The sequence below is a fragment of the Citrobacter sp. Cpo148 genome, from assembly GCF_030332375.1.
GTDB classification, from domain to species: Bacteria; Pseudomonadota; Gammaproteobacteria; order Enterobacterales; family Enterobacteriaceae; genus Citrobacter; species Citrobacter portucalensis.
Genome location: NZ_JAOWHY010000048.1, coordinates 115,344 through 173,014 on the forward strand (window position 1 = coordinate 115,344; position 57,671 = coordinate 173,014).

Annotated in this window: 44 protein-coding genes (2 of these 44 cut by a window edge); 30 read left to right on the forward strand and 14 right to left on the reverse strand. The window is 51.5% G+C overall.

Features of this window, described 5'->3' with window-relative positions; all coding sequences use genetic code 11:
* From cysJ to cysH, 3 genes are all read left to right on the forward strand, one after another.
* Positions 1-1,540, forward strand: the 3' portion of a protein-coding gene (gene cysJ / locus OGY10_RS19185) for an NADPH-dependent assimilatory sulfite reductase flavoprotein subunit (RefSeq protein WP_286577211.1). Its footprint begins 260 nt before the window's first position; 1,540 of the gene's 1,800 nt are visible here — the last part of the coding sequence; the start codon falls outside the window, past its left edge; its stop codon occupies positions 1,538-1,540.
* Positions 1,540-3,252, forward strand: a complete 1,713-nt coding sequence (gene cysI, locus OGY10_RS19190) for an assimilatory sulfite reductase (NADPH) hemoprotein subunit (RefSeq protein ID WP_003034148.1) — start codon at positions 1,540-1,542, stop codon at positions 3,250-3,252. The genes cysJ and cysI overlap by 1 nt, the downstream gene beginning before the upstream one ends.
* Before the next feature lie 83 nt (positions 3,253-3,335).
* Positions 3,336-4,070: a phosphoadenosine phosphosulfate reductase gene (cysH, locus tag OGY10_RS19195; RefSeq protein WP_044713393.1), complete on the forward strand. Its 735-nt coding sequence runs from the start codon at positions 3,336-3,338 to the stop codon at positions 4,068-4,070.
* A 45-nt stretch (positions 4,071-4,115) separates the two neighbouring features.
* Here the strand turns inward: cysH and OGY10_RS19200 are convergent, their stop codons facing one another.
* Positions 4,116-5,159 carry an aminopeptidase gene (locus OGY10_RS19200; protein WP_186413039.1) on the reverse strand — a complete coding sequence of 348 codons (1,044 nt, stop codon included), beginning with the start codon at positions 5,157-5,159 and terminating at the stop codon, positions 4,116-4,118.
* A gap of 254 nt (positions 5,160-5,413) precedes the next feature.
* Here OGY10_RS19200 and cysD point away from each other — a divergent pair, with 254 nt between their 5' ends.
* The 12 genes from cysD (at position 5,414) to rpoS (ending at position 15,240) form a co-directional block, all read left to right on the forward strand.
* Positions 5,414-6,322 (forward strand): sulfate adenylyltransferase subunit CysD, encoded by a 909-nt coding sequence (gene cysD, locus OGY10_RS19205; RefSeq protein WP_003034152.1) that lies wholly within the window; start codon positions 5,414-5,416, stop codon positions 6,320-6,322.
* Between the two features lie 9 nt (positions 6,323-6,331).
* The gene (cysN, locus tag OGY10_RS19210) at positions 6,332-7,759 is read left to right on the forward strand and encodes a sulfate adenylyltransferase subunit CysN (RefSeq protein WP_191226843.1); all 1,428 of its coding nucleotides are present in this window, start codon (positions 6,332-6,334) and stop codon (positions 7,757-7,759) included.
* Positions 7,759-8,364, forward strand: coding sequence for an adenylyl-sulfate kinase (gene cysC / locus OGY10_RS19215; RefSeq protein WP_003034157.1), 606 nt, complete (start codon positions 7,759-7,761; stop codon positions 8,362-8,364). Before cysN ends, cysC begins: the two co-directional genes overlap by 1 nt.
* A 47-nt stretch (positions 8,365-8,411) precedes the next feature.
* Complete coding sequence (locus OGY10_RS19220; RefSeq protein ID WP_020996298.1) at positions 8,412-8,735, forward strand: DUF3561 family protein; 324 nt, start codon at positions 8,412-8,414, stop codon at positions 8,733-8,735.
* 214 nt (positions 8,736-8,949) lie between these two features.
* Positions 8,950-9,261: a cell division protein FtsB gene (gene ftsB, locus OGY10_RS19225; RefSeq protein ID WP_003034163.1), complete on the forward strand. Its 312-nt coding sequence runs from the start codon at positions 8,950-8,952 to the stop codon at positions 9,259-9,261.
* 18 nt (positions 9,262-9,279) lie between these two features.
* The gene (gene ispD, locus OGY10_RS19230; protein WP_003825722.1) at positions 9,280-9,975 is read left to right on the forward strand and encodes a 2-C-methyl-D-erythritol 4-phosphate cytidylyltransferase; all 696 of its coding nucleotides are present in this window, start codon (positions 9,280-9,282) and stop codon (positions 9,973-9,975) included.
* A gap of 55 nt (positions 9,976-10,030) precedes the next feature.
* Positions 10,031-10,510, forward strand: a complete 480-nt coding sequence (gene ispF, locus OGY10_RS19235; RefSeq protein WP_003034167.1) for a 2-C-methyl-D-erythritol 2,4-cyclodiphosphate synthase — start codon at positions 10,031-10,033, stop codon at positions 10,508-10,510.
* On the forward strand, positions 10,507-11,556 hold the full coding sequence (gene truD, locus OGY10_RS19240; protein WP_048215656.1) for a tRNA pseudouridine(13) synthase TruD: 1,050 nt from the start codon (positions 10,507-10,509) through the stop codon (positions 11,554-11,556). Before ispF ends, truD begins: the two co-directional genes overlap by 4 nt.
* Positions 11,537-12,298 carry a 5'/3'-nucleotidase SurE gene (gene surE, locus OGY10_RS19245; protein WP_032944818.1) on the forward strand — a complete coding sequence of 254 codons (762 nt, stop codon included), beginning with the start codon at positions 11,537-11,539 and terminating at the stop codon, positions 12,296-12,298. The genes truD and surE overlap by 20 nt, the downstream gene beginning before the upstream one ends.
* On the forward strand, positions 12,292-12,918 hold the full coding sequence (locus OGY10_RS19250; protein WP_003034172.1) for a protein-L-isoaspartate(D-aspartate) O-methyltransferase: 627 nt from the start codon (positions 12,292-12,294) through the stop codon (positions 12,916-12,918). Before surE ends, OGY10_RS19250 begins: the two co-directional genes overlap by 7 nt.
* A gap of 184 nt (positions 12,919-13,102) precedes the next feature.
* A complete protein-coding gene (gene nlpD, locus OGY10_RS19255; RefSeq protein ID WP_223849051.1) occupies positions 13,103-14,185 on the forward strand; it encodes a murein hydrolase activator NlpD in 1,083 nt (360 codons plus the stop codon).
* Positions 14,186-14,247: 62 nt separating this feature from the next.
* A complete protein-coding gene (rpoS, locus tag OGY10_RS19260) occupies positions 14,248-15,240 on the forward strand; it encodes an RNA polymerase sigma factor RpoS (protein ID WP_000081498.1) in 993 nt (330 codons plus the stop codon).
* A 142-nt stretch (positions 15,241-15,382) separates the two neighbouring features.
* Here the strand turns inward: rpoS and OGY10_RS19265 are convergent, their stop codons facing one another.
* Positions 15,383-15,787 carry a MarR family winged helix-turn-helix transcriptional regulator gene (locus tag OGY10_RS19265; RefSeq protein ID WP_032944816.1) on the reverse strand — a complete coding sequence of 135 codons (405 nt, stop codon included), beginning with the start codon at positions 15,785-15,787 and terminating at the stop codon, positions 15,383-15,385.
* A 160-nt stretch (positions 15,788-15,947) separates the two neighbouring features.
* On the opposite strand from OGY10_RS19265, the gene OGY10_RS19270 reads away from it, so the two are divergent.
* Genes OGY10_RS19270 through OGY10_RS19280 form a run of 3 tightly spaced genes read left to right on the forward strand, consistent with a single transcriptional unit; the run spans position 15,948 to position 18,215 of the window.
* Entirely contained in the window at positions 15,948-16,541 is a 594-nt protein-coding gene (locus OGY10_RS19270; RefSeq protein ID WP_079934205.1) for a non-oxidative hydroxyarylic acid decarboxylases subunit B, read from the forward strand.
* Positions 16,541-17,968 (forward strand): non-oxidative hydroxyarylic acid decarboxylases subunit C, encoded by a 1,428-nt coding sequence (locus OGY10_RS19275; RefSeq protein ID WP_048215658.1) that lies wholly within the window; start codon positions 16,541-16,543, stop codon positions 17,966-17,968. The genes OGY10_RS19270 and OGY10_RS19275 overlap by 1 nt, the downstream gene beginning before the upstream one ends.
* A 10-nt stretch (positions 17,969-17,978) precedes the next feature.
* Entirely contained in the window at positions 17,979-18,215 is a 237-nt protein-coding gene (locus tag OGY10_RS19280; RefSeq protein WP_032944812.1) for a non-oxidative hydroxyarylic acid decarboxylases subunit D, read from the forward strand.
* A 92-nt stretch (positions 18,216-18,307) separates the two neighbouring features.
* Here the strand turns inward: OGY10_RS19280 and mutS are convergent, their stop codons facing one another.
* The 3 genes from mutS to OGY10_RS19295 form a co-directional block, all read right to left on the reverse strand.
* Positions 18,308-20,875 carry a DNA mismatch repair protein MutS gene (mutS, locus tag OGY10_RS19285; RefSeq protein ID WP_103014841.1) on the reverse strand — a complete coding sequence of 856 codons (2,568 nt, stop codon included), beginning with the start codon at positions 20,873-20,875 and terminating at the stop codon, positions 18,308-18,310.
* A 206-nt stretch (positions 20,876-21,081) separates the two neighbouring features.
* Positions 21,082-21,594, reverse strand: coding sequence for a YqeJ family protein (locus tag OGY10_RS19290; RefSeq protein WP_057068063.1), 513 nt, complete (start codon positions 21,592-21,594; stop codon positions 21,082-21,084).
* Positions 21,594-22,379 carry a winged helix-turn-helix domain-containing protein gene (locus OGY10_RS19295; protein WP_128612549.1) on the reverse strand — a complete coding sequence of 262 codons (786 nt, stop codon included), beginning with the start codon at positions 22,377-22,379 and terminating at the stop codon, positions 21,594-21,596. Before OGY10_RS19295 ends, OGY10_RS19290 begins: the two co-directional genes overlap by 1 nt.
* A 455-nt stretch (positions 22,380-22,834) precedes the next feature.
* Between OGY10_RS19295 and OGY10_RS19300 the strand changes: the two genes are divergently transcribed.
* Positions 22,835-23,440 carry a helix-turn-helix domain-containing protein gene (locus OGY10_RS19300; protein WP_008785664.1) on the forward strand — a complete coding sequence of 202 codons (606 nt, stop codon included), beginning with the start codon at positions 22,835-22,837 and terminating at the stop codon, positions 23,438-23,440.
* A gap of 41 nt (positions 23,441-23,481) precedes the next feature.
* Here OGY10_RS19300 and OGY10_RS19305 read toward each other — a convergent pair whose 3' ends face one another.
* From OGY10_RS19305 to OGY10_RS19315, 3 genes are all read right to left on the reverse strand, one after another.
* The gene (locus OGY10_RS19305) at positions 23,482-24,855 is read right to left on the reverse strand and encodes an HlyD family type I secretion periplasmic adaptor subunit (RefSeq protein ID WP_286577218.1); all 1,374 of its coding nucleotides are present in this window, start codon (positions 24,853-24,855) and stop codon (positions 23,482-23,484) included.
* Positions 24,842-27,034, reverse strand: a complete 2,193-nt coding sequence (locus OGY10_RS19310) for a type I secretion system permease/ATPase (protein ID WP_286577219.1) — start codon at positions 27,032-27,034, stop codon at positions 24,842-24,844. Before OGY10_RS19310 ends, OGY10_RS19305 begins: the two co-directional genes overlap by 14 nt.
* An 89-nt stretch (positions 27,035-27,123) precedes the next feature.
* Complete coding sequence (locus OGY10_RS19315) at positions 27,124-28,467, reverse strand: TolC family outer membrane protein (protein ID WP_286577221.1); 1,344 nt, start codon at positions 28,465-28,467, stop codon at positions 27,124-27,126.
* A 332-nt stretch (positions 28,468-28,799) separates the two neighbouring features.
* On the opposite strand from OGY10_RS19315, the gene OGY10_RS19320 reads away from it, so the two are divergent.
* Together OGY10_RS19320 and OGY10_RS19325 are read left to right on the forward strand one after the other, a co-directional pair.
* Positions 28,800-37,892 (forward strand): retention module-containing protein, encoded by a 9,093-nt coding sequence (locus OGY10_RS19320; protein WP_286577223.1) that lies wholly within the window; start codon positions 28,800-28,802, stop codon positions 37,890-37,892.
* A gap of 62 nt (positions 37,893-37,954) precedes the next feature.
* Complete coding sequence (locus OGY10_RS19325) at positions 37,955-38,230, forward strand: hypothetical protein (RefSeq protein WP_079934212.1); 276 nt, start codon at positions 37,955-37,957, stop codon at positions 38,228-38,230.
* A 77-nt stretch (positions 38,231-38,307) separates the two neighbouring features.
* Here OGY10_RS19325 and lapD read toward each other — a convergent pair whose 3' ends face one another.
* Genes lapD through OGY10_RS19350 form a run of 5 tightly spaced genes read right to left on the reverse strand, consistent with a single transcriptional unit; the run spans position 38,308 to position 44,941 of the window.
* Positions 38,308-40,242 (reverse strand): cyclic di-GMP receptor LapD, encoded by a 1,935-nt coding sequence (lapD, locus tag OGY10_RS19330; protein ID WP_008785657.1) that lies wholly within the window; start codon positions 40,240-40,242, stop codon positions 38,308-38,310.
* A gap of 9 nt (positions 40,243-40,251) precedes the next feature.
* Positions 40,252-40,944 carry a cysteine protease LapG gene (gene lapG, locus OGY10_RS19335; protein ID WP_410724577.1) on the reverse strand — a complete coding sequence of 231 codons (693 nt, stop codon included), beginning with the start codon at positions 40,942-40,944 and terminating at the stop codon, positions 40,252-40,254.
* 2 nt (positions 40,945-40,946) lie between these two features.
* Entirely contained in the window at positions 40,947-41,816 is an 870-nt protein-coding gene (locus OGY10_RS19340; RefSeq protein ID WP_225280790.1) for a transporter substrate-binding domain-containing protein, read from the reverse strand.
* 7 nt (positions 41,817-41,823) lie between these two features.
* A complete protein-coding gene (locus OGY10_RS19345) occupies positions 41,824-42,756 on the reverse strand; it encodes an amino acid ABC transporter substrate-binding protein (RefSeq protein WP_032941732.1) in 933 nt (310 codons plus the stop codon).
* Positions 42,749-44,941, reverse strand: a complete 2,193-nt coding sequence (locus tag OGY10_RS19350; protein ID WP_003825843.1) for a putative bifunctional diguanylate cyclase/phosphodiesterase — start codon at positions 44,939-44,941, stop codon at positions 42,749-42,751. The genes OGY10_RS19345 and OGY10_RS19350 overlap by 8 nt, the downstream gene beginning before the upstream one ends.
* A 611-nt stretch (positions 44,942-45,552) precedes the next feature.
* Here OGY10_RS19350 and OGY10_RS19355 point away from each other — a divergent pair.
* From OGY10_RS19355 to OGY10_RS19395, 9 genes are read left to right on the forward strand one after another with little or no spacing between them, the layout of a single operon-like run.
* Complete coding sequence (locus tag OGY10_RS19355; RefSeq protein ID WP_353655384.1) at positions 45,553-47,763, forward strand: sensor domain-containing phosphodiesterase; 2,211 nt, start codon at positions 45,553-45,555, stop codon at positions 47,761-47,763.
* A 45-nt stretch (positions 47,764-47,808) separates the two neighbouring features.
* Positions 47,809-49,899, forward strand: a complete 2,091-nt coding sequence (locus OGY10_RS19360; protein ID WP_008785652.1) for a methyl-accepting chemotaxis protein — start codon at positions 47,809-47,811, stop codon at positions 49,897-49,899.
* The gene (locus OGY10_RS19365) at positions 49,896-50,963 is read left to right on the forward strand and encodes a chemotaxis protein CheB (RefSeq protein WP_286577228.1); all 1,068 of its coding nucleotides are present in this window, start codon (positions 49,896-49,898) and stop codon (positions 50,961-50,963) included. Before OGY10_RS19360 ends, OGY10_RS19365 begins: the two co-directional genes overlap by 4 nt.
* Positions 50,960-52,372: a CheR family methyltransferase gene (locus OGY10_RS19370; RefSeq protein WP_258736726.1), complete on the forward strand. Its 1,413-nt coding sequence runs from the start codon at positions 50,960-50,962 to the stop codon at positions 52,370-52,372. Before OGY10_RS19365 ends, OGY10_RS19370 begins: the two co-directional genes overlap by 4 nt.
* Before the next feature lie 11 nt (positions 52,373-52,383).
* A complete protein-coding gene (locus OGY10_RS19375; RefSeq protein ID WP_252429445.1) occupies positions 52,384-54,516 on the forward strand; it encodes a hybrid sensor histidine kinase/response regulator in 2,133 nt (710 codons plus the stop codon).
* 22 nt (positions 54,517-54,538) lie between these two features.
* Entirely contained in the window at positions 54,539-54,898 is a 360-nt protein-coding gene (locus OGY10_RS19380; RefSeq protein WP_008785648.1) for a response regulator, read from the forward strand.
* 17 nt (positions 54,899-54,915) lie between these two features.
* Entirely contained in the window at positions 54,916-56,592 is a 1,677-nt protein-coding gene (locus OGY10_RS19385) for a diguanylate cyclase (protein ID WP_048236647.1), read from the forward strand.
* 11 nt (positions 56,593-56,603) lie between these two features.
* Positions 56,604-57,128, forward strand: coding sequence for a chemotaxis protein CheW (locus OGY10_RS19390; protein WP_008785646.1), 525 nt, complete (start codon positions 56,604-56,606; stop codon positions 57,126-57,128).
* Positions 57,112-57,471, forward strand: a complete 360-nt coding sequence (locus tag OGY10_RS19395; protein ID WP_003825861.1) for a hypothetical protein — start codon at positions 57,112-57,114, stop codon at positions 57,469-57,471. The genes OGY10_RS19390 and OGY10_RS19395 overlap by 17 nt, the downstream gene beginning before the upstream one ends.
* Positions 57,472-57,530: 59 nt before the next feature.
* On the opposite strand, the gene OGY10_RS19400 is transcribed toward OGY10_RS19395, so the two are convergent.
* Positions 57,531-57,671 carry the end of a serine hydrolase gene (locus tag OGY10_RS19400; RefSeq protein ID WP_286577236.1) on the reverse strand. The gene runs 1,482 nt beyond the window's last position, so only the last 141 of its 1,623 coding nucleotides appear in the window; its start codon lies off the right edge, out of view — the gene reads right to left on this strand; the stop codon is at positions 57,531-57,533.

Consider the following 57,671-nt stretch of genomic DNA (forward strand, 5'->3'; position numbering starts at 1 on the left):
CGCCGCGAAGCTCAACGTCACTCTCATCAACGCTGGCGACTATAAATTCAAACAAATCGCCAATGAAAAACTGCTGATCGTGGTGGCGTCGACGCAAGGGGAAGGTGAACCGGCGGAAGAAGCCGTGGCGTTGCATAAATTCTTGTTCTCGAAAAAAGCGCCGAAACTTGATAACACCGCTTTTGCCGTGTTCGGTCTTGGCGATACCTCTTATGAGTTTTTCTGCCAGGCAGGAAAAGACTTCGATGCGAAACTGGCTGAGCTGGGCGGTGAACGTCTGCTCGACCGCGTCGACGCCGACGTCGAATACCAGGCCGACGCCGCGCAGTGGCGTGCTCGTCTGGTTGATGTCCTGAAAGCGCGTGCGCCTGCGGCACCGTCTGTGCAAGTTGCCGCGAGCGGTGCAGTAAATGAAGTACACACCAGCCCATACACCAAAGAAGCGCCACTGACGGCGTCCCTTGCGGTGAATCAGAAAATTACCGGCCGCGACTCTGAAAAAGACGTGCGCCATATTGAAATTGATTTAGGCGATTCTGGCCTGCGTTATCAGCCGGGCGATGCGCTGGGCGTCTGGTATCAGAATGACCCGGCTCTGGTTAAAGAACTGGTTGAACTGCTGTGGCTGAAAGGTGATGAGCCGGTCACGGTTGAAGGCAAAACCCTGTCGCTCGCTGAAGCGTTGCAGTGGCATTTCGAGCTGACGGTTAACACCGGCAATATCGTAGAGAACTATGCCACCTTAACCCGCAGCGAAACTTTGCTGCCGTTAGTGGGTGACAAAGCACAGTTGCAGCATTACGCCGCAACCACGCCCATCGTCGATATGGTGCGCTTCTCTCCGGCACAACTGGATGCTCAGGCGTTAGTTGAACTGCTGCGTCCGCTGACGCCGCGTTTGTACTCCATTGCTTCTTCCCAGGCGGAAGTGGAAAGCGAAGTGCACGTCACCGTGGGCGTGGTGCGTTATGAGATAGAAGGTCGCGCCCGTGCTGGTGGTGCTTCCAGTTTCCTCGCCGACCGCGTGGAAGAAGAAGGTGAAGTTCGCGTGTTCATTGAACACAACGACAACTTCCGTCTGCCGGCGAACCCGCAGACGCCGGTAATTATGATTGGACCGGGTACGGGGATTGCGCCGTTCCGTGCATTCATGCAGCAACGTGCGGCTGACGGAGCCGAAGGCAAAAACTGGCTGTTTTTTGGTAACCCGCACTTTACCGAAGATTTCCTGTATCAGGTGGAATGGCAGCGTTACGTCAAAGAGGGCGTACTGAGCCGTATCGATCTCGCCTGGTCCCGCGATCAAAAAGAAAAAGTCTACGTACAAGATAAACTGCGCCAACAGGGCGCGGAACTGTGGCGCTGGATTAACGACGGTGCGCACATTTATGTCTGTGGCGACGCCAATCGCATGGCGAAAGACGTTGAGCAGGCGTTGTTGGAAGTGATTGCCGAATTCGGTGGTATGGATATCGAAGCGGCGGATGAATTTTTAAGTGAGCTGCGCATTGAGCGCCGTTATCAGCGAGATGTCTACTAATGAGCGAAAAACATCCAGGACCATTGGTGGTCGAAGGCAAACTGTCCGACGCTGAGCGTATGAAGCTGGAAAGCAACTATCTGCGCGGTACCATTGCCGAAGATTTAAACGACGGCCTGACCGGCGGGTTTAAAGGCGACAACTTCCTGCTGATCCGTTTTCACGGTATGTACCAGCAGGACGACCGCGATATCCGCGCCGAACGTGCCGAGCAAAAGCTGGAGCCACGTCACGCGATGCTGCTGCGCTGTCGTCTGCCGGGTGGGGTGATCACCACCAAACAGTGGCAGGCGATCGACAAGTTCGCCCATGACAACACTATATACGGCAGCATTCGTCTGACCAACCGTCAGACCTTCCAGTTTCACGGCATTCTGAAGAAGAATGTTAAGCCGGTACACCAGATGCTGCATTCAGTCGGGCTTGACGCTCTGGCGACCGCCAACGACATGAACCGTAACGTGCTGTGCACCTCGAATCCGTATGAATCTGAGCTGCATGCCGAAGCCTATGAATGGGCGAAGAAAATTTCCGAGCACCTGTTGCCGCGCACCCGCGCCTATGCAGAGATCTGGCTTGATCAGGAAAAAGTCGCGACTACCGACGAAGAGCCGATCCTCGGTCAAACCTATCTGCCGCGTAAGTTTAAAACCACGGTCGTGATCCCACCGCAGAATGACATCGATCTGCACGCCAACGACATGAACTTCGTGGCGATTGCGGAAAACGGCAAGCTGGTGGGCTTTAACCTGCTGGTGGGCGGTGGTTTATCGATTGAGCACGGCAACAAGAAAACCTATGCCCGTACGGCAAGCGAGTTTGGTTATCTGCCGCTTGAGCATACGCTGGCCGTGGCGGAGGCTGTGGTGACCACGCAGCGTGACTGGGGTAACCGTACCGATCGTAAAAACGCGAAAACCAAATACACGCTGGAACGCGTAGGCGTTGAGACCTTTAAAGCTGAAGTTGAGCGCCGGGCGGGGATCAAGTTTGAGCCGATCCGTCCGTACGAGTTTACCGGTCGCGGCGATCGTATCGGCTGGGTGAAAGGGATCGACAATAAATGGCATCTGACGTTGTTTATTGAAAACGGCCGTATCCTCGATTATCCGGGCCGACCGCTGAAAACCGGTCTGCTTGAGATCGCGAAGATCCACAAAGGTGAGTTCCGCATTACCGCGAACCAGAACCTGATCATTGCCGGTGTTCCTGAGAGTGAAAAGGCGAAGATCGAGAAGATTGCGCAGAAGAGTGGCTTAATGAACGCGGTCACTCCGCAGCGTGAAAACTCGATGGCCTGCGTCTCGTTCCCGACCTGTCCGCTGGCGATGGCGGAAGCCGAGCGCTTCCTGCCAACGTTTATCGACAACATCGACACGCTGATGGCGAAGCACAGCCTGAGTGATGAAAACATTGTCATGCGTGTGACCGGCTGCCCGAACGGTTGTGGTCGTGCGATGCTGGCGGAAGTTGGTCTGGTGGGTAAAGCACCCGGGCGTTACAACCTCCATTTAGGGGGCAACCGTATCGGAACTCGCATTCCCCGGATGTTTAAAGAGAACATCACCGAGCCGGAAATTCTGGCATCGCTGGATGAACTGATTGGGCGCTGGGCGAAAGAGCGCGAAGCGGGTGAAGGCTTCGGTGACTTTACGGTGCGTGCGGGCATTATTCGCCCGGTGCTCGATCCCGCCCGGGATTTCTGGGAATAATGTGAAATTGACTTATCGGGTCTGCTGAATCGGTAGGCCTGATAAGCGCAGCGCCATCAGGCAAGGCAAACAGTGAGGAACTTATGTCCAAACTCGATCTCAACGCGTTGAACGAACTGCCGAAAGTTGAACGCGTTATGGCGTTGGCACAAACCAACGACCAACTGGAAAAATTGAGCGCCGAGGATCGCGTAGCGTGGGCGCTGGAAAACCTGCCTGGTGAATATGTACTGTCATCAAGTTTTGGTATCCAGGCGGCAGTGAGCCTTCATCTGGTAAATCAGGTTCGCCCGGATATCCCGGTGATCCTCACCGATACTGGCTACCTGTTCCCGGAAACCTATCAGTTTATTGATGAGTTAACGGACAAGCTTAAGCTTAATCTGCAAGTCTACCGGGCAAAGGAAAGTGCGGCCTGGCAAGAAGCGCGCTACGGCAAACTGTGGGAGCAGGGCGTTGAAGGCATTGAAAAATACAATGACATCAACAAAGTCGAGCCGATGAACCGGGCGCTGCAGGAGCTGAACGCGCAAACCTGGTTTGCCGGTCTGCGTCGAGAGCAATCGGGCAGTCGTGCGCATTTGCCGGTGCTGGCTATCCAGCGCGGCGTGTTTAAAGTTCTGCCGATCATAGACTGGGATAACCGTACGGTTTACCAGTATCTGCAAAAACACGGTTTGAAATACCATCCGTTGTGGGATCAGGGCTATCTGTCGGTAGGCGATACCCACACCACCCGCAAATGGGAGCCGGGTATGGCGGAAGAAGAGACGCGCTTCTTCGGATTGAAGCGTGAGTGCGGACTGCACGAAGGGTAACAGGAAAGGGGTCCGGTAAGATTTACATCCTACCGGACCACTTCTTCAGGATTTACCCGCTTTTGCCAGTTCTTTTACCAGCGGCAGCATAATGCGTACCACGTCGCGGCTACGGTGCTCTATCCGGCCCGGTAACGCTTTATCGATATGCTGTTGGTTATCCAGTCGCACATCGTGCCAGCTGTTGCCAGCCGGGAATGAGGCGCTTTTGGCGCGCTGTTGATAGCCATCTTTCTTTCCCAGGTTCCAGTTAGTCGCTTCAACTGAGAGAACGGCAATCCCTGCGTTGTCGAAGACCTCTGCATCGTTACAACATCCAGTGCCTTTCGGATAGTCTTTGTTCAGACCTGGATTGGTGCTGGCAACGATACCGCGGCTGTGCGCGATAGCCAGTGCCCGGTCGCGCGTCAGTTTTCGCACCGCTTCCGGGGTTTTCTTACCGCTATTGAAATAGAGCTTATCGCCGACGATCAGGTTATCGAGGTTGATAACCAGCAGCGTGTTTTTCTTCTCGGCGGCGCTCATTCGCTTCAGGATGTTCTCCGCGCCCAGTTTGCCCTCTTCCTCGCCGCTGGTGGCGATAAAGCGAATACCGTACTGCGTCGGCACGTTTTTGAGTTTTTCCGCCAGTTCCAGCATTACGCCAACACCTGCGGCGTTGTCATCGATACCTTGCAGGGTTAATCCACCCAGATTGGCATCGGAGTCGGCGTCGCTTTGTGCGGCGTAGGTGTCGAGGTGCGCCATAATAATAATCTGCTGCGGCGCTTTGCCTTCATGTGCAGCAATAACGGTGCTTCCCGTTACGTTATGCCAGTTTTTACGGTTATCTTTGGCGGTATAAACATAACGGCTATTAAACGTCCGAATATCGCTGCTATAACCCATCTGCTGAAATTGTTGACGTATATAATCAGCAGACAACATTTCTGCCGGAGATCCCGTCACGCGGCCTGGGAAAAACGTTGCGATATATCGAGCCTGGGTATTTGCGATATCTCCGGGCTTCGAAGATGTTGCCTGTGCGGGAAGGATGAAGCACGCGCCGAGCGCCATGGCGGTAGTCAGGTGGCGCAATGCGGAAAACATAGTGAGTCCTTAAATACCAAGCAGAAATTTTCAGCCGCTAGTATGAAACCGTGATCGAGGTAAAACAATTTCATTTGCTCTTAAATGCCCGAATTCCGGTAGCTTAAGCACTTTTTGATATTTGCTTTTCCGGATCGTTATTCCTTTGAGGAACTACTCATTCCAATTCGTAATTTCATTCGCCCCCTTGCCCTCCCTATAGTCAGGTTATCTGAGCATCGTTAGCAAAATAACGGCATTACATAGGAACGGTTATGGATCAAAAACGACTTACCCACCTGAGGCAACTGGAAGCGGAAAGCATCCATATCATTCGTGAGGTGGCCGCCGAGTTTTCTAATCCGGTGATGATGTATTCCATCGGCAAAGATTCCAGCGTAATGCTGCATCTGGCGCGTAAAGCGTTTTATCCGGGCACGCTGCCGTTCCCATTGCTGCACGTTGATACCGGCTGGAAATTCAGCGAAATGTACGAGTTTCGTGACCGCACGGCGAAAGCCTACGGCTGCGAACTGCTGGTGCATAAAAACCCGGAAGGGGTGGCGATGGGTATCAACCCGTTTGTCCACGGTAGCGCCAAGCATACCGACATTATGAAAACTGAAGGGCTGAAGCAGGCACTGAATAAATACGGTTTCGATGCCGCGTTTGGCGGTGCTCGTCGTGACGAAGAGAAATCGCGTGCCAAAGAGCGTATTTACTCTTTCCGCGATCGTTTTCATCGCTGGGATCCTAAAAATCAGCGCCCGGAGCTGTGGCACAACTACAACGGGCAGATTAACAAAGGCGAAAGTATTCGCGTCTTCCCGCTCTCTAACTGGACTGAACAGGATATCTGGCAGTACATCTGGCTGGAAAATATCGACATCGTGCCGCTGTATCTGGCGGCGGAGCGTCCGGTGCTGGAACGCGACGGCATGCTGATGATGATTGATGACGACAGAATCGATCTGCAACCCGGTGAAGTGATTAAAAAACGCATGGTGCGTTTCCGTACGCTCGGTTGCTGGCCGCTGACAGGCGCGGTGGAGTCGAATGCGCAGACGCTGCCGGAAATTATCGAAGAGATGCTGGTTTCAACCACCAGTGAACGTCAGGGCCGCGTGATTGACCGCGACCAGGCGGGCTCCATGGAGCTGAAGAAACGTCAGGGGTATTTCTAAGGAGCCGCCATGAACACGACACTTGCACAACAAATTGCTAATGAAGGCGGCGTTGAAGCCTGGATGGTTGCCCAGCAACACAAAAGTCTGCTGCGCTTTTTAACCTGCGGTAGCGTGGATGATGGGAAAAGTACCCTGATTGGCCGCCTGCTGCACGACACGCGTCAGATTTATGAAGACCAGCTTTCATCGCTGCACAATGACAGTAAACGTCACGGCACTCAGGGCGAAAAGCTTGATCTGGCGTTATTGGTTGACGGCTTGCAGGCCGAGCGCGAGCAGGGCATCACCATCGACGTGGCGTATCGTTATTTCTCTACCGAGAAGCGTAAATTTATTATTGCGGACACTCCCGGGCATGAGCAGTACACCCGTAACATGGCGACCGGTGCGTCGACCTGCGACCTGGCGATCCTATTGATCGATGCGCGTAAAGGCGTGCTGGATCAGACTCGTCGTCATAGCTTTATCTCCACGCTGCTTGGGATCAAACACCTGGTAGTGGCGATCAACAAAATGGATCTGGTGGACTTTAGCGAAGAGACATTTAACCGCATTCGCGAAGACTATCTTACTTTTGCTGAACAACTGCCGGGCAACCTGGATATCCGGTTTGTGCCGCTCTCTGCGCTGGAAGGCGATAACGTGGCTTCGCAAAGCGCCAGTATGCCGTGGTACAGCGGTCCGACGCTGCTGGAAGTGCTGGAAACCGTTGAGATTCAGCGCATTGTTGATACTCAGCCGATGCGCTTCCCGGTGCAGTATGTGAACCGACCGAATCTGGATTTCCGTGGTTATGCCGGAACGCTGGCCTCCGGTAGCGTGAAGGTCGGACAGCGCGTCAAAGTGCTGCCGTCCGGCGTTGAGTCGAGCGTGGCGCGAATCGTAACCTTTGATGGCGATTTACAGGAAGCGCATGCGGGTGAAGCGATCACCCTGGTGCTGAAAGATGAGATCGATATCAGCCGGGGCGACCTGCTGCTTGATGCCGGTGAAACGCTGCCGACAGTACAAAGCGCTGCAGTTGATGTGGTGTGGATGGCGGAACAACCGTTGTCGCCCGGGCAGAGCTACGACATAAAAGTCGCAGGCAAGAAGACCCGCGCACGCGTTGATAGCGTGCAGTATCAGGTCGATATAAACAACCTGACCCAACGTGACGTTGAAGCGCTGCCGCTGAACGGCATCGGTCTGGTTAATCTGACTTTTGATGAGCCGCTGGTGCTGGATACCTATCAGCAGAATCCGGTTACGGGCGGGCTGATTATCATTGACCGCCTGACTAACGTTACCGTTGGCGCGGGACTGGTGCGTGAGCCAATCGTCCAGGAGCTTGCCACAGCTTCTCAGTTCAGCGCGTTTGAGCTGGAGCTTAATGCGCTGGTGCGTCGCTACTTCCCACACTGGGGTGCGCGCGATCTGCTGGGAGGAAAATAATGGCGCTGCATGACGAAAACGTCGTCTGGCATGCCCATCCTGTTACACCGCAACAGCGGGAACAACGCCACGGTCATCGTGGTGTTGTGCTGTGGTTTACCGGGCTGTCAGGTTCCGGTAAATCCACGGTAGCAGGGGCGCTGGAAGAGGCGCTGCATAAGCTAGGGGTGAGCACCTATCTGCTGGATGGCGATAACGTGCGTCACGGTCTGTGTAGCGATCTTGGGTTTAGCGATGCCGATCGCAAGGAGAATATTCGTCGGGTTGGTGAAGTGGCTAACCTAATGGTAGACGCCGGCCTGGTGGTGTTGACTGCGTTTATCTCACCACATCGCGCCGAGCGAAAAATGGTTCGCGAGCGCGTGGGTGAAGGGCGTTTTATTGAGGTTTTTGTCGATACGCCATTAGCAACGTGCGAAGCTCGCGATCCAAAAGGGCTGTATAAAAAAGCGCGAGCGGGGGAGTTGCGCAATTTCACCGGAATTGACTCGGTTTACGAAGCGCCTGAATCGCCAGAGATTCATCTTGATGGTGAACAATTGGTAACAAATTTGGTTCCTCAATTATTAGACCTGCTGAGGCAGGAAGATATTATCAGATCCTGAGACACCCGAGCTTGCATGCCCGGTCAGTCACGGTCACAGGATTAGATATGCGTAACAGCCATAACATTACTATTACAGAGTCAGATACCTTCGCTGCCGACGACGAAACTACCTGGTCACTCCCAGGAGCCGTGGTCGGTTTTGTCGCGTGGTTGCTGGCGCTGGGATTCCCATGTCTGATGTATGGCCCTAACACACTGTTTTTCTTCCTCTATACCTGGCCCTTTTTCCTCGCGTTGTTGCCCGTGGCGATTGTCGCGGGTATTGCTCTGCATTCGCTATTGAAGGGGAGATTGCTGCTGAGTATTGCCTGTACCCTGCTTGTGGTTGGCGCAATGTTTGGCGCACTGTTCCTGTGGCTACTGGGTTAGGCATACGTCCTTTCACGCGATCGCCGCTGTTGTTCACTGTCTGGCCATAATTCAAACCGTAACCAACAATGAGATTATGTTCTCCTTACATGGGGTATACGTAACAACGGGCAAATGTGGTACATTTGCCCGCGTTGTCGCGGCATTCCCGTCCGTTGATGTAAAGTTGTCAGCGGAGTTTATGGGATGTTGATGCCGTTTTTCAGGGGGCAGGATGGGTAAACTTACGTTGCTGTTGCTGGCTTTATTAGTCTGGCTACAGTATTCGCTGTGGTTCGGTAAGAACGGCATACATGACTATAGTCGCGTCAACGATGATGTTGCGGCGCAGCAAGCTACAAACGCGAAACTGAAAGCGCGTAACGATCAGCTTTTTGCCGAAATTGACGATCTCAATGGCGGGCAAGAGGCTATCGAAGAGCGCGCGCGTAACGAACTCAGTATGACTAAGCCAGGCGAAACCTTTTATCGTCTGGTGCCTGACGCGTCTAAACGCGCTCAGACTGCAGGGCAAAACAATCGATAAACCGTCCAGGGATTTAACATGGCAGCCACTTTAATGGACGTTTGCGCCGTGGTGCCGGCTGCCGGGTTTGGCCGCCGAATGCAAACAGAGTGTCCTAAGCAGTACCTCTCTATTGGCAATAAAACCATTCTCGAACACTCGGTTGATGCGCTGCTGGCTCATCCCCGGGTGACGCGAGTCGTCATCGCTATTAGCCCAGGCGACAGTCGCTTTGCCCAACTTCCACTCGCAGCGCACCCGCAAATTACCGTGGTGGATGGTGGCAACGAGCGTGCCGATTCTGTCCTTGCTGGTTTGCAAGCCGCAGGTGAGGCCAGTTGGGTTCTGGTGCATGATGCCGCGCGTCCGTGCCTGCATCAGGAAGATTTATCTCGTTTGCTGGCAATAAGTGAAACCAGCCGCATCGGCGGGATCCTTGCTGCGCCGGTGCGCGACACGATGAAACGCGCGGAGCCGGGCCGAACAGACATCGCCCATACGGTCGATCGCACCGATTTATGGCATGCGTTGACGCCGCAGTTTTTCCCTCGCGAGCTGTTGCATGACTGTCTGACCCGTGCGCTAAACGAAGGTGCAACCATTACGGACGAAGCCTCGGCGCTTGAATATTGCGGTTTTCATCCGCTGCTGGTCGAAGGACGCGCTGACAACATCAAAGTCACCCGCCCGGAAGACCTGGCGCTGGCGGAATTTTATCTGACCCGAACTATCTAGATACATCATTCTTCAGGTTGCCTGGAGGATGTTGTGTATATCAGGAGAAGGCATAATGCGAATTGGACACGGTTTCGACGTACACGCTTTTGGCGGAGTTGGCCCAATTATCATTGGTGGTGTGCGCATCCCGTATGAAAAAGGATTGCTGGCGCATTCTGATGGCGACGTGGCGTTACACGCGTTAACCGATGCACTGCTGGGCGCGGCTGCGCTGGGGGATATCGGTAAACTCTTCCCGGACACCGACCCGGCCTTTAAAGGTGCAGATAGTCGTGAATTATTGCGTGAAGCCTGGCGGCGTATTCAGGCCAAAGGCTATACGCTTGGTAATGTGGATGTGACGATTATTGCTCAGGCGCCGAAGATGCTGCCGCACATTCCGCAAATGCGCGTGTTTATTGCCGAAGATCTCGGCTGCCATATGGATGATGTTAACGTGAAAGCGACCACCACGGAAAAACTCGGTTTTACCGGGCGTGGGGAAGGGATTGCCTGTGAAGCGGTGGCGTTACTCATTAAGGCAACGAAATGACTGCGTTTGAAGATCTGACGTATCTCCATGGCAAACCACAAGGCCATGGCGTTCTGAAAGCGAATCCGGAAGACTTTGTCGTCGTCGAAGATTTAGGCTTCGAACCGGATGGCGAAGGCGAGCACATTTTGGTGCGTATCCTGAAAAACGGCTGTAATACCCGTTTTGTGGCTGACGCGCTGGCGAAGTTCCTGAAAATTCACGCCCGTGAAGTGAGCTTTGCTGGCCAGAAAGACAAGCATGCAGTCACGGAACAGTGGCTGTGCGCGCGCGTGCCGGGCAATGCAATGCCTGATTTAAGCAAATTTGAACTCGAAGGCTGTAAAGTGCTGGAGTACGCGCGCCACAAGCGTAAGCTGCGTTTAGGGGCGCTGAAAGGTAACGAATTTACGCTGGTGCTGCGTGAAGTGAGCCAGCGAAATGACGTTGAAGCGCGTTTGCAGGCGATTAGCGAGCGCGGCGTACCGAACTATTTTGGCGCTCAGCGTTTTGGTATTGGCGGCAGCAACCTGCAAGGGGCGCTGCGCTGGGCGCAAAGCGATGCGCCGGTGCGCGATCGCAATAAGCGCAGTTTTTGGTTGTCGGCGGCCCGTAGCGCGTTGTTTAATCAGATAGTCAGTGAACGCTTGAAAAAAACAGACTTTAATCAAGTTGTTGACGGCGATGCGCTACAATTGTCGGGACGCGGAAGCTGGTTTGTCGCCACGCAGGAAGAACAGACCGAATTACAGCGTCGCGTCGATGATAAAGAATTGATGATTACAGCGGCATTACCGGGCAGCGGTGAGTGGGGAACTCAGCGCGACGCGCTGGCGTTTGAAGAAGCCGCTATTGCTGATGAAACCGCGCTGCAATCGCTGTTGTTGCGCGAGAAAGTCGACGCATCGCGTCGTGCTATGTTGCTGTATCCACAACAATTAAGCTGGAACTGGTGGGATGACGTAACCGTTGAGTTACGTTTCTGGCTACCGGCAGGTAGCTTCGCCACCAGTGTTGTAAGGGAACTTATTAACACAATGGGTGATTATGCGTATATTGCTGAGTAACGATGATGGGGTCCACGCACCCGGTATACAAACGCTGGCGAAAGCGCTGCGTGAGTTTGCTGACGTACAGGTGGTTGCCCCGGATCGTAACCGCAGTGGCGCGTCTAACTCGCTGACGCTGGAATCCTCACTTCGCACGTTCACCTATGAAAACGGTGATATCGCCGTACAAATGGGTACACCTACCGATTGCGTCTATCTGGGCGTGAACGCATTAATGCGTCCGCGTCCGGACATTGTCGTGTCTGGTATTAACGCCGGTCCTAATCTGGGCGATGATGTTATCTATTCCGGTACCGTTGCGGCGGCGATGGAAGGTCGTCACCTGGGCTTTCCTGCGCTGGCGGTCTCACTTGATGGGCATAAACACTACGATACTGCTGCCGCAGTAACCTGCCGTATCTTACGGGCGCTGAGCCGCGAACCGCTGCGCACCGGGCGCATTTTGAATATCAACGTGCCGGATTTACCGCTGGATCAGATTAAAGGTATCCGCGTCACCCGCTGCGGTAGCCGCCATCCTGCGGATCAGGTGATCCCACAGCAGGATCCGCGCGGTAATACGCTGTACTGGATCGGGCCGCCGGGCGAAAAGTGCGACGCCGGACCGGATACAGATTTTGCCGCCGTCGATGAAGGCTATGTTTCCATTACGCCGCTGCATGTCGATTTAACCGCATATGGCGCGCATGAAGTTGTTTCTGACTGGTTAGACAGCGTGGGAGCCGACACGCAATGGTAAGCAGACGCGTACACACTCTTCTTGAACAATTACGTGCGCAGGGCATCAGAGATGAGCTTGTTCTCGATGCACTTGCCGCCGTGCCGCGTGAAAAATTCATTGATGAGGCGTTTGAACATAAGGCCTGGGACAATATTGCTCTGCCGATTGGTCAGGGGCAGACGATTTCGCAGCCCTATATGGTTGCGCGGATGACCGAACTGCTTGAGTTAACGCCGCAGTCCCGGGTGCTGGAAATTGGTACCGGCTCTGGCTACCAAACGGCGATTCTGGCGCACCTGGTGCATCATGTGTGCTCTGTTGAGCGCATTAAAGGTTTGCAGTGGCAGGCGCGTCGTCGACTTAAACAGCTTGATTTACATAATGTTTCTACCCGTCATGGTGATGGATGGCAGGGCTGGCAAGCGCGAGCCCCGTTTGACGCTATCATTGTTACGGCAGCGCCGCCTGAGATCCCAACTGCGCTAATGATGCAGTTGGATGAAGGCGGCATTCTCGTCTTACCCGTGGGCGACGAGCATCAGTTTCTGAAACGGGTGCGTCGTCGGGGAGGCGAATTTATTATCGATACCGTGGAGGCCGTACGTTTCGTTCCCTTAGTAAAAGGGGAGCTTGCGTAGATACAGGCTCTGAATACCTGGAGTTTTCCTGGATATTCTGGAATTAGTAAGCGTATCGTGGTCACGTTTCCAGTGCCCAGTCCGATGCCTTGCACGGTGATTACGTCACTGGTTTTAACCAAATTTTCCTGGGGGATAAATGAGCGCGGGAAGCCACAAATTTACCGTTCGCCGCATTGCGGCATTGTCACTGGTTTCATTATGGCTGGCAGGTTGTTCAAATACCTCGAATCCACCTGCACCGGTCAGTTCCGTTGATGGCGGTGCATCAACGAACACCAATTCCGGCATGCTGATTACGCCTCCACCAAAAATGGGCTCGACGTCGACAGTACAGCAAACGCCACAGATCCAGCCGGTGCAGCGTCCGACCACACAGTCAACACAGATCCAGCCTGTTGCGGAACAGCCTGTGCAGATGGAAAACGGTCGTATTGTGTACAACCGTAAGTATGGGAACATTCCGAAAGGTAGCTATACGGGCGGCAGTACCTATACTGTTAAGAAAGGCGATACCCTTTTCTATATCGCTTGGATTACCGGGAACGATTTCCGTGATCTCGCACAACGCAATAACGTTCCGGCCCCGTATGGCCTGAATGTCGGTCAAACTCTGCAAGTGGGCAACGCGTCGGGTACACCGATTACTGGTGGTAATGCTATTACCCAGGCGGATGCAGCACAGCAAGGAGTTGTGACCAACCCTGCACAAAATTCCACCGTTGCTGTTGCTTCGAAACCAACAATTACGTATTCTGAGGATTCAGGTGAACAAAGTGCTAATAAAATGTTGCCGAACAACAAGCCTGCTGGGACCGTTGTCACAGCGCCTGTAACGGCTCCAGCAGTTAGCGCAACCGAATCAACTGCAAGCTCAACGTCAACCAGCTCGCCAATCTCTACCTGGCGCTGGCCGACTGACGGCAAAGTAATCGAAAACTTCGCGGCTACTGAAGGTGGCAATAAAGGGATCGATATTGCAGGCAGTAAAGGACAGGCTATTGTCGCGACCGCAGATGGACGCGTCGTATATGCCGGTAACGCACTGCGCGGTTACGGTAATCTTATTATCATCAAACATAACGATGATTACCTGAGTGCCTACGCCCATAACGATACAATGCTGGTCCGGGAACAACAAGAAATCAAGGCGGGGCAGAAAATAGCTACCATGGGTAGCACCGGAACCAGTTCAACACGCTTGCATTTTGAAATTCGTTACAAGGGGAAATCCGTAAACCCGCTGCGCTATTTACCGCAGCGATAATTCGGCGGAACCAGGCTTTCACGTGCTAGTTCCGTTAGGGATCACGGGTAGGAGCCACCTTTATGAGTCAGAATACGCTGAAAGTTCATGATTTAAATGAAGATGCGGAATTTGATGAGAACGGAGTAGAGGCTTTTGATGAAAAAGCCTTGAGTGAAGAGGAACCCAGTGATAACGACCTGGCTGAAGAAGAGCTGTTATCGCAGGGGGCCACACAGCGTGTGTTGGACGCGACTCAGCTTTACCTTGGTGAGATTGGTTATTCACCACTGTTAACAGCCGAAGAAGAAGTTTATTTTGCGCGTCGCGCACTGCGTGGGGATGTCGCTTCTCGCCGTCGCATGATTGAAAGTAACCTGCGTCTGGTGGTGAAAATTGCTCGTCGTTATGGCAATCGTGGTCTGGCATTGCTGGACCTGATTGAAGAGGGCAATCTGGGACTGATCCGTGCAGTCGAGAAGTTTGACCCGGAACGCGGGTTCCGCTTCTCAACATACGCAACCTGGTGGATCCGCCAGACGATTGAACGGGCGATTATGAACCAAACCCGTACGATCCGACTGCCGATTCATATTGTAAAAGAGCTGAACGTCTATCTGCGTACCGCGCGTGAGTTGTCGCATAAACTGGACCACGAACCGAGCGCAGAAGAGATTGCTGAACAACTGGATAAACCGGTTGATGACGTCAGCCGTATGCTCCGACTCAACGAGCGTATTACCTCGGTAGACACCCCGCTGGGTGGCGATTCCGAAAAAGCGTTGCTGGATATTCTGGCCGATGAAAAGGAAAACGGCCCGGAAGACACCACGCAAGACGATGATATGAAACAGAGCATCGTCAAATGGCTGTTCGAACTGAACGCCAAACAGCGTGAAGTGCTGGCACGTCGTTTTGGTCTGCTGGGGTACGAAGCTGCGACACTGGAAGATGTGGGCCGTGAAATTGGTCTCACCCGTGAACGTGTTCGCCAGATTCAGGTTGAAGGTCTGCGTCGTCTGCGTGAAATCCTGCAGACTCAGGGACTGAATATCGAAGCGCTATTCCGCGAGTAAGCACAAGTTCTATCAAGAAAGGCCAGTCTCATTGGGACTGGCCTTTTTCTATGTTTGTTGCCTGATGGCACTGCGTTTATCAGGCCTACGGGGAGCTGGACTTTGTAGGCCGGATAAGACATTTATGTCGCCATCCGGCAGATTAGTTCATCATCTTACGCACCAGACGTGTGAACTGCTCACGTTCTTCTTCGCTAAGTCTGCCCAGAAACTCATCATCCACGCTATCGCCTAACGGAGTTGCGCTGGCCAGTAATGCTTCTCCTTGCGCGGTCAAATAAACAAACCGTCGACGCTTATCTGCCGGGTCATGTTCACGCCTGACCAGCTCCCGTTTTTCCATTCGGCTCAGCATTTCCGCAAGGGTTGCTTTGGTACAGACTGCGGCTTCGGTCAGGTCAACCTGCTCAATGCCGGGACGTTCAGCAATGGCGCGCATCACCGCATACTGTGGTTTGGTCAGGTCCGGTAATTCATGTTGCCAGCGGGACGTATGCTGCTGGAAGAGCTGACGTAAAAGGTGAAATGCTTTATTTCGTAACGGCATGAGCGCTCCGGAATTCCTGTCAGTCTCTATCATAGCGGGTTACGCATCTTTTTTTAACAATTGCGGCTTTAGCGATCTGTGCTCGATGACCTTGCCCGAAATGTTATGTGAGAGTATTTTAATCAAAATGTTCGTACACGAACAAAAATCGAGAGACTAAATGAGACTGATTGTCGGAATGACCGGGGCAACCGGTGCGCCCCTTGGTGTGTCGCTATTGCAGGCGCTGCGGGAAATGCCCGAGGTGGAAACCCATCTGGTGCTGTCAAAGTGGGCCAAAACCACTATTGAACTGGAAACGCCGTACAGCGTCCGCGATGTGTCTGCGTTGGCCGATTTTTGCCACAACCCGGCGGACCAGGCGGCGACCATCTCCTCTGGATCGTTTCGCACTGACGGCATGATCATTATCCCCTGCAGTATGAAAACCCTGGCCGGTATTCGTGCAGGCTACGCGGAAGGGCTGGTGGGGCGCGCTGCCGATGTGGTGCTGAAAGAAGGGCGCAAGCTGGTGCTGGTTCCGCGTGAAATGCCGCTTAGCACTATTCATCTGGAAAACATGCTCGCGCTTTCCCGCATGGGCGCGGCGATGGTCCCGCCCATGCCCGCGTATTACAACCACCCGCAAACGGTCGATGACATCACTCAGCATATCGTTGCGCGTGTGCTCGATCAGTTTGGTCTGGAACACCCCAACGCCCGTCGCTGGCAGGGTTTACGGCAGGCGCAGAATTTTTCACAGGAGAATGAATAATGGCATTTGATGATTTGCGCAGCTTTTTACAAGCGCTGGACGACCAGGGACAATTGCTGAAAATCAGTGAAGAAGTTAACGCCGAGCCGGATCTGGCTGCGGCAGCCAATGCGACCGGACGCATTGGTGACGGTGCGCCAGCGCTGTGGTTTGACAATATTCGTGGTTTTACCGACGCCCGTGTGGCGATGAACACTATTGGTTCGTGGCAGAATCACGCCATCTCTTTAGGCCTGCCGCCAAATACCCCAGTGAAAAAACAGATTGATGAGTTTATTCGCCGTTGGGATAAATTTCCGGTTACGCCGGAGCGTCGCGCCAATCCGGCGTGGGCTGAAAACTGTGTTGATGGTGATGAGATCAACCTGTTTGATATTCTGCCGCTGTTTCGCCTGAACGATGGCGACGGCGGTTTCTATCTTGATAAAGCCTGCGTGGTGTCGCGCGATCCGCTGGATCCGGACAACTTTGGCAAACAGAACGTCGGCATTTATCGTATGGAAGTGAAGGGTAAACGCAAGCTTGGCCTGCAGCCGGTGCCGATGCACGATATCGCGCTGCACCTGCATAAAGCCGAAGAGCGTGGTGAAGATCTGCCGATTGCCATCACGCTGGGTAACGATCCGATCATCACCCTGATGGGGGCCACGCCGCTGAAGTACGATCAGTCGGAATACGAAATGGCGGGAGCACTGCGTGAAAGCCCGTATCCGATCGCTACCGCGCCGCTCACCGGCTTTGACGTGCCATGGGGTTCAGAAGTGATCCTCGAAGGGGTCATTGAAGGTCGTAAGCGTGAAATCGAAGGGCCGTTTGGCGAGTTTACCGGGCACTATTCCGGTGGACGTAATATGACGGTCGTGCGTATCGATAAAGTCTCTTATCGCACCAAACCTATTTTTGAATCGCTGTATCTGGGGATGCCGTGGACGGAGATTGACTACCTGATGGGGCCGGCAACCTGCGTACCGCTTTATCAACAGTTGAAAGCCGAATTCCCGGAAGTGCAGGCGGTGAATGCCATGTATACCCACGGTTTGCTGGCGATTATCTCCACCAAAAAACGCTACGGTGGCTTTGCCCGCGCGGTGGGGCTGCGCGCAATGACGACGCCGCATGGCCTGGGTTACGTGAAAATGGTGATTATGGTTGATGAGGATGTAGATCCGTTCAACCTGCCGCAGGTGATGTGGGCGCTGTCTTCGAAGGTCAATCCGGCGGGCGATCTGGTGCAATTGCCGAATATGTCGGTGCTGGAGCTTGATCCGGGTTCCAGTCCGGCGGGGATTACCGACAAGTTAATTATTGATGCGACCACGCCGGTTGCGCCGGATAACCGTGGGCACTACAGCCAGCCGGTATGTGATTTACCGGAAACGAAAGCCTGGGCAGAAAAACTGACCGCCATGCTGGCCAACCGTAAATAAGGAGTAGCAGATGATTTGTCCACGTTGTGCCGATGAACATATTGAAGTGATGGCAAACTCGCCGGTAAAAGGTGTCTGGACGGTATATCAGTGCCAGCATTGTCTATACACCTGGCGTGATACTGAGCCGCTACGCCGTACCAGCCGCGAGCACTACCCGCAAGCGTTTCGCATGACGCAGAAGGATATTGATGACGCACCGATGGTGCCAAGTATTCCACCGCTGCTGGCAGAAGATAAGCGCTAATCAACACGCCGGGTGCGGCTTCGCCTTACCCGGCCTAAATACAGCGATATTTTGCAGGCCCGATATGCGTAGCGCCATCGGGCATTACGGCGTTACACCAGACTCTTCAACCGGTAGATCCACTCCAGCGCCTGGCGAGGCGTTAGCGAATCCGGGTCGAGATTTTCCAGTGCTTCAACAGCGGGCGACGTTTCTTCCGGAGCTGTCAGGAGCGACATCTGTGTGCCGTCGACCTGGGTCGCAGCAACATTCGGCGCGATGCTTTCCAGTTCGCGCAGTTTTTGCCGCGCGCGTTTAATAACCTCTTTTGGTACACCTGCCAGGGCAGCTACCGCCAGACCATAGCTCTTGCTCGCCGCACCATCTTGTACGCTGTGCATGAAGGCGATGGTATCGCCGTGCTCTAACGCATCAAGATGCACATTTGCTACGCCTTCCATTTTCTCCGGTAACTGAGTCAGTTCGAAGTAGTGGGTGGCAAACAACGTTAATGCTTTGATTTTATTGGCCAGATTTTCCGCGCACGCCCACGCCAGCGACAGGCCGTCGTAGGTGGAGGTGCCGCGTCCAATCTCATCCATCAGCACCAGGCTGTTCTCGGTGGCGTTATGCAGAATGTTGGCGGTTTCGGTCATTTCTACCATGAAGGTGGAACGGCCGGATGCCAGATCATCCGCCGCGCCCACGCGGGTAAAGATGCGGTCGATAGGCCCAATCTCTACTTTCTGCGCCGGAACGTAGCTGCCGATGTAGGCCAGCAGCGCAATTAACGCAGTCTGGCGCATATAGGTACTTTTACCCCCCATGTTCGGGCCGGTGATGATCAGCATCCGTCGCTGAGGCGAGAGGTTAAGTGGGTTGGCGATAAACGGCTCGGTCAGCACCTGTTCAACCACCGGATGACGTCCCTCGGCAATACGAATACCTGGCTTGTCGGTGAAGGTTGGGCAGGTGTAATTCAGGGTATAAGCACGTTCTGCGAGGTTGACCAGTACGTCCAGTTCTGCCAGCGCGCTGGCGCTTTGTTGCAAATCAGCCAGGTGCGGCAGCAGCATGTCGAACAGCTCATCGTACAGCTGTTTTTCCAGCGCCAGCGCTTTGCCTTTTGATGTCAGAACTTTGTCTTCGTACTCTTTCAGCTCCGGAATAATGTAGCGTTCGGCATTTTTCAGGGTCTGGCGACGCACATAGTTAATCGGCGCCAGATGACTTTGCCCGCGACTGATCTGAATGTAGTAGCCATGAACGGCGTTAAACCCAACTTTCAGCGTATCCAGACCGGTGCGCTCGCGCTCACGAATTTCCAGTCTGTCCAGATAGTCAGTTGCGCCATCAGCCAGCGCTCGCCACTCGTCCAGTTCTTCATTATAGCCGGGGGCGATGACGCCACCATCGCGAACCAGCACAGGTGGAGCTTCCACTACGGCACGTTCCAGCAGTTCACGCAGGTCAGCAAACTCACCCATTTTCTCGCGCAGCATCTGCACGGGGGCACTGTCTACGCTTTCCAGTTGTGCGCGCAGTTCTGGTAATTGCTGGAAGGCATGACGCATACGGGCCAGATCGCGCGGGCGCGCGGTACGCAGGGCCAGACGAGCAAGGATACGTTCCAGATCGCCGACCTGACGCAGCACGGGTTGCAATTCACCGGTGGAATCCTGTAGCGCGCCGATGGTCTGTTGGCGCTCAGTGAGGACTTTGGTGTCACGGACCGGCATATGCAGCCAGCGTTTGAGCATACGGCTGCCCATCGGCGTCACGGTGCAGTCGAGTACTGAAGCCAGCGTGTTTTCAACACCGCCCGCCAGGTTCTGGGTAATTTCCAGATTGCGGCGCGTGGCGGCATCCATAATGATGCTGTCCTGCTGACGTTCCATGGTGATGGAACGAATATGCGGCAGCGAGGTACGCTGGGTATCTTTTACGTATTGCAGCAGGCAGCCTGCCGCGCATAATCCACGCGGGGCGTTTTCCACGCCAAAGCCAATCAGATCCCGTGTGCCAAACTGCAGGTTTAGCTGCTGGCGAGCGGTATCGATTTCAAATTCCCATAGTGGACGACGACGTAATCCGCGACGTCCCTCAATCAGTGAAGTTTCAGCGAAATCTTCGGCATACAGCAGTTCAGCTGGATTGGTGCGCTGCAATTCTGCGGCCATGGTCTCGCGGTCGGCGGGTTCGCTAACACGAAAACGCCCGGAGCTGATATCCAGCGTGGCGTAACCATAACCTTTACTGTCCTGCCAGATAGCGGCCAGCAGGTTGTCCTGGCGTTCCTGTAACAGCGCTTCATCACTGATGGTGCCTGGCGTGACGATACGCACCACTTTGCGCTCGACCGGACCTTTGCTGGTCGCCGGATCACCAATCTGCTCACAAATAGCGACGGACTCACCCTGGTTGACCAGCTTGGCGAGGTAGTTTTCTACCGCATGGTGAGGAATGCCCGCCATCGGGATTGGCTCGCCCGCAGACGCGCCGCGTTTGGTCAGGGAGATATCAAGCAACTGAGACGCACGTTTCGCATCGTCATAAAACAGTTCGTAAAAGTCGCCCATGCGGTAAAACAACAGTATCTCCGGGTGCTGGGCTTTCAGCTTGAGATACTGCTGCATCATTGGGGTGTGGTTCGTGAAGTCCGTATCAAGTGACTCTTTCATATCGCTTTTGCTCTTTTTTTAATCTTTTTGGGGACCTGGGCAGTCTCACGTGAGCCCCTGGAAACTCACATAAACCCACAAATTTGTCATTCGAAAGCCGCCTGAAGGGCAGTAACGACGAGCGTTGGCTCGGCCTGAATGGTCTATCTTATCACCGACAACGACTGAGATTCATCCGTAGGTTTTGCCGCCAGAACGCTTATTGATTATTCATTTTCCGGCAAAGCATAATTCTGGCAGTACAGATAGGGGATCCCCTCTTTGGTAATCAGGTATGTCGCGCTGTTCAGTGCAAAAAAATCGACGTTGGATACGCTGGTATTGGTCAGGAAAAAATCGGGGAGGAGTTCCTGAATAAGGCTGGCGGGAGCCGTTTCTCGATTGGAAATTTGGATTTTCTGTGAAATCCAGACCGGGCTTGAGCCGTAGCTGGATTGTGTAAAAAGTACCATGCGTTGCACGGTTTGCTCATTATTTTCGGCATCTTTGATAATACCATCAATATTCACAATACCTTTACTGCCCCCGGTTTTAATATCAATAATCCCTCGGAACGAGCTTGTATTGCGTACAATTTCGATGGCAGAGCGGCAGGTGAGATCATGTAACTCGCCATTGTTCTTACTGTACCGATAGACGACAGTAAGAATAAGCGCAGCAAAACAAAACAGCAGGATAATACCTGTCTGGATGCGGGACGTTCGGGGATATAAGTTCATTAGCTATCATACCGTGGGTAATATACCGACTGACAGGCATTTTCTTGCCTGGCTTTTATCGGTGAGCGACACACCAGCACGGACAGTTTCTTAGACTCAGGATAGGTCGTGATATAGATAAATTTATGGCTCTGACACAGTCCTGGGTTTTTGTCGATAAACGCGGTATGCCGGGAGAAATTACTGGCATCGTTATTGAAATAATACTGACAGCCAGTGGGTGCTTTATCCGCAGTGATATAGCCGGAGAAATAATCATCGCTGGCTTGCCATGGATATAATATCAGCACACAAATTATCAGGGTAAGTGCCAACATTACTGTTTCTGCAGCCGTTATCAAAGGTTGACGCGGTGTGTCAGCCAAAAATTCCTCAATGGTGGCATCTGGCGCTAAGGATTCTTCAGCAGAAGCAGAGTTCTCCTCCGGTGTTTCAATGACCTGAATATCAAACTCTTCTTGAATGATCAGCCCTTTGCGGGGGATCGTTGTGATCAGCGGTTGTTCAAGCTCCAGCTGCAGTAAGCTTTTACGCAACGAGAGAATGCTTTGATAAAAGGCGTTGAAACTCACCTGCCGGTGATTTTTACCCCAACCGAATTCCAGCAATTCGTTTTGAGAAACCACTTGCCCGCGATGTTGAATAAGTAATAAAAGACATAACGACGCTGAGTGTTTGAGTTTTATCCGCTGATTGGGGTGATCTACCCGCGCCAGACATTGTGTGGCTGGCGTAAATATTATTCTATTTTCAATCAGATAACTGACATTGCCAGTCTCAGACATATTGTCTCTACTCTTGATGATGCGTCTGGTGGTTGTTTAGTCATGATACCACTGAGCCTATAAAGACCACCAGCATGGACCTGATTCCACAGCGAGAACCGCGAAGTGTTGCAAATTGGTATCATAATATAACAAGAATGAAAACTTTTTAATGAAAATAAAATCCATTAAAATCAATTGATTGTATCTTTTTGGCTACTCTGCAAAGAACAGAAAGATGAAAAAATGTCGACAAAGATGATTGCCATTAATTCTTTATGGACAGCGCCATATACTGCATGGCACCACCACGCGAAAACAGCATGAACCTTAACGCGTCAATGGCACCAGGGAATGCCGGTGGTAGATGTAGATGGGAATAAATGTCAGCTTGTTTGCGAGCTGACATTTATTTTTAGTGCCGAGTAAATTTAACCATCTTTTTGACTAAGCCATAATTTGCGGTAGAGAGTCCCATGTTCCAGAAAGAAATTGAAAATGCTGTAGTGCTCGTTGGCGATGAAATGAAGAAGTCGGATAATGCCTGGCTGTCGTTACGTAAAAAACGTCAGCGTATTGATTTGAAGACCGATGGACAAATCTTATTTCTGGAGAAAGGGACTGTCTCTGTTTATCGTGTGGAAAACGATTTAGTCACCGTGAGTATTTCTGCACCTGCTATTCTCGGCCTGCCACAAATGCGTACGGAAGTGGCTGGTCACTATTTACGTTGTGATACCGATTGTGAAATGTGGGCGATGAGCGTACAAAATGCCGATCACCTGTTTACGACCAAAAACTTATGGAAGCAGGCGTTTGATATCTTAACGCATCATCTTCAACGTTATTTTCAGCGTGAGGCGTTGCAGTCGCACCGCACTATACGTGAGCAGATTATTGAACACGTGAAATATATCTGGTCGATGGAACCAGAGGTTCGCGAGAAAACATCCGTGTATACTTTTATTTTGACCCGTAACCATATTTCACGTAGTGCCATCCATAAGGTGTTACAGGAGCTGGTTAATGACGGGAAAATCACCCTGAATCGTGGAAAGCTCTCTTTTTGCACGCCGTTATAAAATCATGCGCTCCCCGGCAAAATGTAAGGGAGCGCAACCGATCAACGTTCTCTGAGTGCTTCCGCGCGTGCGCGAATAATCGGTTTTAACAGGTAGCTCAGAATCGTTTTCTTGCCGGTGAGAATATCGACGCTCGCCACCATGCCGGGAATGATCAGCATCGGATGCTCTTTTGTTCCCAGGTAATTTTTGTCCGTCTGCAAACGCACAATATAAAAGCTTCGCCCCTGCTTGTCGGTAACGGTGTCCGGGCTTATCTGCACTACTTCGCCTTGCAGACCGCCATAGATGGTGTAATCGTAAGCGGTAAATTTCACCATCGCATGTTGACCCGGATGGAGGAAGGCGATATCGCGCGGCTGGATTTTGGCTTCGATTAACAGTTTGTCATCCAGCGGAACGATTTCCACCAGATCGCAGCCCGGTTGAATGACGCCGCCGATAGTATTCACCATCACCTGCTGGACGATACCCCGCACCGGTGAGGTGACCATGGTACGGTTCACCCGATCCTCCAGTGCTTTAACGCTTGCCTGGGTTTTACTCAGATTGGTGCGAGCTTCATTGAGTTGGGCCAGCGCATCGCTCTGGAAACGGCCACGGCTTTCACCGATTTTATTCTCAATCTCTTTAATTTCTGACGTGGCCTTGGGCAGCGACAGGCTAATAGAATTGAGCTGCCCGGCGGTTTCCACTTCGGTACGACGCAGGCGCAGCAGTTCGACTTTTGAAATGGCGCCTGAAGCGAGCAGCGGCTCGGACATTTTGATTTCCTGACGGATTAACCCGAGGCTGTGCTTAAACTGATCCTCCTTTGACTCAAAGTCGCGCAGCTCCTGTTTTTTCTGTACCAGCTGTTCTTCAAGCCCGGAAATTTCGTTGTGAAATTGTTCCCGACGGCTGTTGTACAGCTCGGTTTCTCCCCGGGCGACATCGGGCGCCTGGCTGGCTATCTCGGGTGAAATCACAAAGTCCCGGCTTTCAACCTCAGCCGTCAGGCGTTCTACCTTGGCGCGCAGACCGAGTTTGTCGGCTTCAGTTTCGCCAACGTTGGAGGCGAAGCGCGTGTCATCGAGGTGCAGTAGTGGAGTTCCGGCGTTAACGATTTGCCCTTCATGCACGTACAGCTCGGTGACAATTCCCCCTTCCAGGTTCTGGATTTTTTGCAGTTTTGATGAAGGGATCGCTTTGCCTTCACCGCGTGTCACCTCATCAATTTTTGCAAAACCAGCCCAGATGAAGGACAGCACCACCAGCGCGAGGATCACCCACAACGTCAGTCGTATCACTCTTGGGGCATCATCAATTATGGCCTGGCTAACCTCATTAATACTGTCGGTTTGATTTTCATCACGACCGCGAAAATAGTGCTGCATGTGACTGCGGGCACGAGTCAGGAGATCAGCGAGACGCATTAATTTGCCCCTTTTTCAACGCATCCATCACTACCCCTTTCGGACCGTCTGCGATGATGCGACCTTTATCAACAATAATCAGACGGTCAACCAGCGACAGCATGGAAGCGCGGTGCGTGACCAGTAATAACGTTTTTCCCGCAATACAGGGGGCCAGTGCGTGTTTGATCTTCTCTTCGCTGGTGTTGTCCATCGAACTGGTGGGTTCATCCAGTAGCAGGAGAGGGGGATCAAGCAACAGTGCACGCGCGAGCGCCACCGCCTGCCGTTGCCCACCGGAAAGCTGGGAGCCGCGTTCGCCGACCTGCAGGTTATAGCCGTCGGGATGCAGGCGTGCGAATTCGTTGACGCCAGCCAGTTCTGCCGCTCGCAACATGGTTTCGTCATCGACATAGCGCGCTCCGCACAGCAGGTTATCGCGCAGCGTGCCGTTGAATAGCTGGATGTCCTGCGGCACGTAGCCGATGCTGTGGCGCAGATCGTTCACATCCAGCTGGCGAGAGTCGATACCATCGATCAGCAGGTTTCCGGCGCTCGGCTGGTATAAATTGACGATAAGTTTACTCAGTGAACTTTTACCGGAACCGCTGCGCCCGATAATGCCGATGCGCTCACCGGGCTGAATGGTCAGGTTAATTTTGTGCAGCGACAGGTTTTGTTGCTCCGGGTAGCTGAAATCCACATCGCGAAATTCAATACTGCCCTGTAACTGTTCACGCTTGAGTGGGTTTTCATCCGCACGGCGCTCCTGCGTCAGCGAGATCATTTTCTCAGTGTTTTTGATGGTCAGTTTCGCCTGCTGATAGCGGGCGATAAGGCCGGTGAGCTGACCCAGCGGCATGAGTGCCCGGCCGTTAAGCATGTAGCAGGCGATCAAGCCACCCATACTCAGTTTGCCGTCGATAATCATGTACACCCCGACGATGATCATCACCACGCCTGAAATTTGCTGGAACCAGCCGGTAAGGTTGCTGGCCAGGCTGGACAAGGTTTTCACCCGCAGTTCGAGACGGCTCAGGCTGCCCAGCGTTTGTTCCCACTGGAACTGGCGTTCGCTTTGGGCATTATTCACTTTGATGGCATCCAGACTGCTCAGGGTTTCAATCAGTAGCGCCTGACGTTCGCTGGCGAGGCTCATGGTTTTTGCCACAGCAGCGTTGACCGGCTTTTGTAGTGCCCAACTGCACAATAGGGCAATCGGTAATGTCAGTACCGGGATCCATGCCAGCGCGCCACCGATAATGCCAATAACAATCAGCAGTAACAGGGTGAAGGGCAAATCGATAATCGTCGTCAAAGTGAGGGATGAGAGGAAATCACGCAGTGACTGAAACTCGTGAATGTTTTGTGCAAAGCTGCCCACGCGTGCCGGGCGCTCTTTCATCTCCATACCGACAATGCGCTCAAACAGGGTCGAAGAGATGATGAGATCGCTTTTCTTACCTGCAATATCAAGGCAGATACCGCGCAGCATTTTTAAAATCAGATCAAAGACAAAAGCCAGGCAGATGCCGACTGCCAGCACCCATAATGTGACCGTTGCCTGGTTTGGCACGACGCGGTCATACACATTCATGGTAAAGAGCGGTGTGCCGAGCGCAATCAGGTTGATTAACAGACTGGCCAATACCGCATCCATATACAGAAAACGCGACAGCTTCAGCGTGTCTTTAAACCAGGATTTGGTGCGCGGCAAAAAGGCCTCTGCCTGCAAATCGAATTCGTGGCGCGGATGCGCAAAAATGACTTTGCCCGCATAGTTTTGCTCAAGCGTGGCAGCATCAACGCAAATTTCCCCACCTTCGCTTTCGCTGGGCATAAAACGGGCGCTACCGTCATCGTTCCAGGCCAACAACACCCCGGTTCCCCCTGCATTCAATAACAAGACAGCAGGCAGAGACATTGCCGGAATTTTATCGAGCGTGCGCGTGACGACTCGCGCCTTTAAACCGGCCCTTGCTGCCGCGCGTGGAAATATATTTAGCGTGAGCCGATCGTTTTCTAATGGCAGGCCACTGCTTAATGTTGAACGACTCGCCGGTTTACCGTGCAGAGAACACAGAATCAGTAAGCTATCTAATAACGGGTCGTCATTATGGCTACGTGGGTCGTGATGTTGAGAATTAGGGGTAGCGTAATTCTCAGGGACGTCATTTAATAATTCGGCTTGTGCACTCATTTTCGCAACCATTCTGACCGTGCACTATTAAATAATAGCAAGCTAATAATAAGCGTGCAGGTCAGAGATTTATTGGGGATTAATAATTATTAATGAAGTTCCGGTAAGCTATTTTCTTCTGCTGAATCTACCGGTTGTCCTGAAGGCGGCGGTGTGATTTTTAGAATGTTCATTAATTCCCCGGTGCGTTCGCTAATACGGTAGCCACTGGTCATGGCCAGATAACGTAATTCAACAAGACGGCGTTTAGAGGAGAACACTTCATTTTCACTATCGAGTAAATCCAGCAGCGTACGCTCGCCAAGACTAAATTGATCCTGATAAGCCGTGCGCACTTTGACGCTGCGGTCGGCATATTCTTCCGCCGAAGGAAGCTGGGCGCGTGCGTTTTGCAGTGCGGTCCAGGCCAGGCGCAGCTCCTGATTCAGCTGGCGCAGAGTGTTATTACGTACATCCTGAGCCTGCTTGTGCAGATAAGCGCGGGAGTTCATGTTGGCTTTGTCGCTGCCGCCCTGGTACAGGTTGTAGTGCAGTTTTACCATCGCTTCCCACTCTTCGGTGTGTGCGCGAGTGGTATCGGTATTGTTGCTAATCCCGCGGGAAAGCTCAACGTCCACACGTGGATAGAAGGTTGATTTCGACGCTTCATACTGCTGGTGCGCAGCTTCGATATCCGCATTGGTAGACTTCAGTAATGGATTATTTTTTTCCATCCGACTTTTGGCATCTTCCAGCGAGGTTGGCAACTGAGAGTCAATGCTCTCTGGCTGGCTTAAGCCCTGCGGATCCATGCCCGTCACGCTGACAAAGGTGGTTTTCGCATCTTCAAGGTTAGTCTGCTCGGTCAGCAGATTGTTTCGCGCCTGCGCCAGACGCGCTTCGGCCTGCATAAAATCCCCGGAGCGCCCAACGCCCTGATCGGTACGCAGTTTTATCTGGTCATAAATGCGCTCGTGGTTCGCCAGATCGTCTTCAGCAAGGCGAACAAACTCTTCGCGTTGCAGCACGTCGAAATAGGCCTGAATCACCGCATAAGCGGTGCTTTCACTGGTGTTCATCACACCATAGGCGCGTGAGTCAACGGTCGCTTTTTGTCGCGCCACTTCGCTGTTGGTCGCAAAGCCGTTAAACACATTCTGCTCGAGGCTGATAGTCACCTCGTTAGGTGATTGAGTCAGACCGTTATTGCGCCCTGCAGCGCGGGTAGTTGCATCATCAACATTTTTGCGCCCGGCCTCGGCATTTAAATTCAGTGATGGCAAATAGCCACCTTGTGCCGCCCGCAGATCTTGCTCCGAGGAATAACGGCTATTTATTGCAGCATTAACTTCAGGATGATTCGCTAATGCATCTTTAACGGTATTTTGTAAGTCTTCTGCGTTTACTGCATTTATTGAAAAACATGAAAGCAGAAAAACTAAAAACTTCTTCATGACATGAATGCCCTATATCTCACGGTTATGACATCCAGGTGTCGTCGCTATCATCCATTTTTACAAACACGTTATATTAATTAACAAATATGAATTGTCTTAATTGATGGCTGTAATCAGCTATTCAGCGACATGTTTTGTCACATCGTGTTTTATTTTTGGTTATTTTTTATTATATTCATTTGCCAGTCAAGTCTCATGTAATTGCATTCTATAAAATGTGTTTTTTTCTACATTGAGATATTAATGTTTACATTAATTGAATGTGATATTTGTTCGTTAATGTATTAACGAGTTTATAAAAATAATGATGGTAATTAAGTGAGGTTACGGTGAGCAAATTACTCGGTGTGATCAAAGCAATTATTGGACAGGTTTACGTAGTTGATGCCAATGGTGCACAACGACTGGTTCATGAAGGCGACAGGGTATATAGCGGTGAAGAAATTGTGACCGGTGCCAGCGGCGCGGTAAGTATCTCTTTACCAGACGGAAAAACGCTGGATATAGGCCGTAATAGCCATTGGGGTGAGCACGGGCTACAGGTTAGCCATCATCCGGAAAGTAGTGCTCAGGATATTGCCGCCGCACAAAAGGCCATTGCCGATGGCGCTGACCCGACGCAGGTGCTGGAAGCCACCGCGGCGGGTAATGAAGCACCGGTAACATTAGAAGGTGGCGGCGGGGGGCACACTCTGGTTCAGCTTGAATTGACCGGGCAGGTGGTTGATCCGACAGCAGGTTTTAACACTAAAGGTCTGGGAAGCCCGAACTGGGATATCAATCTGCCGATAGGGGGAGTTACCGCAGGTTCCGCGAGTGTTTTCCCGCCTGAGGTACAAATTACCGAGTTTGCCGGCAACGACGGTTTCATTAACAAAAGCGAATTCCATCAGACCCATTTAAGCGGCACCAGTAATCAAAATCACATCACACTCACCTTCACCGATAGCCAAAAAAACACATTCACCGTTACTGTTCCGGTGAGCAACGGGCACTGGAATATTGATACCGATCTGGGGGGACTGGTCCCGGGAAATGTAACAGTGGTGGCAATAGCCACCGATGTGACGGGACGGACGGCAGAAAGTTTTGATCATGCGCTGATTGATATTACCGGACCACACATCGACATTACCGTTGATAACGTCACGCCGGATAACCTCATTAACTACGAAGAGTCGCGTCAACCGCAAACCCTGATCCACGGATCGGTCGGCGGCGATACTAAACCCGGCGATATCGTTACTTTATTGGTTGATGGTAAAGAATATACCGGTGTTGTTACCGACCCCGGAAATGGGACTCTGACTTATACCATCCCGGTACTGACCCTGGGGTTACTGCATGACCCGAACATTCACGCCACATTAATTTCTACTGACGACGCAGGAAACACCACCATTGTTTCCACGGATCATCACGTCAATAACGACCTGTATGCGCAAAATGCCGTGACCATTGAAACGGTGGCGAATGATGATGTCGTCAACGCTAATGAGTCTCGTATGCCGACCATTATTTCTGGCATTGCCAGCGGTGATGCGAAAGCGGGTGATCCGGTCACGTTGACCATTCAGGGCAAAGCGTTTCACGGCACGGTTTTCGACGATCATGGCCAGCTACGCTATGAAATCGTTGTGCCTTCCGCAACCCTCAACGAGGGGGCTAACGATGTGCAGGTGACGCTGGTAAGCCATGACGCGGTAGGTAATGAAGCCACTGCTGTGACGCACCGCACCGTGGTGCTGGACACCCAGGCACATAACGTCCTCACGATTGATGATGTCACGACAGATAACACCCTGAATCGTGCTGAGCTGTATATGCGTAACCAGGTGATTTCCGGAACCGTCAGCGGGGAAGACGCGAAAGCGGGCGACCCGGTACTGGTAGAGATCAACGGTCACCAGTACAACGGTCAGATCATCGATCTCGGCAATAGCACGCTGGGCTATCGTATTGCGGTGAACGCTGCCGATTTTGCCAACAACGTTGCAAAAGTCGATGGTTATATGGACGTGAAGGTAACGGTCACCTCTCACGATGCGGCGGGCAACCTGGCGATCGCCACCGATACCCACAGCGTGCACATTGATAATCTTGCGACCAATCAGGTCAACATTGACGCGGTGGCGACGGATGATGTGGTCAACGCGATTGAACACCGCATGATCACGCTGATTAGCGGTGTGGCAGGCGGTGATGCCAAAGCGGGCGATGCGGTCACCGTCAGCGTACAGGGGCAAAACTATGCCGGAACGGTGGTCAATGATAACGGTCAGTTGCGCTATGAAGTGGCATTACCGAAAGGAACGCTGCTGGAAGGTAAAAACGACGTGGTGGTAACGCTGGTCAGCCACGATGCGGCGGGTAACGAAGTCACCGCGCTCGCGCACCGTACCGTCACGCTCGATACTCAGGCGCACAACTCGCTGACAATCAATGATGTAGATAGTGATAACACCCTGAATCGTAGTGAGTTGTACACACGTAACCAGGTGATCTCCGGCACAATTGGCAGAAATGAAGATGCTAAACCTGGCGATCCGGTTCAACTCGAAATTAATGGTCACCTGTACCGGGGGGAGGTAATCGATTTAGGCAATAACACGCTGGGCTACCGTATCACGGTAAACACCGCAGACTTTGCCAACAACAGCGTACCGGTCGACGGTAACGTGGACGTGAAGGTCACAGTCACCTCTCATGATGTGGCGGGTAACCTGGCGATCGCCACCGACACCCACATCGTGCACATTGATAACGTTGCGACCAATCAGGTCAGTATCGACGCGGTAGCGACAGATGACGTAGTCAACGCCATTGAGAACCGCATGGTAACACTGATTAGCGGTGCAGCCGGCGGTGATGCCAAAGCGGGGGATACGGTCACCGTCAGCGTCCATGGGCAAAACTATGCCGGAACAATCGTTGATGATAACGGGCAGTTGCGCTACGAAGTCGCGTTGCCGAAGACGGCCTTGCAGGAAGGTAAAAACGACGTAGTGGTGACGTTGGTCAGTCATGACTCGGTGGGAAATGAAGTTACCGCGCTGGCACACCGCACCATCACGTTAGACACTCAGGCACATAATACTGTCCGTATACATGATGTCACTGCCGATAACACATTGAATTACCAAGAGCTACTTGCGGCTAAACAGACCATTACCGGTTTCGTTGGTGGTGAGGATGCAAAGGTAAACGATCCTGTCTTACTGGAGATAAATGGCCATCAGTACAGCGGTAAGGTGATTGATTTTGGCCGCGGTAAGCTGGGTTATCGCATTGATGTGGACTCTTCAGCATTTGCTGATAACAGCGGCCATGTGCTGACGAATGTGAAAATTACCGCGATGGTCACATCTCATGACGCAGCGGGAAACCTGGCGATCGCGACTGATTCCCATAAAGTTCATATCGATAACTACGCGGAAAACACCATTAAGATTGACGCAGTGGCGACGGACAATGTGGTGAACGCCAATGAAAACCGGATGCCGACGATTATTAGCATCGTAGCCGGTGGTGATGCCCGGGAGGGTGATGCGGTAACTATCAGGGTTCGTGGACAAGACTTTGACGGCAAGGTGATCAACGATAACGGTCAGTTACGCTATGAAGTGGTTCTGCCGCATGGAACCTTGCATGAAGGAAAGAATGCGGTGGTCGCGACGCTGGTCAGCCATGACGCGCTGGGCAATGAAGTGACCAGTGAGTCGCACCGTATTATCACTCTTGATACTCATGCGCAAAACACCATCTCGCTAGATTACATTGCTACAGACAATGTTATCAATTACCAGGAACTGTCCGCGGCGACACAGCGCATTACCGGCATCGTTGATGGTGAAGATGCGAAGGTCGGCGATCCCATTCAACTGGAAGTTAATGGTCATCAGTACGATAGCCGGGTCATTGACCTTGGTAACGGACATCTGGGTTACAGTATTGATGTGGACTCATCGGCCTTTGCGAACAATAGCGTTCATGTGTTGACGGATGTCGATGTGCACGTCACTGTCACCTCTCATGATGCGGCGGGTAACCTTGCCATCGCTACCGATAGCCATAAAGTTCATATTGATAACTTTGCCAAAAACGCGGTGACGACGAATATCGTCGCGTCGGATGATGTGGTGAACGCCATTGAAAACCGCATGCCGACGCTGATTAGCGGTATCGCAAAAGGCCTGGATGCCAAAGTGGGCGATGTGGTGACCGTCCACGTACAGGGGCAAACACAGGACTTTAGCGGCACGGTGGTTAACGATCACGGCGTTCTGCGCTACGAAGTGTTTGTTCCAACAGGTGTGTTGCAGGAAGGCAGCAACGACGTGATGGTGACGCTGGTCAGTCACGATGCAGCGGGCAACAAGGCGGTGGCGGTGGAGCATCGAACCGTTACGCTGGATACCCAGGCGCAAAGTACCGTCACTATTGATAGCGTCACAGATGACGACAAACTTAACCATCTTGAGCTGGATACGCCGATGCAGCTCATCAGCGGTAAGGTGGGCGGTGACGCGCAGGTTGGCGATGCGGTGATCGTAGAAATCAATCACCAGACGTTTAACGGCAAGGTGATTGATCTTGGAGGCGGTCATTTAGGCTATCAGGTCCCGGTCAACTCAACGGCGTTCAGCGATAACAAAGGCAACCAGGATAAAAATGTGACCGTGAGTGTCACGGTTATCTCCCACGATGCGGTGGAAAATGAGGTCATTACCACCGCAACCCATGATGTGCATATTGATAACCATGCCGCGGCTAAAATCACCGTTGATACGGTGGCGGGTGATGACAAGCTGAACGGCGCAGAAGCCGCGAAACACCTCACTGAGATCATGGGGACGGTTTCGGGCGATGTGCATGTAGGGACTAAAGTTCAGGTTATCGTCAACGGCCATACTTACGACACAACTGTTCAGCGACTCCCGGAACATAATAATGCGCTGGGATATAAGCTGGACGTTCTGAGCCGCGATCTGGTCAAAGACCCGCATATCGTGGCCCGCGTAGTCGGCGAAGATAATGTGCATAATTTCCAGAAAGCGGAGATATCGCACGATCTGGTGGTTGATTTACATGCTAAGGCAATGCTGACGATCGATCCCGTTACTGGCGATAACATGGTCAATGGCGATGAATCAAAACAGCCATTCACCTGGATAACCGGGAAAGTGGCAGGGGATGTTCACGTAAATGACGTCGTTTACCTCACCGTTAATGGTCACGTTCTTACAGGGAAAGTGCACGATGTAGGGGGCGGGGTTCTCGGCTACAGCATTAAAGTCAGCACCGCAGATCTGATCTCCGATCCGCATTTAACCGCGACGGTGAGCACCACCGATGGTGCGGGCAATCCGGCCACGGCCAATGCAGAAACCACCGTTATTATCGATACCCGTGTGGATGCGCAGATAACCATTGATGCCGTGACGCCGGATAATACGCTGAACTTTGCTGAGCAAATGCATGGCTATACGATAGTGAGCGGTACGGTGAGCGGTGAAGTTCATCCGGGCGATTCATTCACCATGACCATCAACGGCCACAACTATGCCGGGGTGGTGGAAGATCGTGGCAATCATCAGATGGGTTTCCACGTACCCGTTGCTACGGCCGATCTGGTTGCCGATCCGCATATCGACGTCACCATGGATATCACGGACGATGCCCTGAACCATGCACAAATTACAGCGCATCATACCGTTACGCTGGACGCTGACGCGAAGGCCTCTATCACTATCGATCCGGTAACGGGCGATGATGTATTGAATAAGATTGAATTGGGGCAAAAGACGACAGTTGTCAGCGGTACAGTCGGTGGCGATGCGAAAATTGATGATGTGGTGCACCTGAATATTGGTGGCCATATGGTTGATGCTATAGTGGTGGACCTGCCGAATCTGGGAACGTTGGGTTACTCCATCAAGGTGGATACGCATTGGCTGCAAAACGATCCGCATATTACTGCAACAATCACCACTACCGATGCGGCGGGTAATAATGCGACGGCAGATGCGCACAGTACCGTGGACATTGACGATAAGATTGACGCGATTGTGCATATTGATCCGATTGTTACCGATAGCGGTGATGCGGTGATTAACCACGACGAAGCCCTGAAGCAGCAAACGACGGTTACGGGGACGGTAGGCGGGGATGTCAAAATCGGTGATATGGTTGAACTGACCATCAACCATCAGACCTATTTTGCGCGGGTGGAAAATCAAAACGGTCAGCATGTATTCAGTACAAAGGTTTCGACCTTAGATCTGCTCATGGATCCGAATATTCATGCTGAAGTGACGGCAAAAGACGACGCAGGTAACATCGCGCGTGGGTACGATGATAAGCCGGTGCTGGTTGATACCGTTGCTGATGCCGGGATAACGATTGATTCTGCGTTGAGCTGGCAAGGCATGGCGTTACCTGCTGGAAACCGCCCTGAATTTGTGACGGTAACAGGGCATGTTACCCCAGACGCGAAGTTTAATGATTTGGTTACAGTTGATGTTGGTAACAACAAACATCTGGAAACCCACGTTATTACCCTCCCTGATGGGCAACTGGGCTATACGCTGGATATTCTTTTTCAGGACTGGAATAACAACGGCAATATCACCGTGTCCATCACCACCCATGATGATCATGGCAATACGGCGACAGCAGTAGAACATAAATTTATTGATCTCCCGTGGGTAACCAATACCTATACCCCTGCTAATACGTCTTTTGTTATTCACAACCCGCCGACAACACCGGGCACCGGAACAACACAACCTCACCAACCGACCGTGCATCTCACCGTTGATCAAGTGGCGGGCGATGATGTTCTCAACCACGATGAAGCGCAAAAAGGAACGACGGCAATTCGTGGTCTGGTCACCGGCGACGTTCAGGCCGGGGACGAAGTGATTGTTACCATCAATCATGTGCAGTACTCCGGGCACGTCATGACTATCCCGACGATGCCGGGACAGCTGGCATACGAAGTGGATGTGCCAACGAATGAACTGCAGGCGCATCCAACGTTTGATGTCTCCATCAAGGCAGGAACAGCGACAGATTCGGTGCAGAAAACCATCACTGTCGATACGGATAACCCGCTGCAGATAACGATGGATAAGGTTGCTGGTGATGATGTTATCAATGCTGCCGAGGCGCAAAGCGGTAAAACCACTATCAGCGGTACGGTCAGCGGTGAAGGGATCCATGACGGCAGCGTGGTGAGCCTGCAGGTCAATGGCAATACGCTGACTGCGGTAGTGCATGATGATAAACACGGTCACTTGAGCTGGTCGAAAGAGGTCAGTATTAACGATCTGCACAATAACCCGGATATTGTCGCGACGGTAACGGCGACAGATGATCACGGCAACCTGGGAAGTGCCTCTGCCAGCAGCCATGTTGTGGTCGATCTGAGCGCTAATGCTGGCGTGACGATAGATAACATTGCCGGTGACAATGTGCTGAACGCGCGGGAATTGCTGCAACCTAAGATGACAGTAACGGGGTCGGTATCCGGAGATGTGCACCCCGGCGATAAGGTGACGCTGACGGTTAACGGAAACCCTTATGCGGCGACTGTCGATAATAACCATCACTACTGCGTCGATATTTACACCAAAGACCTGCTGGCCGATCGCGCGATTGTCGCGACAGTCTCAGGATATGACGATCACGGCAACGTGCAGCCCGCCAGCTTCACGCAGAATTATTCAATTGATACGACGACAACTGGCAGCATTACCATCAATACCGTCGGCGGTGACGATATTATCAATGCTGATGAAGTGAAAGCCGGTAGCGTTGAGGTGAGTGGTACGGTGGATGGCGATGTGCATCTTGGTGATAAAGTCGACATTCTCGTCGATGGCGTCACGGTACATACACGAGTCATTGAGCTGCCGCATATGAACGGGCAACTGGGTTACAAAGCGATGGTGAGTACGGTCGGGCTGCAAAATGACCCTACTATCCATGTAAGTGTGGAAGGTCAGGATTCGGCGTTGAACCCAATGCATGCCGTGAGCGACAAAACGGTCACTATCGACACGCAACTGAATGCCACCATTATGCTGGATGATGTGACGACAGACGACGTGCTGAATAATGTAGAAACGCAGCAAGCGAAAACCATCATCAGCGGTTATGTGACGGGAGATGTAGACTTTGGCGATCAGGTGACTGTCACGGTTAACGGTAAAGATCTGGTTGCCTATGTGAAAGACAGCGGTGGTCGCAAGGTGTTCAGCGTTGAGGCCAGTACGGCCGACCTGCTCCACGATCAAAATATTACCGCACATGTCATCGCCCACGATGATTCCGGTAACCATGGAAGAATCGATACCAGTAAGATCATCACCATCGACAGAACCGCTGCGGGAACGATGGATATTGATAATGTCACCCAAGATAACGTGCTTAATCATCAGGAACTCCAGGGAGCAACGGTGAGGGTAACCGGACATCTTGGCGGTGATGTAGATGTGTGGGATTCGATCAAATTAAAAATTGGCGGTCAGGAGTTTACCGGTTCGGTAGATACGCTGAGCAATGGCGATCGGGTCTGGCACGTTGATGTGGACAGTCATGTCATGGAAGTGAACACCACATTTTCGGTTGAGGTTAAAGGGCATGATGCGCCGGGCAACCCGTATTCAAAGACAACTTCCCACAGCTATTCGGTTGATCAACAGGCAGACGCCACGCTTATCGTAGATAAGGTTACCGGCGATAACCACATCTCGCGTGCCGAATCACAGGATGCCGTCACGCATATTACCGGCAGCGTAAGCGGTGATGTAAATGATGGCGATCATATTAAAGCGCTGGTAAATGGTCATCAGTACGATGCCATTCTTCATCAGGGCATTAATGGGTTGACCTATGACATTGAGGCCGATACCTCCGCATTCCGTGCCGGTCATAACCGCGTGAACGTATTGGTCGAGGCGCATGATAACCACGGTAATATTACGCCTTATAGCCAAACGTTGAACGTGACGATGGACGATCCTGCACCAGTGAAAGGGCATACGGTGGATAAAGGGAATCATGCTGCGATACAGCATGCGCTGCATAACCTGTTCGACGATAACGCATTATCTCTGTCTTATGCACCAGCAGCGACCGGACACGGCCAGACGACAGCGGTACTCAGCGCTGACGATAAGGCGAAGGGGGTGCTTGAAAAAGTCGATCTCAGCGATCTGGCCCGTGAACTGCATGAAGGCGTGGATATTGCGAAGTACATTCAAAGCGGCGGCGATCATCACCTGATCGCCAGTCCGGCGAAAGTGGCGCATGGCATTGATACTGCGCTGTCGACTCCGACAAGCGGCGATCTGCATTCTCCGACCTACTCGTTGGATCACCTGATTGCTAAACCCGATCAAAACCACACTCACTAACGATTGCCTGCTGCCCTGTGTGAACAGGGCAGCAGCATCGTGCAAAATGAAAAGGCACTGATATGAACTCTGATTCATCTGCTGCAAACGTGCAGGCAGAAGGCGTGGCAAAAAGTCCTGAAAATGACAACCAGCAGGCTTTAGCGATGCTGCAAAAAAGCGACCTGGAGATGGTTCGCGTGCTCGACGATTTGATTTACCTGTTGATCCGTAAAGGCGTGATTGCTATTACCGATCTTCCAGCGATGGCGCAGGTTAAATTAATGAATCGCGCGAACGCGCGCCAGGAACTTGGCGGGTTAGAACAACTGCTTGGCAACGATGATCGTATATTTTAGCTGATGCAGGCAGTTTGTAGGCCGGATAAGCGTAGCGCCATCCGGCTATACAAAGGCGTATCAAGACGCCAGTTTTATCACAATGGTGCGGGCTCACCTAATAATTGCCCCATTGCACCATCAATCCCTAATTCTTGCAGCACCATAAGCTCACCTTCCGTTTCAACTCGCTCGGCAATGAGCGGCAAATCAATACTGCGCGTGGCACTGCACAATACTTCAATAAACAAACGCTTATCATTTTCCTCATCAATTTTGCGGATATAGCTGCTGTCGATTTTCAGATAGGCAAGACCCCATTGCGACAGATGACCGATCATATCGAAACGGCTACCGAAGTGTTGCAGTCCCAGCGCGCAGCGATGCTGACCTACGGCTTTAACAAATGCCGCCATCTGATGGGGGCCTGGTAACTGATTTTCATCCAGTTCCAGAATCAGCTTGCTGGCTAATTTCGGTGAGTACCGTAACGGATTGAGCAGGTCTGCAATGGCGGTCGCGCTGGCGACAGAACTGCCAGAAATACTCAACGCTAGTTTTCCGGGCGCGGTTTTCAACTGGTTCAATGTGAGCTTCAACATGACTTTATCGAGTCGATGACTCCAGCCAAAGCGGTGGATCCACGGCAAGAACCGCCCCGCGGTAATGGCGTTACCCTGCTCATCAATAATGCGCGACAGTACCTTGTAATGCAGGATTTTGTCCGGCTGGCGGCAATCGACCACCGGCTGATAAACCAACTGAAACTGTTGATTTGTCAGCGCATGCTCCAGACGAACAAACCACAAATGCTGATCTTCTGTAGCTGCAGGTATTTCGGTGGTAGGAACGACCTGATGGTTGGTGTGTGTTTCCGCTTCAACCAGCAGACGATCGGCCTGGATCAGCAATGACTGGGCATTTTCTCCGGCGCTGAATGGCACCATGCTGGTATAGGCAACCGGCTGTTGGTCTGACATTCCAGTAGCGTAAAAGGCCGTGAGTTTCTGAGACAATGAATTACACAGCTCCAGCATTTCTCCGTGCGTCACGCCAGGGCAGAGTAGGGCGAATTCACCGCCGCGAATGCGGGCGAGCGTGCTATCGAGAGGGGCATACTTTTCTCTGTGCGCGTTCAGCAGGTTGGCGATGTTGAGTAACAGCTTATCAGTATGCGGTCCGCCAAAGCGCTGATTCAGGCCACCTAAATCCTGAACGCGAACCAGCATCAGATATCCTGGTGCCGTATCGGCATCACTCAGTCGCGCCTGGAGCTGCATATCGAATGCCCGGCGGTTGGCTACCCCGGTCTGGCTGTCGAGATAAGCTTCATTGTGCAGGCGTTCGCTGTAGATAGCTTGTTCTTCAAATAACGATTTAAGCTTAGCTGCCATTAAATTCATGGCGCCTACAACGCGGCGTAATTCCGGCGTTTTGGGTAACTCGTGGAGTGTCAGAAACTCGCGACGGGTAATCGCTTCGGATTGTTTTGCCATGTAATTGAGTGGGCGCAGCAGTTTGCGCAGCAGCAGAATACCGGCGATTAAGCAGGCAAGGCTACAGGACAGCATCCACAACAGATTGCCTAAGGTATTGTCCCACAGACGCTGCACGGCAAAGATAGGATCGCTGGTCACTTCCACGCGAGCTGCCTGCTGCCAGCCGCGCATAATCGTTGCTTCACCGGTTTGCGGGGTGACATCCACCAGATCGACGAACCAACCGGGAACGTTGGGAATTGTCGCTACCGCGCTACGCTCAAGCATTATTTTGCCGTTTGCCAGATCGACGATGCGGATTTTTTTGTAGTAACCGCTATCGAAAATGGAGCTGACCATCAGCTCGATCATTGCCGGGTCGTTGACGTTGGGCGTCAGCGAAACGCCTAGCGCCGTTGCGGCATCCTGGGCATGTGAAAGGAGTTGGTTATTGGACTGATTGCGAGAACTCTCCAGCGTCACAATAAAATTGCCGCTGAACACAACCATCATAAAGAGAGAGATTGCCAGAAGTAACTGTTTAAAAAGAGACACGGGCGATTCCTATTTATCCATCGGGAAGCCTTCTTCCCGCATTTTGGTGAAAACTTGCTGCCAGCGAGAAAGCCTCTTGCTGTCCCCAACGCGTTTATTGTTTTGATTGCCGGGAAGCCAAAGGCCAGTGTTGTTAAAGGAGTAGACGGGTAATAAGTCCATGCGCTGCGTAGCAGGCGAAATGGTGCTGGTCAGGCTGTCGAGCACCAGAGGAATCGCCCCAGGGGTGGCGTACCAGGTGAGCACCATATGCGCGCGATTTAAACGCAGGGCTTTAACGTAGGTGATGCGAAGTTTGTCTTCTGACACGCCCAACTGGCGGAGGGTGAAATATTTGGCGATTGCGTAGTCTTCACAATCCGCCTCACCTTTGCGCAGCGACTCGATAGGGGTCGCCCAGTAATCGACGTTATGCCAGACATCAATGTCTTCGGTATAGCGGATCTTATCGTTAAAGAATTGATTTACAGCGCGTAATTGCGTTTGCTCGTCAGCATTACGCAACTGGAGCAGAAGCTGTTGCCAGGCGTGGATCCGTTGCTGTGCTTCTGGTGTTGCCGGGCCATATAGCGCATCGGACTTTTGTTGAATATTGGCAAAATCCCAGGCCGCGCGTAGCGAATGGACTGACAGCAATAGCAGCAGCGCCCCGGGGATTTTCCATAGGCGTAGCAGGCGGTGGCGTAAGCAGCGGCGGATAATGTTCAATGGCTATGCTGGCAACTGCCCGGTGACGGGTTTTTCAGCTTTTCGCAGGACCAGGGGGACAACCACTTTTTACGTAATTGCACGTTGGCCGGCGAGGCAAAAAAATCTTTCAGCGTACTGTCAACAAACGTCACAAACTGCGGATCGTTTTTCCTCATCATAATGGCATAGTGCATCTCATTGCCGATGCTCTCAGAAGAGACGCTGAACAGTTCAGGTTGCTCGCTATGATTAATCAGCGGCCAGGCCAGAATGTCATCGACAAAGAAAGCGGCGGATTCATTATGCGCCATTTTCTCAAATGCGCCGTTTATAGTGGTGGTGGTAATCGTTGAAATATTAAGATGTTGCTCTCTGTTGGCTTTATTAAATTCCAGCAAATCTTTAGAGCTACCGGTCAGACTTACCGTGCGTCCTTTTAGATCGGCAATTGAATTTATATTATTTTTACGCAAAGAGATGATGCGCATTTTCGCGGTGTAGTAGTTGAGCGAAAATGAAACGCTGGAGGTCCGCTCCGGTGCGTTAGTATTTACACCACAGTCCATATCTATTTTCCGTGTGTTTAATGCGGAGAAACGTTCGGCAAAATTCACGGGGATATAATGAATGGTTAAGCTGTTGAGCTTCAAATACTGGCGCAACTTATCGGCAATCATGTTACATACCGCGATGGTATAACCCGTGACTTTGCCATTGTGGTCAGTAAAAGAAAACGGTGGCAGCTGGCGATAACCCACGTTGAGCACGCTGCTGTTCTGAATATGATCGAGCGTCGCGGCGTTCTGCTGCGCCATCAGCGCGGGGGTGATACCGATGCCTGCCAGTAAAAACAGCCATTGCACTATGCGGTTCACCCTTGTCATCTCACGATTAATTATATTTTTCATAATCAAAACTGATCTTCTTTTTAGCAGACGTTAATGCTTTCAGGTTATCTGACATGGGAATGTTTAAATTAATGGCTTTCGGCGGAATCGGTGACTGAAACCATTTATTGTACAGCGCAGTAAATTCGTTGCTGGCCATCAGCGAGGAGAGAGTGCCATCAACAAATTCTTTAAATTCTTTATCGTGTAACGGGAGTAACAAGCCGGCCGGTAGCGGGGCGCTGAGCGCAATGTCGGAAAGTTTATAGTCTCCAGGATTAGGCGTTTGCGCGATCATCCCTTTGAGTAAAACCGTACTGGAGATCAGTGCAGAATACTCACCATTCTTCAGTTCATTGAAGGCGGTAATGTTGTTGGTATCGAGTTGAATATTAATATCCAGGTCATTGGCGGCATTCACTTTTTGCAGTTGCTCAACGTAAATCGTGCCGCTTTTTACCAGTACGCTATGTCCGGAAAGCTCTGCCAGATTGTCGTTGCTTTCATTTTTACGCATGACGAAGCGGGTACTTGAAAAATAAAACGGCAGCGAGAACTCGCTAATGCTGTGGCGACTTTTCGAATAGAAGGCCGGGATACACATGATGTCTGCCATGTGATTTTTAATCAGGACAAACTGCGATGCCGAGTTAGCTTTTACCCACTCGACCTTCAGGTTTTTAAGCTGAAGTTTTGTCTTGAGCGCGCTGACGATACTGTTGCAAATATCAATGGAATAGCCGGCAGGTACGTTGCCATTCTGCCAGGAGAAAGGAAACGCATCATCCTGATAACCAAGGGTAATGCTTTTCTTGCTGGCGATTTGCTCCAGCGTGTGCAACGGCAGGGCTGAGCCTGCTAAGCATGGCGTTGCTGAAACTATTAACAGGGCAAAAATCGTCAGCATGCGCTTTACCGGGCGAAAGAAGTCAGACATTGCACAGTCCTTCTTCAATGACCTCTTTGGCAAATGCGGAAAGCACTTCACGCTCGCGCAGCGGATAGCTAAAGAAATAGCCCTGAACATTCTGGCACTCAATGTCGCGCAGAATGTCACGCTGCTGCGCGGTTTCTACCCCTTCAGCGGTGACCGACATATTGTACTTATGGGCAAACTGAATCAGCATCACAATCAAATACTGACTGGCATTATCTTGCTGGAGCTTATCGACCAGCGTGCGCGCAATCTTGATGCGAGTGAAAGGATAGATCAGCAGATAATCCAGCGCCGCGTAGCCGGTGCCTAAATCATCCATCGCGATTTCAATGCCCAGTGAGCGGATCTCTTGCAGCACGGGCAAGGCAATCGACTTATCCAGCTTTTCGGATTCGGTAATTTCTATTTCAAGGCGCTCGGCTGAAAGTTGACTGATGCGTAACGCATCTTTGATAACGTCAACCAGTCCTGGGCTGTGCAGTTGGTAGGCCGATATATTGACGGCTACCCTGATACGCTCCGGCCATTTGGCAGCGGCTTCACAGGACTGACGAATAATCCATTCGCCCAAACGGACAATCAGACCGGAGTTCTCGGCGATGTTGATAAAATAATCAGGGTAAATCAGACCCTTGGTGGGATGATTCCAGCGTATCAGCGATTCGTAGCCATATACGCTTTCATCTTCCAGATTGATGATTGGCTGGTAATGAAGCTCGAATTCCTTGTTATCAATACCATCGATGATTTCCTGATTAATAAACAGGCTGTGGGTATGCTTCATCACCATGCCGTCTTCGAAGAAATGGAAGCAACCCCGGCCATGATGTTTTGAGGCGTACATGGCAAGGTCGGCATTGATCATCAACGTCGAGGTATTATTGCCCTGATACGGCGCGGTGGTGATACCGATACTGCAGCTGATGGAAAAAGTATGCGTGCTCCAGGTAAACGGGGTGCTCAGCGCACGAATAATCCGCTTCGCCAGCCGATTCGCTTCTTTGATGGCGTTATCGCTGACATGTTGCAGAATGGCGAATTCATCACCGCCCAGACGCGCTGCGATATCGTTAGGTCCCAGCAAGAGCTGCAGGCGCTGGGCAACGCTGATTAACAGCTCATCGCCGGCTTTATGACCAAAGGTGTCGTTTACTGGTTTGAAGTTGTCGAGGTCAATCAACAGCAGGTTAAACGGTTTTTCGTCCTGATGGATTTCACTGACGCGCTTATCTAACGCCTGGCCAAACGAAACGCGGTTGGGCAATCCGGTCAGTGAATCATGATGGGCCATATGCTCCATCTTTTGCGACATTTCATGCATTCGTTGCAGATAGCCGCGTTCTTTCATGGCGACGCGCAATTTTTCAATCGCCCCGGCCAGATGTCCAATCTCATCGTCCTGATCAAGATAGGGCGTTATACAGTCCGTCTCTTCATGGGCGATGCGGGTAAGGGAGTTAATCAGCAGCGGAACCGGACGGAATAAACGGCGCATAAACATCGTGACCAGTGCCAGCGTTACCAGCAAAATCAGAACAAAAATGATACTGCTTTTTTTCAGCATCGCATCGTAGGTGGCGTAGAGATCGCTTTTTTTACCAATGCTGCTTATCAGGCTACCGAGGATCTCACCTGAAGGCGTCAAAATAGGAACGGCGCTGATAAAGCACTCTTCGCCATTAATTTGGGCGAAGCCAACATAGTAGTTACCCAGCACATCGCGCGGCAGACGACCGGGGAAAGAGATGATCCCATCACCCTCTTCTGACTTGTTGTTGATGCCAACAAACCCTTTCTCCGGCGTATACAGAAACAACCAGGTGGGGCTATGCGTCTGTACTGATGCCAGTGCCAGAACGTCAACCGGGTTATAACCGGTTTGCATAATAGAGTCGGTGTCACCAATCTGTCTGTCGGAGACAATGCGGGATATCTGCCCTGCATCGCTGGTTTCGACCGAAACGGTGGTATACACGTTGCGGATGATGTAGGTCATAATCTGTGCATTCGCTTCAGCCCGCTGTACCCACTGCTGATAAGAAAAGTTATCTATCAGGCTCCAGTTGGTAAACGCGCCAGCACTAAACGCAATAACGATACCCGCCAGCAAGAATTGCGTTATTTTGCCAGTGATTGAATGTTGCCACCCTTTTATTGCTTTAAGGGAAAACAGAGACTTTGCCACGGATTATGTTAATTCCTGAAAAGATTATTCGATACTAAAATTAATTTCTGCTATTACTTGATGGAATATTATTGTTGCAAATAAGTAGATGAAAGATGTGAAACGTAATGACGTAACAAATAACTAACATTGAACCATGGTGAGTAATGACAAAAATAACGGTATGCGAATATAGATAACGCTGCTCTTTTCGTCAATAGGCAAAAGTGTACATAAAAATACATTTTCTGAATGCCCCTTTCAGGATATTAATGTTGACATTCATGGTGCTTGAGAAGATTTTTTTATACGTACTGGTTGGAGGTGTTGGGAAACTGACAAAGGCTTTTTTGTTTTTTACTAAACATCAATGAATTAGCAGTTTTTTGGACAGGCATTTTAGTGATTTCATCCCCACCGGATGTCCATTTTTGTCTATAAATGGGTATTTATTTCCTGATTTGATATGAATAACATGCTCTCTTCATTATAGAACCTTATTTTATTTTCTCAGTGCGCGGTCAATGTTGACAATTTTGCTATGGTTCATCGGCTGACCCAAAAGGATTTGTTTGTGACATTCGAGTCTGGATTAAAGTCCTATTGGTATAGTGCATAGCGGATAAATTGATTTGGACGCAATAATAAATTCAAACACGATAAAAAACATTCGGGAATGGTGCCTGCCACTTGTCTTACCTGGCCTTTTTTACCCGCTGGCACAATATCTTAACGGTTATAGCATTCTCAATAATACTATTTTAACAGTTTACGATCTCAAGCTAGCCGTATTTTCTGCCGCATTGGTCTTGTTCGGTTTTCGGGTGTTGCCGGGGTTTCTTCTGTTCCTGACGGTCATGTTTGTGGTCGGTCCGCAAAATGAACGGGTAGATGCGTTGTGCCTGATCATCGCGTCGACCTTAAGTTATGCCGCGTACCGCAAATTCACCGGCAGACGCAGCTGCGTTAGCTTTGGTCGCATCAAAATTAGCTTTAATCGTCTGCTCTGGCTTTGTGGCTACAACGTCCTGCTGTATCTGGTGTTCAGCAAACTCTTTGCAATGTTTGTCGCCCACGGACAACGCCCCGATGTGGATAACATTCCGGCGTTGAGTCTGGGCATGCTGGTACGTATTCAGGGGATCATCAACGGTTGCCTGACGGGGATCCCTTTATTTTACAAGATTTACCGCATCATTCGTCGACCGTCTTTCCTGCTGACCTTTCTGCGGGCCATTGCTGAACAGTGTAAAGGCAATATCGGCGTCTACGGCGTTATATCATGGTGCATCTTGCTGTTTTTTCTGATGTTCTTCTTAACATCACCGGATAATTTGGATGTTTTTTTCTCTATCTATAGCCTGATCCTGTTATTTCCGTTGATGTTGTGGGGAGCAATCAAGATTGGCCACTTGTTCACAATGCTGGTGTGGACGATCGTATTAATCATCTTAGGCAAACATAACGACAGCTATATCGCCAGCGATGTTAACTTCATGCTGCATCAGGCGCTGGTTTCGACGTTGATCTTTGTCTTTTCACTCACCATTGTGATCATGGGGGTACTGGCAAAATTTACCCGTCAGCGCTTTAACCAGGCGCTGCTGCTGGGGCTGACTGACCCGATGACAGGCATGGCAAATTTACGGGCGCTGAAGACGGAGCTATTTACCACTGAACGCGCGACTGTATGTCTGATACAGATCCCCGAGCTGGAGCTTTTTTCGCGTCGCTATGGTTTTCATTTCCGCGCCCGCTACCAGAAGATCCTTGCTGAGCATTTGCGCAGACATCTGGTGAAAAGCGAGAAAGTCTATTACCACGCGGGTTATGATCTGCTCATTCGGCTGGAAAATGGCACCTGGGAGCGGCTATGCGATCTGTATCAGGCCGCCAACAGTTTTCGTCTCTTTTACAACAACCATCGGTTGGGTTTTCGCAGTGGTTTGGGCTATTGCCTGATTAACGATCTAAGTGATGACATTTATCAGCTGGTGGGGAAACTGGGCATGGTGGCGGGTTTATCACTCACCAACGGCAGGCCGGAAAACCTTGAGGCGCAGCATAGCCGGATCCTTGGCAACCACATTGTTGATAAAACGGAAATTCGCACTGCGCTGCAAAATGCGCTGGATAACAATGCGTTTGTCCTGATGGCACAGCCAATAGTTAGTACCCACGGTGAAGCGCCGTATCATGAAATATTGATCCGTATGCTTAACGAACGGGGAGAATTTATTCCACCGAACAGTTTCCTGCCGGTTGCTCATGATGCGGGGCTGGCACCGGATATCGATCTCTGGGTTATCGAAAATACCCTCAAATTTATGCGTAACCACCCGCAGCATTGTTTTTCTATTAACCTGGCACCGGTGACGGTGTGTCGTTCAAATATTGTCATGAAGATCACCCAACTCCTGCACGACTACGCGGTGGAGCCACAGCGGATTATTTTTGAAATAACGGAAGCAGATACGTTATCAGACAAAGAACAAACCGTGGAAACGCTACGTTTAATACGTCTGCTGGGATGTCGGGTGGCAATTGATGACTTTGGCACCGGGTTTGCGAGTCATGCGCGCTTGATGAATATCGAAGCAGATATCCTGAAAATAGATGGCTCTTTTATTCGACGGATCACCGAAAGTGAAATTAGTTACTACATCGTTGAGTCATTCTGCCGCGTTGCTGAAATGAAAAAAATGCAGGTGGTCGCTGAATTTGTCGAGAACGCCACTATTCAGGCCTGTCTGGAAAAAATGAATGTGGGCTGGTTACAGGGATATCACATTGGCAAACCTACGCCGCTGTTCACGCTCGAATCACAGGGCGCTAGCTCCTGATGACCAAAAAAAGAGTAATTTCTTCTCAGGTAGAGAATAAAAATCATGAGTGACATTATTAAAGTAAAAAATCGAACGGCGAATACCACCAGTGAGGGACCGCGCGCTCGACTATTGTCCTGGCTGCACAACATCCATCCCGGTGTGGCGATGAAGCTCGGTATGATTTTGGTTGTTTGTATCGCAACGTTGCTGATTGGCGCCTCTTTTATATTATCGTCTTATCTTTCCAGAGAATTGCAGGTCAATGCGCTGGAGATGATTAAAACCAACACGCGGATATTCCACAACAGTATTTCTAACGAGTTTCAGCGTGTGACTCGTGATGCGGAACATTACAGCAATGTTTATATTAATAATTATCAAAACGTTGCCAATAAACCGCTGCGTTATATGGACTCTACTGAATTAAAAGCGGTGCTGAGCAACCCGAACACCAACGCGCACTTCACAGAATTAACCAGCGTATTTGCCAGTACGTTTATTCTGCAAGGCGAGCAATTTGTACGTGTCAGCAGTACGTTACTGGCGAGTTCAGGCAATACGGCAACAGCAACAGCGCTAGGGCATGATAATCCTGCGTTGCCGCTGCTTTTGAAAAATAAACCCTTTTCCGGTGTGGTCACACTGTTCGGTAAACAGTTTATTAGTCACTACGAACCGATTGCCGACAAATATGGTCAGGTCGTGGGGGCCGTCGCGGTGGGTTTCGACGTCAAACAGAGTTTGCAACCGATCATTCAGCGTTTGTTGAATGTGCATATTGGTAAAGATGGCTACGCCTATGTGCTGGATGCCGGATTTGAACCTGGTCGTATGTTGGTCCACCCCTCGTTGAGCAACCAGCAGGCAATTAATATTACCGATGCCAATGGTTTTAAGCTGTTTGCCGACATGCTCGAACACAAGAATGGCATCACTTACTACAACTGGGTGAGCGGTTATGGCGCATTGCCGAAGACCAAAGTTGCCGTTTATGAATACGTTGAAGGGATAAACTGGATAATCGCCACCACCAACTATGTTGATGATGTCGCCAAGAGCAGCAATCTGGTGCGTAACGGTCTGCTGCTGTTTACCGCGCTGCTGCTGCCCATCATTTTACTGCTGATTGCTGTGGCCAGCCGTTTCCTGATTTCCCGGCGCTTAAATCGTGTCCTGGGGATTGCACAAACCATTGCCGAAGGCGACTTAACGGTGGATGTTCAGGTCGATCACCACGATGAGATCGGCGAACTGCTGAGTGCGGTGGAGATGATGCGTCAGCGTCTGCACTCGTTGGTAGGCGGTATGGTTTCTCATGCAAATTCGGTACATCAGGCATCTTTGCATATTACCGAAGCGGTCGATGGGCAGGCATCAACCAGCGTGGAAACCTCATCTTCAGTGGCTGAAATTACCTCCACCATGGAAGAGCTGTCTGCCTCATCGACACAGATAGCCGAACACTCACGGGCGGTTGTGGATATTGCCAACCAGACGCTCGAGGACTGCAATAAAGGCTCCGAGTCGATGTCGCAATTGCTGATGCGTATGACGGATATTGATACCGACAATCAGCAAAATATGCGTGAAATCATGATGCTTGGTAATAAGTCGACGGAAATCAGTCGCGTGATGGTGATCATTAACAGCGTCGCGGATCAGACGAAACTTATCGCCTTTAACGCAGCGCTCGAAGCTGCCAGCGCCGGGGAAGCCGGTAAGCGTTTCTCGGTGGTGGCGGCTGAAATCCGCCGTCTGGCGGATTCGGTGACGGAATCGACGGTTGAAATTGAAAATAAGATCAACGAGATCCAAAACGCGATTAATCGTCTGGTGCTGAACGCGGAAAAAGGCGGCGAGAGCATTAAAGCGGGCGCAATAGCCTGTAAAGTCAGTGCTGAACATCTGAACGATATCGTTGTTACAGCTGAGCAAACCTCGACGGCGGCGCTACAAATATCGCTATCAACACAGCAACAGAAAACGGCGAGTAATCAGGTGGTCATGGCGCTACGTGAGATCGTTGTTGCCAGTAACTATACCTCGCAATCTATCAAAGACATTCTGGTTGTCAGTCAGGATATGACACAACTGTCGAAAGCGCTGAAAGAGGCTTCATCCTCATTCACACTGACGGAAACAGATGCATGAATAGCAGCAACATTCGGGTGCTGATCCTCGACCTGGGCAGCGCATCGCGTAATGAGCTGGTCAGGCAACTGGAGGATCACCCGCACATTAAGGTGGTGGGGCAAGCAGCCCATCGCAGGCAGGCGATCCGACTGTTGCAACAGCTGATGCCTGACCTGCTGATTCTGACGCTGGATGTCTCGAGCGCCGATAACGTCGAGATCGTGGAAACGATCATGGCAACCAGCGCAATCCCGATCCTTGTCATGAGATTTTATCCAGAGAATCAATGGGATGATGACTACATTTCCCGTGGTGCGTTGGCGGTGTTGCACCATAGCAGTGATTCACCACTCTCAACGGATGCTTTGCATCGTAAAGTAGAATTATTGGTCGGTGTAAAAGTCATTCGACATATCAAGGGATTACGCTATCCAAGCGAACCGGTAATCCCCACTACACGACCGATGATAGACGTTGTAAAAACGCCACAAGACTGGCCTTTTGTGCTGGCGATTGCCTGTTCGACGGGCGGGCCGCAGGCGCTAAGTAAGCTGTTACAGGATCTGCCCGGTACGTTCCCGTGCCCGGTACTTATTGCCCAACATATTGCCGATGGCTTCGCGAAAAATATGGTGCATTGGCTGGATAGCGTGACCGATCTGAAGGTGCGACTGGCGCAGGAGGACGATCGGGTGGAAGCGGGGTATGTGTATATATTGCCGCCGGAGCAGCACCTGATCGTTAAAAGCAACCAGCGTTTAGCGGCAATCCCAAGACAGGAAAGCGACGTTTACCATCCCAGTTGCAACCTGTTGCTGGAGTCGGTGGCTGAGGTGTTTCGCGAAAAAGCCGTCGGACTGATTATGACCGGCATGGGCAGCGATGGCTGCCGCGGCATTGAGCTTATTGTCCGCCGTGGCGGAACAACGCTGGCGCAGGACGAAGAAAGTTCGGTGGTATTCGGTATGAATAAGAACGCGATCGACAAGCAACTAATACACCGCACGATCCCTCTGGATGGTCTTGCTGCGGTACTGCTTTCGATGGCTTGCCACGGGAATGTTGAGAGTAAATTGCCATGATCCCTAATCTTCCTGACTATGCGCGCCTGATCAAAGAACGGGTCGGTTTGCACTTCGATAACGCCATGGAAGCATTGCTGAAAACGGCGCTGGGTCGGCGAATGTCCGAGCGAAAAATCAATGATTACTATGAATACTATGAACAACTGCGTAGCTCGCAGAATGAGTTTGATAGTTTCATCACGCTGATTACGATTAACGAAACCTATTTTTTCCGTGAAAGCGATACGCTGGATTTAATCTGCGATAAATGGATCCCGCGTCTGTTGCAACAGCGCAGCGGCCCGGTGCGAATTCTGAGTGCCGGATGCTCTTCCGGAGAGGAAGCCTACTCGTTGGCGATCAAGCTGCATGAGAAATACCTCGGCGGGATGGCCCAGCGCATTGAAATTTACGGCTGTGATATTGACCCAGCAATCCTGGCAAAAGCCCGCAACGCCTGCTATTCAAGCTACTCGTTTCGCGGCGTCGACCCGAGTATTCAGCAACGCTACTTTACCCGCTCGGGAAACCTCTACCGGCTGCATGATGAGATCCGTGAGAAGGTCACCTTCCATCGCACCAACATTATAAAAGAACAGTTACTGCCGGAAGTGGACATCATTTTGCTGCGCAATGTGTCCATCTATTTTGATACGCCAACGCGTCGCGAGCTGCACGGTAATTTGCTGAAGATGTTGCAACCGCAGGGAGCCTTATTTTTTGGCAATGCGGAAACGCTGGCTAACAATTTCGACATTCTGAAGCTGGAGCAGGAAGAGGGGATTTTCTATTTTTGCCACCATCGTGAAGCGGCAAGGGTTGTGCCTGTCCCCAGAGTTGCGGTGCGCATTCCGCAGTCGAGAGCGGTGGTTGAACAGGTTCCTCTGGTGCCCACGGCGCAGCAGAGTAATGACTGGCTGAAGAAAGCGCGCGCCAGTCTCGATGAAAAATGTTTTTCTGAAGCTGAAAAGTGTATCGCCTGTGTATTACGCGACGATCCCCGTAATCAGGATGCGCTTTTGATCCAGGGCGTTATTGCCCTCGAACAGCGTGAGTTTTCTCAAACAGCCGGAAACGCACAGCAGATCCTCGCCCAGGATGAGTGGTCGGCAGAGGCCAAGATGCTGCTCGGACTGGCGATGATGTGGCAACACCAGACCCAGCAGGCCATCGCCTGGTTCAAACAGGTGGTTTATCAGGAACCTGGCTACTGGCCTGCACACTATTATCTGGCTGAAATGTACCGGCAAAGCGAGTTATACCAGCCTGCTCAACGGACTTATCGTGTGGTGATGCAGTTACTGAACGACGAGATAAACAATCCGTCATCGGTTTGTCGTCTGCGTTTGCCAATGGTATTTCCTGGCAATACGTTTCGTTTCCTGTGTGAACATCAACTGGCGCAATTCGCCCATCAAAGTGGCTAATAAGAGCGATTATGGCTATCGATCTGAAAAAATTCGTTCTGCGCTTTATTGATGAAGGGAGAGGTCATTTGCAGACGATCAGCGAAGGGGCGTTTCTCCTCTCCGCTGATGAACATACTGACGCCTGGATAGGTGAGATGTTTCGCGCTGCGCATACCCTGAAAGGGGGCGCGCGGATGCTGAAGCTGCAAAGTATTGCCGATGTCACGCATCATCTTGAAGATGTATTGAGTGAACTGCGTGATAACAAACTGACGCCGGACAGGGCGCTGGGCAATCTGATCCATGAGTCTGTGGAGTACCTTTCTGGTCAGCTTACCCAGCTTTTTGTCAGCGAAGGGGATAATCAGTTGCCACCGGCGGATGCCGGGCTGTGCGAACGCCTTGCCCGCGCCAGTCGGGGAGAGGATATCACGCTGGCTGTCGAAACTGCCGGGGCAACAGAAAAACCGGTAGTCCCAGCGCCTGCGACACCTTCCAGCATGGATGCCGGAATTAAGCAGGCGGATTTCGTTCGGGTAAAGCTGAATAAGCTCGATGGCCTGATCGACATTCTGGGGGAGGTGCTCGCCGGACATGATCGCCTGGAACAGCAGATACAAAACCTGAGTCAACTGGTACCACGGTTACCGGGATTGAGTGCTGAACAGCTTCGCCAGCAGATCCATGACTTTAGCGCCCAGCTAAAAGAAAGCGTTCAGCTCCAGCATTTACAGATGTTTGAACTATACGATGTGGCGGCGCGGATCCGTATGCTGCCACTTTCAACGTTGTTTGAACCCATTTCGCTGCAGGTCAGCGAACTGGCTTCCACACTGAACAAGCAGGTGGTGTGCCGCTTTGTTGGCGGAGAAGTGGAAATCGACCGCCAGCTCATTGATCGGCTTTCGGAGTCGCTGACTCATCTACTGCGTAATGCCGTCGATCACGGGATTGGTGAGATCGACGAACGTCTGGCGCTCGGTAAATCCACTCGCGGCACGATTACCATCACTACTCAGCAGGACGGCAGCGGGATATTACTGCGTATCGAAGATGATGGCCGTGGTCTGAACTATGAGGCCATCAGCGCGAAGGCGGTCAGTAAAGGTCTTGTTCCCGCTTCAATGGTCGGGCAGCTCTCCGAGCAAGAATGTAATGAGCTGATTTTTCATCCCGGCTTTTCGACCAGCAAGATAGTCTCCGAGCTTTCTGGTCGCGGTGTTGGTCTTGATGTGGTGCGCAAAACGGTGGTGACCGACCTGCAAGGCGATTTGCAGGTTTATAGCCGTCCGGGAGTCGGAACCAGCTTTAACCTGCGGTTGCCTGTTTCGTTAACCATGATGCGGATTTTGCAATTTGAAGAGCAGGGGCACCTTTTTGGACTGGCTGCGCAGTATGTGGTTGAGGTGGTGGAATGCACGCCACAGGGGATCAGCGATATCGCCGGACGTCCTGCAATTATCTTGCATAACGAGTTTATCCCGGTGGTTTGCGTAGGTAGCTTACTGGGCATTCATGAACGCCAGAGCAGCTTTTCAACGCCCGGACAGCGATTAATCGTGGTGCAGAACCAGTACAGCAAAATGGCGCTGCAAGTGGATAAGCTGCTCGATGAACGCAAGATGATGATCAAACCGTTACCGAAGCATATGCAACAGCAGTCGCTGGTCTCCGGGATGGTACAAACACCGGATAACCAACTGGTCAGCATCCTGCACGTTCCCGCGCTGATGGCGATGGCGCAACAATCACGGCAAACCAGTACACCAGCGCCCGCCACGAGCGTAACGCAGGATGCCTGGCATGTGTTGGTGGTCGATGACTCACTGAATACCCGTGAGATAGAAAAGAACGTGCTGGAAGCGCACGGCTATCAGGTGACTCTGGCAGAAGACGGGCTGTCGGGGCTGCAAAAAGCGAAACTGACCCAGTTTGATGCCGTACTGACGGATGTCGAAATGCCGTTTATGGATGGTTTCACCTTCACCAAATCGTTGCGTGGGGAGAAAAACTACCAGCATACGCCAATCATCATCGTGACGTCCCGCGCGAAGGAAGAGGACCGGCGACGGGGGATTCAGGTGGGTGCGGATGCCTACATCGCCAAGGGCGATTTCGAGCAGGACAGTTTGATAAAAACATTAAAAATGCTTTTGTGCTGATGGCGCAAAATCGAGAGAGAAAATGCGAATTTTATTAGTTGATGATGATCTTTTTGCGGCTGAACTGGCATCCATATTTTTGCAAATGGACGGCTACGATGTGGTGATTGTGGAAAGCGCGATTTCCGCCCTGGCGTGCCTGGACTCGGATAACAACATCGACCTGGTGATTAGCGATCTGCATATGCCAGAGATCAGTGGTTTGGATTTGCTGGCGCTGTTACGCGCTCAGGATTGGGCTAAGCCTTTTATTTTACTGAGTGCCAATGAAGTAACGGGCAGCGACGCTCTGTACGACCGTTGGGTGAAAAAAGATGAAAACCTCGCGGAAAATCTGGGGGCTGCTGTCAATGCGCTACTGCAACCATCTGCGATTAACTGAATAAGCCTACGTGTTTGATGAAACAAGAAAATAAGCATATAGCGATGGCGGCAGCGCAGGAAAAAATAGCGCGTTTGCGGCAGGGGTTTCTACGCCGAATTCCCGACATGCTGGCACAAGCGGAAAGATTACTCGTTCAACTGGTCGCAGAGCCTAGCGAAGCCTGTCGCAAACAGCTACATATCCTGCTGCACAGTATTCACGGTTCGGCAGGGTCCTTTGGCTTTAGCCCGCTGGCGAATGCCTCAGCAGAAGGTGAGCGTTTACTAACAGAACCGGAAACAGAGCAAAGCACATTGCATTACGATGAGCTGCGGCGAATCATCAGGTGGTTGTACACCCTGACTCAGGAGCAGCTCAATCTTGAACATCGTATCAGCGATACGGAGTTCACATTACCGATCGCCGCACAGCGCCCGGAAGAGGGATATGTTCGGCGGGCCAGTAAGCCTATCTACCTGTGTGATGATGATATTGACCAGGTCGAGCTTCTCGCGACCCAACTGCGCTGTTTTGGTTTTACCTGCCATGTGTTCGCGAACACGCAGGATTTCACTCAGGCCGTATTGTCGCAACCGCCTGCCGTGGTGATTATGGATGTTAGCTTTCCGGACAACGCCTACGGTGGACCGCTGGCAATGTCGGATTTGAAACAAAAAGTGGGCAAACCTTTCCCTGTACTGTTCCTCTCGTGCCATAGCGATTTCAATGCCCGCGTCAACGCCATCAAATCCGGCTGTGATGGCTACTACGTAAAACCTGCCTCTATCACCGATTTAGTCCAGGAACTTCATCGCCTGACTCAACCGTCGCTGAAAAAGCCTTACCAGGTATTGTTGATCGATGACGAACCGGCGGTGGCGGAATACAACGCGGAGATGCTGCGCTTGGCGGGCATGGAAGTGCATGTGCTGGAAAAACCTCACTATCTACTGCATGTACTGAATGCGCAGCCGATCGATCTGGTGTTGATGGATTATCACATGCCGGAGTTCAGCGGTGAGGAACTGACAAAACTGATTCGTCAAATACCGCAGCATATTGGCTTGCCTATCGCCTATCTCTCCAGCGAGACCAATAAGCATGCGCAGTTGGGAGCAATGAGCATTGGCGCGGAGGATTTTATCCTCAAACAGAGCGACCCTGAGGAGCTGATCCGCGCCGTATCGATTCGCGCGGAAAGAATGCGCGTCCTGCGTGCACGCATGTCGCAGGACAGTCTGAGCGGGTTATATAACCACTCAACGACCACCCATTTTCTCAAAAGCGCGATTGCCGAGTCGAACTACAGCGGCAACCCGTTTTGTATGGTGATGGTGGACCTGGATCGCTTTAAAAGTATTAACGATACCTACGGTCATGCGGTCGGTGACCAGGTAATTGTCGGTATTTCGCAGTTGTTCTCCCATCGCTTACGCAGCACCGATATCGTTGGCCGTTATGGTGGTGAAGAGTTTGTCATCATTATGCCCAACACCAGCAGTGACAAGGCCGCGCGCGTGGTCGAACGATTGCGTAGGGATTACGAGCAGGTCACATTTTCCGTTAACGACGCCAGTTTTCACAGTACCTTCAGCGCGGGTATTGCCCAGTGGCAGTTTGGCGATCGGATTGAAACGCTACGCGAACGCGCCGATCAGGCGCTGTATGCCGCGAAACAAAATGGCCGTAACACTTTCTGCATTGCCGAGTAAAAGGAGTCAATATGAGCCAACAGCTGGAGCAGATTCTTGCGCTGAACCATGGTGAAAAGCCGGAGTGCGAAAACGTTGATGAACCCCAGCGTACGCTGGTGTTATTTCAACTGGCGGGTAAAAATTTTGCCTTCTATGGGGCGCAAATTAAAGAGATCCTTGCTGAGCGCCCGATCTCCTGGGTTCCCTGTTGCGCGCCAATGCTTGAAGGGGTCATCAACTATCGTGGACGGGTGGAATCGGTTATGAGACTGGACAGCCTGATCGATAAACCTACCGTTAATTCGGCAGGTAAGCGCACTATTCTGATTGGTTGCGCCGAGAAAATGCAAAGTGGGATCCTGATAGATAAACTGATTGATGTGTTGGAAGTCGCCGAAAGCCAGATTCATTTGCCAGGAGATTCGTTGCCCCCGGCGTTACAAAGCATCGCTGTGGGGGTGGTTAACGTGATAGAAACCTGGTACACGCTGCTCGATCTGAATCTGGTCTTTGAGCGTTATCAGGAGACCAGCGGTTATGACGGCACCCACTAATCTGGCGGCGGTACGTATTACTTTGGGAGCGCTAACGTTGTATATACCGGCAAACCAGGTTGGTGTGTGTTCGTTAGTGACTCAGGTTGTGCCTGAAATCCCCCGATTTAGCCAGTGGCTGGGGATTGCGGATGAGCCGCAGGAGGGATGGCATTTGCATCTACGCGTCCCGGACAGTGGCGTTGAAACCGGCTGGTACCTATGGGGACAACTTGAGAATGTGATGCTCTCCGGCGACATTATTTTTGCCGTACCTCCGCTTCTGGCGCGTAACTGTCATCTGCCTGCGCTTCGTGCCCTGGTGGGACGTGAGGCGTTTAGCCCGCTATTAAGCTGGCGCTGACACGCTGCGGGAGCTTTAACGGTCCCGCAGCATGAGAACGCTGGGAGTGCTAAATCCCGTTACTGGATATAAGCATCAACAGCCCGACTGACCAGCTTAGTCATAAAGTTGTCAATCTTATCAATGGTCTGCTTGTCCTGAAGATCGTAGGTTTTTGCTACGTCATCCAGGTTTTCATAACCGACCCAAACTCGCCCGAT

Coding starts and splice junctions, on each gene's coding strand:
- cysI (WP_003034148.1), top strand. CDS start 1,540: ATGAGCGAAAAACATCCAGGACCATTGGTGGTCGAAGGCAAACTGTCC.
- cysH (WP_044713393.1), top strand. CDS start 3,336: ATGTCCAAACTCGATCTCAACGCGTTGAACGAACTGCCGAAAGTTGAA.
- OGY10_RS19200 (WP_186413039.1), bottom strand. CDS start 5,159: ATGTTTTCCGCATTGCGCCACCTGACTACCGCCATGGCGCTCGGCGCG.
- cysD (WP_003034152.1), top strand. CDS start 5,414: ATGGATCAAAAACGACTTACCCACCTGAGGCAACTGGAAGCGGAAAGC.
- cysN (WP_191226843.1), top strand. CDS start 6,332: ATGAACACGACACTTGCACAACAAATTGCTAATGAAGGCGGCGTTGAA.
- cysC (WP_003034157.1), top strand. CDS start 7,759: ATGGCGCTGCATGACGAAAACGTCGTCTGGCATGCCCATCCTGTTACA.
- OGY10_RS19220 (WP_020996298.1), top strand. CDS start 8,412: ATGCGTAACAGCCATAACATTACTATTACAGAGTCAGATACCTTCGCT.
- ftsB (WP_003034163.1), top strand. CDS start 8,950: ATGGGTAAACTTACGTTGCTGTTGCTGGCTTTATTAGTCTGGCTACAG.
- ispD (WP_003825722.1), top strand. CDS start 9,280: ATGGCAGCCACTTTAATGGACGTTTGCGCCGTGGTGCCGGCTGCCGGG.
- ispF (WP_003034167.1), top strand. CDS start 10,031: ATGCGAATTGGACACGGTTTCGACGTACACGCTTTTGGCGGAGTTGGC.
- truD (WP_048215656.1), top strand. CDS start 10,507: ATGACTGCGTTTGAAGATCTGACGTATCTCCATGGCAAACCACAAGGC.
- surE (WP_032944818.1), top strand. CDS start 11,537: ATGCGTATATTGCTGAGTAACGATGATGGGGTCCACGCACCCGGTATA.
- OGY10_RS19250 (WP_003034172.1), top strand. CDS start 12,292: ATGGTAAGCAGACGCGTACACACTCTTCTTGAACAATTACGTGCGCAG.
- rpoS (WP_000081498.1), top strand. CDS start 14,248: ATGAGTCAGAATACGCTGAAAGTTCATGATTTAAATGAAGATGCGGAA.
- OGY10_RS19265 (WP_032944816.1), bottom strand. CDS start 15,787: ATGCCGTTACGAAATAAAGCATTTCACCTTTTACGTCAGCTCTTCCAG.
- OGY10_RS19270 (WP_079934205.1), top strand. CDS start 15,948: ATGAGACTGATTGTCGGAATGACCGGGGCAACCGGTGCGCCCCTTGGT.
- OGY10_RS19275 (WP_048215658.1), top strand. CDS start 16,541: ATGGCATTTGATGATTTGCGCAGCTTTTTACAAGCGCTGGACGACCAG.
- OGY10_RS19280 (WP_032944812.1), top strand. CDS start 17,979: ATGATTTGTCCACGTTGTGCCGATGAACATATTGAAGTGATGGCAAAC.
- mutS (WP_103014841.1), bottom strand. CDS start 20,875: ATGAAAGAGTCACTTGATACGGACTTCACGAACCACACCCCAATGATG.
- OGY10_RS19290 (WP_057068063.1), bottom strand. CDS start 21,594: ATGAACTTATATCCCCGAACGTCCCGCATCCAGACAGGTATTATCCTG.
- OGY10_RS19295 (WP_128612549.1), bottom strand. CDS start 22,379: ATGTCTGAGACTGGCAATGTCAGTTATCTGATTGAAAATAGAATAATA.
- OGY10_RS19300 (WP_008785664.1), top strand. CDS start 22,835: ATGTTCCAGAAAGAAATTGAAAATGCTGTAGTGCTCGTTGGCGATGAA.
- OGY10_RS19305 (WP_286577218.1), bottom strand. CDS start 24,855: ATGCGTCTCGCTGATCTCCTGACTCGTGCCCGCAGTCACATGCAGCAC.
- OGY10_RS19310 (WP_286577219.1), bottom strand. CDS start 27,034: ATGAGTGCACAAGCCGAATTATTAAATGACGTCCCTGAGAATTACGCT.
- OGY10_RS19315 (WP_286577221.1), bottom strand. CDS start 28,467: ATGAAGAAGTTTTTAGTTTTTCTGCTTTCATGTTTTTCAATAAATGCA.
- OGY10_RS19325 (WP_079934212.1), top strand. CDS start 37,955: ATGAACTCTGATTCATCTGCTGCAAACGTGCAGGCAGAAGGCGTGGCA.
- OGY10_RS19340 (WP_225280790.1), bottom strand. CDS start 41,816: ATGACAAGGGTGAACCGCATAGTGCAATGGCTGTTTTTACTGGCAGGC.
- OGY10_RS19345 (WP_032941732.1), bottom strand. CDS start 42,756: ATGTCTGACTTCTTTCGCCCGGTAAAGCGCATGCTGACGATTTTTGCC.
- OGY10_RS19360 (WP_008785652.1), top strand. CDS start 47,809: ATGAGTGACATTATTAAAGTAAAAAATCGAACGGCGAATACCACCAGT.
- OGY10_RS19365 (WP_286577228.1), top strand. CDS start 49,896: ATGAATAGCAGCAACATTCGGGTGCTGATCCTCGACCTGGGCAGCGCA.
- OGY10_RS19370 (WP_258736726.1), top strand. CDS start 50,960: ATGATCCCTAATCTTCCTGACTATGCGCGCCTGATCAAAGAACGGGTC.
- OGY10_RS19375 (WP_252429445.1), top strand. CDS start 52,384: ATGGCTATCGATCTGAAAAAATTCGTTCTGCGCTTTATTGATGAAGGG.
- OGY10_RS19380 (WP_008785648.1), top strand. CDS start 54,539: ATGCGAATTTTATTAGTTGATGATGATCTTTTTGCGGCTGAACTGGCA.
- OGY10_RS19385 (WP_048236647.1), top strand. CDS start 54,916: ATGAAACAAGAAAATAAGCATATAGCGATGGCGGCAGCGCAGGAAAAA.
- OGY10_RS19390 (WP_008785646.1), top strand. CDS start 56,604: ATGAGCCAACAGCTGGAGCAGATTCTTGCGCTGAACCATGGTGAAAAG.
- OGY10_RS19395 (WP_003825861.1), top strand. CDS start 57,112: ATGACGGCACCCACTAATCTGGCGGCGGTACGTATTACTTTGGGAGCG.